Origin of the sequence: Streptomyces sp. NPDC058985 (genome assembly GCF_042740985.1) — a bacterium.
In the GTDB taxonomy this organism is placed as follows: domain Bacteria; phylum Actinomycetota; class Actinomycetes; order Streptomycetales; family Streptomycetaceae; genus Streptomyces.
Window position 1 is genome coordinate 62,374 of the sequence record NZ_JBHYJX010000023.1, and the last position, 54,698, is coordinate 117,071.

Annotated in this window: 51 protein-coding genes and 1 pseudogene (1 of these 52 running past the window's edge); 29 read left to right on the forward strand and 23 right to left on the reverse strand. The window is 72.4% G+C overall.

From position 1 onward, the window contains the following. On the reverse strand, positions 1–602 hold the 5' portion of the coding sequence (gene npdG / locus ACFW01_RS21120; RefSeq protein ID WP_384505491.1) for an NADPH-dependent F420 reductase. The gene continues 106 nt to the left of window position 1, outside the view; only the first 602 of its 708 coding nucleotides appear in the window; it begins with the start codon at positions 600–602; its stop codon lies beyond the left edge, outside the window. Between the two features lie 141 nt (positions 603–743). Between npdG and ACFW01_RS21125 the strand changes: the two genes are divergently transcribed. Next, positions 744–1,358, forward strand: a complete 615-nt coding sequence (locus tag ACFW01_RS21125) for a hypothetical protein (protein ID WP_384505494.1) — start codon at positions 744–746, stop codon at positions 1,356–1,358. An 87-nt stretch (positions 1,359–1,445) separates the two neighbouring features. Here the strand turns inward: ACFW01_RS21125 and ACFW01_RS21130 are convergent, their stop codons facing one another. Then, positions 1,446–1,676, reverse strand: a complete 231-nt coding sequence (locus tag ACFW01_RS21130) for a hypothetical protein (protein WP_114532660.1) — start codon at positions 1,674–1,676, stop codon at positions 1,446–1,448. Between the two features lie 58 nt (positions 1,677–1,734). Here ACFW01_RS21130 and map point away from each other — a divergent pair, with 58 nt between their 5' ends. After that, positions 1,735–2,592, forward strand: a complete 858-nt coding sequence (gene map / locus ACFW01_RS21135) for a type I methionyl aminopeptidase (RefSeq protein ID WP_234954002.1) — start codon at positions 1,735–1,737, stop codon at positions 2,590–2,592. 130 nt (positions 2,593–2,722) lie between these two features. Next, on the forward strand, positions 2,723–3,370 hold the full coding sequence (locus ACFW01_RS21140) for a heme oxygenase (biliverdin-producing) (RefSeq protein ID WP_384505497.1): 648 nt from the start codon (positions 2,723–2,725) through the stop codon (positions 3,368–3,370). 36 nt (positions 3,371–3,406) lie between these two features. Here the strand turns inward: ACFW01_RS21140 and ACFW01_RS21145 are convergent, their stop codons facing one another. From ACFW01_RS21145 to ACFW01_RS21155, 3 genes are all read right to left on the reverse strand, one after another. Further along, positions 3,407–4,090 (reverse strand): PhzF family phenazine biosynthesis protein, encoded by a 684-nt coding sequence (locus ACFW01_RS21145; protein WP_384505500.1) that lies wholly within the window; start codon positions 4,088–4,090, stop codon positions 3,407–3,409. A gap of 68 nt (positions 4,091–4,158) precedes the next feature. Continuing rightward, positions 4,159–5,697, reverse strand: a complete 1,539-nt coding sequence (locus tag ACFW01_RS21150) for an HtaA domain-containing protein (RefSeq protein ID WP_384505503.1) — start codon at positions 5,695–5,697, stop codon at positions 4,159–4,161. 65 nt (positions 5,698–5,762) lie between these two features. Next, positions 5,763–7,187, reverse strand: coding sequence for an HtaA domain-containing protein (locus ACFW01_RS21155; RefSeq protein ID WP_384505506.1), 1,425 nt, complete (start codon positions 7,185–7,187; stop codon positions 5,763–5,765). A gap of 102 nt (positions 7,188–7,289) precedes the next feature. On the opposite strand from ACFW01_RS21155, the gene ACFW01_RS21160 reads away from it, so the two are divergent. From ACFW01_RS21160 to ACFW01_RS21180, 5 genes and pseudogenes are all read left to right on the forward strand, one after another. Next, a complete protein-coding gene (locus ACFW01_RS21160; RefSeq protein ID WP_384505509.1) occupies positions 7,290–8,318 on the forward strand; it encodes a hemin ABC transporter substrate-binding protein in 1,029 nt (342 codons plus the stop codon). Then, positions 8,315–9,406 (forward strand): FecCD family ABC transporter permease, encoded by a 1,092-nt coding sequence (locus tag ACFW01_RS21165; RefSeq protein ID WP_384505512.1) that lies wholly within the window; start codon positions 8,315–8,317, stop codon positions 9,404–9,406. Before ACFW01_RS21160 ends, ACFW01_RS21165 begins: the two co-directional genes overlap by 4 nt. Further along, positions 9,403–10,263: a heme ABC transporter ATP-binding protein gene (locus tag ACFW01_RS21170; protein WP_384505516.1), complete on the forward strand. Its 861-nt coding sequence runs from the start codon at positions 9,403–9,405 to the stop codon at positions 10,261–10,263. The genes ACFW01_RS21165 and ACFW01_RS21170 overlap by 4 nt, the downstream gene beginning before the upstream one ends. A 3-nt stretch (positions 10,264–10,266) precedes the next feature. Beyond that, positions 10,267–10,404 (forward strand): annotated as a pseudogene (locus ACFW01_RS21175) (iron transporter); the annotation flags it as partial. Further along, positions 10,364–11,353, forward strand: a complete 990-nt coding sequence (locus ACFW01_RS21180; RefSeq protein WP_384505519.1) for a hypothetical protein — start codon at positions 10,364–10,366, stop codon at positions 11,351–11,353. The pseudogene ACFW01_RS21175 and the gene ACFW01_RS21180, both read left to right, overlap by 41 nt. A gap of 16 nt (positions 11,354–11,369) precedes the next feature. On the opposite strand, the gene ACFW01_RS21185 is transcribed toward ACFW01_RS21180, so the two are convergent. The 5 genes from ACFW01_RS21185 to ACFW01_RS21205 all read right to left on the reverse strand — a co-directional run bounded on the left by ACFW01_RS21185 (position 11,370) and on the right by ACFW01_RS21205 (position 16,617). Further along, positions 11,370–12,101 carry a bifunctional DNA primase/polymerase gene (locus ACFW01_RS21185; protein WP_384505522.1) on the reverse strand — a complete coding sequence of 244 codons (732 nt, stop codon included), beginning with the start codon at positions 12,099–12,101 and terminating at the stop codon, positions 11,370–11,372. A 91-nt stretch (positions 12,102–12,192) separates the two neighbouring features. Continuing rightward, on the reverse strand, positions 12,193–12,840 hold the full coding sequence (locus tag ACFW01_RS21190; protein WP_384505525.1) for a TetR/AcrR family transcriptional regulator: 648 nt from the start codon (positions 12,838–12,840) through the stop codon (positions 12,193–12,195). A gap of 101 nt (positions 12,841–12,941) precedes the next feature. Then, positions 12,942–13,940, reverse strand: coding sequence for a small ribosomal subunit Rsm22 family protein (locus ACFW01_RS21195; RefSeq protein ID WP_384505527.1), 999 nt, complete (start codon positions 13,938–13,940; stop codon positions 12,942–12,944). 215 nt (positions 13,941–14,155) lie between these two features. Next, entirely contained in the window at positions 14,156–15,205 is a 1,050-nt protein-coding gene (locus tag ACFW01_RS21200; protein WP_234954026.1) for a serine hydrolase domain-containing protein, read from the reverse strand. A gap of 77 nt (positions 15,206–15,282) precedes the next feature. Then, the gene (locus ACFW01_RS21205; protein ID WP_384505530.1) at positions 15,283–16,617 is read right to left on the reverse strand and encodes a multidrug effflux MFS transporter; all 1,335 of its coding nucleotides are present in this window, start codon (positions 16,615–16,617) and stop codon (positions 15,283–15,285) included. A 106-nt stretch (positions 16,618–16,723) separates the two neighbouring features. On the opposite strand from ACFW01_RS21205, the gene ACFW01_RS21210 reads away from it, so the two are divergent. Next, the gene (locus tag ACFW01_RS21210) at positions 16,724–17,740 is read left to right on the forward strand and encodes a Gfo/Idh/MocA family protein (protein WP_234954663.1); all 1,017 of its coding nucleotides are present in this window, start codon (positions 16,724–16,726) and stop codon (positions 17,738–17,740) included. On the opposite strand, the gene ACFW01_RS21215 is transcribed toward ACFW01_RS21210, so the two are convergent. Further along, a complete protein-coding gene (locus ACFW01_RS21215) occupies positions 17,727–19,379 on the reverse strand; it encodes an alkaline phosphatase D family protein (RefSeq protein ID WP_384505533.1) in 1,653 nt (550 codons plus the stop codon). The two genes, ACFW01_RS21210 and ACFW01_RS21215, sit on opposite strands and share 14 nt — an antisense overlap. A gap of 132 nt (positions 19,380–19,511) precedes the next feature. Here ACFW01_RS21215 and ACFW01_RS21220 point away from each other — a divergent pair, with 132 nt between their 5' ends. Then, complete coding sequence (locus tag ACFW01_RS21220; protein WP_234954032.1) at positions 19,512–20,300, forward strand: SDR family oxidoreductase; 789 nt, start codon at positions 19,512–19,514, stop codon at positions 20,298–20,300. Positions 20,301–20,526: 226 nt separating this feature from the next. Here the strand turns inward: ACFW01_RS21220 and ACFW01_RS21225 are convergent, their stop codons facing one another. Further along, positions 20,527–20,853, reverse strand: coding sequence for a nuclear transport factor 2 family protein (locus ACFW01_RS21225; protein ID WP_122620575.1), 327 nt, complete (start codon positions 20,851–20,853; stop codon positions 20,527–20,529). A 141-nt stretch (positions 20,854–20,994) separates the two neighbouring features. Between ACFW01_RS21225 and ACFW01_RS21230 the strand changes: the two genes are divergently transcribed. Together ACFW01_RS21230 and ACFW01_RS21235 are read left to right on the forward strand one after the other, a co-directional pair. Then, a complete protein-coding gene (locus ACFW01_RS21230) occupies positions 20,995–21,537 on the forward strand; it encodes a DoxX family membrane protein (RefSeq protein WP_234954034.1) in 543 nt (180 codons plus the stop codon). Positions 21,538–21,582: 45 nt separating this feature from the next. Beyond that, positions 21,583–21,930, forward strand: coding sequence for a MazG-like family protein (locus tag ACFW01_RS21235; protein WP_234954035.1), 348 nt, complete (start codon positions 21,583–21,585; stop codon positions 21,928–21,930). A gap of 86 nt (positions 21,931–22,016) precedes the next feature. Here ACFW01_RS21235 and ACFW01_RS21240 read toward each other — a convergent pair whose 3' ends face one another. The 3 genes from ACFW01_RS21240 to ACFW01_RS21250 form a co-directional block, all read right to left on the reverse strand. Next, the gene (locus tag ACFW01_RS21240; protein ID WP_384505538.1) at positions 22,017–23,006 is read right to left on the reverse strand and encodes a polysaccharide deacetylase family protein; all 990 of its coding nucleotides are present in this window, start codon (positions 23,004–23,006) and stop codon (positions 22,017–22,019) included. A 36-nt stretch (positions 23,007–23,042) separates the two neighbouring features. Then, positions 23,043–23,990 carry a glycoside hydrolase family 11 protein gene (locus ACFW01_RS21245; protein WP_384505541.1) on the reverse strand — a complete coding sequence of 316 codons (948 nt, stop codon included), beginning with the start codon at positions 23,988–23,990 and terminating at the stop codon, positions 23,043–23,045. Between the two features lie 274 nt (positions 23,991–24,264). Beyond that, on the reverse strand, positions 24,265–24,600 hold the full coding sequence (locus ACFW01_RS21250; protein ID WP_384505544.1) for a hypothetical protein: 336 nt from the start codon (positions 24,598–24,600) through the stop codon (positions 24,265–24,267). 299 nt (positions 24,601–24,899) lie between these two features. Here ACFW01_RS21250 and ACFW01_RS21255 point away from each other — a divergent pair, with 299 nt between their 5' ends. Next, a complete protein-coding gene (locus ACFW01_RS21255; RefSeq protein ID WP_384505547.1) occupies positions 24,900–25,766 on the forward strand; it encodes a helix-turn-helix domain-containing protein in 867 nt (288 codons plus the stop codon). Then, on the forward strand, positions 25,763–25,978 hold the full coding sequence (locus ACFW01_RS21260) for a DUF397 domain-containing protein (protein WP_234954042.1): 216 nt from the start codon (positions 25,763–25,765) through the stop codon (positions 25,976–25,978). The genes ACFW01_RS21255 and ACFW01_RS21260 overlap by 4 nt, the downstream gene beginning before the upstream one ends. Before the next feature lie 87 nt (positions 25,979–26,065). Here the strand turns inward: ACFW01_RS21260 and ACFW01_RS21265 are convergent, their stop codons facing one another. The 5 genes from ACFW01_RS21265 to ACFW01_RS21285 all read right to left on the reverse strand — a co-directional run bounded on the left by ACFW01_RS21265 (position 26,066) and on the right by ACFW01_RS21285 (position 33,840). Beyond that, positions 26,066–27,673 carry a serine/threonine-protein kinase gene (locus tag ACFW01_RS21265; RefSeq protein WP_384505551.1) on the reverse strand — a complete coding sequence of 536 codons (1,608 nt, stop codon included), beginning with the start codon at positions 27,671–27,673 and terminating at the stop codon, positions 26,066–26,068. A 115-nt stretch (positions 27,674–27,788) separates the two neighbouring features. Beyond that, complete coding sequence (cydC, locus tag ACFW01_RS21270) at positions 27,789–29,483, reverse strand: thiol reductant ABC exporter subunit CydC (protein ID WP_384505554.1); 1,695 nt, start codon at positions 29,481–29,483, stop codon at positions 27,789–27,791. A gap of 146 nt (positions 29,484–29,629) precedes the next feature. Further along, on the reverse strand, positions 29,630–31,312 hold the full coding sequence (cydD, locus tag ACFW01_RS21275) for a thiol reductant ABC exporter subunit CydD (RefSeq protein WP_384505559.1): 1,683 nt from the start codon (positions 31,310–31,312) through the stop codon (positions 29,630–29,632). A 92-nt stretch (positions 31,313–31,404) separates the two neighbouring features. Continuing rightward, positions 31,405–32,424, reverse strand: a complete 1,020-nt coding sequence (gene cydB, locus ACFW01_RS21280; protein ID WP_234954050.1) for a cytochrome d ubiquinol oxidase subunit II — start codon at positions 32,422–32,424, stop codon at positions 31,405–31,407. Positions 32,425–32,478: 54 nt separating this feature from the next. Continuing rightward, positions 32,479–33,840, reverse strand: coding sequence for a cytochrome ubiquinol oxidase subunit I (locus tag ACFW01_RS21285; protein ID WP_234954052.1), 1,362 nt, complete (start codon positions 33,838–33,840; stop codon positions 32,479–32,481). A gap of 323 nt (positions 33,841–34,163) precedes the next feature. Here ACFW01_RS21285 and ACFW01_RS21290 point away from each other — a divergent pair, with 323 nt between their 5' ends. From ACFW01_RS21290 to ACFW01_RS21355, 14 genes are all read left to right on the forward strand, one after another. Beyond that, a complete protein-coding gene (locus tag ACFW01_RS21290; RefSeq protein WP_234954054.1) occupies positions 34,164–34,697 on the forward strand; it encodes a DUF6879 family protein in 534 nt (177 codons plus the stop codon). Between the two features lie 189 nt (positions 34,698–34,886). Further along, positions 34,887–36,755, forward strand: a complete 1,869-nt coding sequence (locus ACFW01_RS21295) for a BTAD domain-containing putative transcriptional regulator (RefSeq protein WP_384505564.1) — start codon at positions 34,887–34,889, stop codon at positions 36,753–36,755. Between the two features lie 119 nt (positions 36,756–36,874). Beyond that, complete coding sequence (locus tag ACFW01_RS21300; protein ID WP_384505567.1) at positions 36,875–38,512, forward strand: acyl-CoA carboxylase subunit beta; 1,638 nt, start codon at positions 36,875–36,877, stop codon at positions 38,510–38,512. Beyond that, on the forward strand, positions 38,509–38,733 hold the full coding sequence (locus ACFW01_RS21305) for an acyl-CoA carboxylase epsilon subunit (protein ID WP_384505570.1): 225 nt from the start codon (positions 38,509–38,511) through the stop codon (positions 38,731–38,733). Before ACFW01_RS21300 ends, ACFW01_RS21305 begins: the two co-directional genes overlap by 4 nt. Beyond that, positions 38,730–39,728: an ACP S-malonyltransferase gene (gene fabD, locus ACFW01_RS21310; RefSeq protein ID WP_384505573.1), complete on the forward strand. Its 999-nt coding sequence runs from the start codon at positions 38,730–38,732 to the stop codon at positions 39,726–39,728. Before ACFW01_RS21305 ends, fabD begins: the two co-directional genes overlap by 4 nt. Positions 39,729–39,812: 84 nt before the next feature. After that, positions 39,813–40,226, forward strand: coding sequence for a phosphopantetheine-binding protein (locus ACFW01_RS21315; protein ID WP_234954063.1), 414 nt, complete (start codon positions 39,813–39,815; stop codon positions 40,224–40,226). Beyond that, the gene (gene acpS, locus ACFW01_RS21320; protein WP_234954065.1) at positions 40,198–40,749 is read left to right on the forward strand and encodes a holo-ACP synthase; all 552 of its coding nucleotides are present in this window, start codon (positions 40,198–40,200) and stop codon (positions 40,747–40,749) included. Before ACFW01_RS21315 ends, acpS begins: the two co-directional genes overlap by 29 nt. 40 nt (positions 40,750–40,789) lie before the next feature. Continuing rightward, positions 40,790–42,070, forward strand: a complete 1,281-nt coding sequence (locus tag ACFW01_RS21325; protein ID WP_384505577.1) for a beta-ketoacyl-[acyl-carrier-protein] synthase family protein — start codon at positions 40,790–40,792, stop codon at positions 42,068–42,070. After that, entirely contained in the window at positions 42,067–43,401 is a 1,335-nt protein-coding gene (locus tag ACFW01_RS21330) for a beta-ketoacyl-[acyl-carrier-protein] synthase family protein (RefSeq protein WP_234954069.1), read from the forward strand. The genes ACFW01_RS21325 and ACFW01_RS21330 overlap by 4 nt, the downstream gene beginning before the upstream one ends. A 38-nt stretch (positions 43,402–43,439) precedes the next feature. Next, positions 43,440–45,806 carry a beta-ketoacyl-[acyl-carrier-protein] synthase family protein gene (locus tag ACFW01_RS21335; RefSeq protein ID WP_234954071.1) on the forward strand — a complete coding sequence of 789 codons (2,367 nt, stop codon included), beginning with the start codon at positions 43,440–43,442 and terminating at the stop codon, positions 45,804–45,806. Next, entirely contained in the window at positions 45,803–46,897 is a 1,095-nt protein-coding gene (locus ACFW01_RS21340; RefSeq protein WP_234954073.1) for a 3-oxoacyl-[acyl-carrier-protein] synthase III C-terminal domain-containing protein, read from the forward strand. Before ACFW01_RS21335 ends, ACFW01_RS21340 begins: the two co-directional genes overlap by 4 nt. 108 nt (positions 46,898–47,005) lie before the next feature. Next, positions 47,006–48,010, forward strand: a complete 1,005-nt coding sequence (locus ACFW01_RS21345) for an aldo/keto reductase (protein ID WP_234954075.1) — start codon at positions 47,006–47,008, stop codon at positions 48,008–48,010. A gap of 45 nt (positions 48,011–48,055) precedes the next feature. Further along, positions 48,056–49,261: an FAD-dependent oxidoreductase gene (locus ACFW01_RS21350; RefSeq protein ID WP_384505582.1), complete on the forward strand. Its 1,206-nt coding sequence runs from the start codon at positions 48,056–48,058 to the stop codon at positions 49,259–49,261. Between the two features lie 43 nt (positions 49,262–49,304). Then, on the forward strand, positions 49,305–50,186 hold the full coding sequence (locus ACFW01_RS21355) for an ester cyclase (protein WP_234954079.1): 882 nt from the start codon (positions 49,305–49,307) through the stop codon (positions 50,184–50,186). Between the two features lie 112 nt (positions 50,187–50,298). Here ACFW01_RS21355 and ACFW01_RS21360 read toward each other — a convergent pair whose 3' ends face one another. The 3 genes from ACFW01_RS21360 to ACFW01_RS21370 form a co-directional block, all read right to left on the reverse strand. Continuing rightward, positions 50,299–51,309: a glycosyltransferase gene (locus tag ACFW01_RS21360; RefSeq protein ID WP_384505585.1), complete on the reverse strand. Its 1,011-nt coding sequence runs from the start codon at positions 51,307–51,309 to the stop codon at positions 50,299–50,301. A gap of 23 nt (positions 51,310–51,332) precedes the next feature. Further along, positions 51,333–52,145: an AfsR/SARP family transcriptional regulator gene (locus ACFW01_RS21365; protein ID WP_234954084.1), complete on the reverse strand. Its 813-nt coding sequence runs from the start codon at positions 52,143–52,145 to the stop codon at positions 51,333–51,335. Between the two features lie 246 nt (positions 52,146–52,391). Beyond that, complete coding sequence (locus tag ACFW01_RS21370) at positions 52,392–53,015, reverse strand: dTDP-4-dehydrorhamnose 3,5-epimerase family protein (RefSeq protein ID WP_384505590.1); 624 nt, start codon at positions 53,013–53,015, stop codon at positions 52,392–52,394. A gap of 155 nt (positions 53,016–53,170) precedes the next feature. On the opposite strand from ACFW01_RS21370, the gene ACFW01_RS21375 reads away from it, so the two are divergent. Then, positions 53,171–54,577: an NDP-hexose 2,3-dehydratase family protein gene (locus ACFW01_RS21375; protein WP_384505593.1), complete on the forward strand. Its 1,407-nt coding sequence runs from the start codon at positions 53,171–53,173 to the stop codon at positions 54,575–54,577. Positions 54,578–54,698: the final 121 nt, after the last annotated feature.

Genomic DNA, 54,698 nt, shown 5'->3' on the forward strand with positions numbered 1-54,698 from the left:
GCGAAGATGCCGCGCATGCCGGGGATGCGTCCGGCGAGGGCCTGCACCTGCTCCACGTCGGCGCGCTCCTCGCCGAGCACCATCACGTCGGTGTCGATCTCGTCGATCTCCGGGTCCTGGAGGAGGACCGCCGAGAGGTGGTGGAAGGCGGCGGTGACCCTGCTGTCCGGCAGCAGGGCGGCGGCCTGCTCGGCGGCGCTGCCCTCCTCGGGCTTGAGCGCGTAGGCGCCCTTCTTGTCGAAGCCGAGCGGGTTGACGCAGTCGACGACGAGCTTGCCGGCCAGTTCCGCGCGCAGGGATTCGAGGGTCTTGCCGTGGCCCCCCCAGGGCACGGCGACGATCACGACGTCGCTGCGGCGGGCTGTCTCGGCGTTGTCGGCGCCCTCGACGCCGTGCCCGAGTTCCGCGGCGGCGGCCTCGGCGCGTTCGGCGGCGCGCGAGCCGATGATCACCTTCTGGCCGGCCCTGGCGAGGCGGTACGCGAGGCCCTTGCCCTGCGGGCCGGTGCCGCCGAGCACGCCCACGACCAGCCCGGAGACGTCGGGCAGGTCCCAGGGGTCCTTGGCGGGGGCCTTCTGTGCGGCACTGTCGGTAGAGGTCATGGGCCGACCCTACGTCCGCCCCGGTCACGACGGCCGTACGGGTCTCGGTGCCGGGGGCGGGCCTCCCGCGTATCCCCGGGTCGGGCGAATCCGGGGCGAACGCCGGACCGGGCGGGCGGGGTTGCGGCAGGATGCGGCCGCATGGACGCCGTACGGGTCGCGCTGCTGCGGGAAGTGCTCGCCGGGACCGAGTGGCTGGGGGCCACCCGGAGATTCGCGGGGGCGCTGCGGGGGTCGGTGGTCCCGCACGGGGGCGGGCTGCTCCTCGTGGGCACCGCCGAGCACGAGCCGTGGCATCTCGCGGCGCACCTGGTGGACGAGGCCGCGTGGTCGGGGACGCCGGAGCTGGCGCCCACGCTGGTGCGGCACGACGCGCGTCCGGCGGATCCGGCGCATCTGGCGGTGGGCCTCGGGCGGCTGGCGGCGGCCCGGCGCGGGGAGACGCTGCTCGTGGTGACGCCCGCCGATCCGGGTACCCCGCTCCTTGAACGGGTGCACGACGCCCGCCGGGCGGGTGCGACGGTGCTGTCGCTGGGCACCGACCGCGGTCCGGGCGAGCGGGAGCTGACGGCGATGGCGCACGAGGCGCTGACCGTGCCGGACGGCGCCGAGCTGGACCTGGACACGGTGCAGCACCTGGTCAGCGCGGCGGCCGGGGAGAACGCGGTGCCGCCGCCCCGGGGCCGCCGCCGCTTCCGCGACCGCTTGTCCCGCCTGGCCGACCACCTGACGGCGCCGCCTCCGTCCGGCTGGTGACGCCCACCGGGCCCTGCGCCGCCCCCGCGCGCACACGCCCCGGCCGGGCCGGCACCAGACCTGGTGCGGGCCCGGTCAGGCGTGCGGTCACTCGTCGTCGGGACGGCCCGCGGGGGCGTCGTGCCACTTGGGGTCGTTCTCCCATTCGAGGTTGCGCTCGCGGGCGGTCTGCATCGCGTGCTCGGCCTCGGCGCGGGAGGCGTAGGGTCCGAAGCGGTTCTTCGCCGGGCACTCCGGGCCCTCCTCGACCTTCTTGTGCTCCAGGCAGTAGTACCACTCGCCCGGCTTGCCGACCGTGCGCTTCTTGAACAGGGCCATGACCAGCTCCTCTCGCCACCGACATGTTCCCCCATGCCCGCTGGTTAGACTCCTTGGCATGTCTGGCCAGTCGCTGCTCGTACCAGGGGAGCTGTCTCCCACCCGTTCCGTGCCCGGAAACATCCGGCGGCCCGAGTACGTCGGGAAGCCCGCACCCACGCCGTACACCGGTCCGGAGGTGCAGACGCCCGAGACGATCGAGGCGATGCGCGTGGCCGGGCGGATCGCGGCGCGGGCGATGGAGGAGGCCGCGAAGCTCATCGCGCCCGGTGTGACGACGGACGAACTGGACCGGGTGGCGCACGCGTACATGTGCGACCACGGGGCCTACCCGTCGACGCTCGGTTACCGGGGTTTCCCCAAGTCGCTGTGCAGCTCGGTCAACGAGGTCATCTGCCACGGCATCCCGGACTCCACGGTGCTGCGCGACGGCGACATCGTGAACCTCGACGTGACGGCGTACATCGGCGGCGTGCACGGCGACAACAACGCGACGTACCTGGTCGGCGAGGTGGACGAGGAGAGCCGGCTGCTGGTCGAGCGGACCCGGGAGGCGCTGGCCCGCGCGATCAAGGCGGTCCGGCCGGGACGGCAGATCAACATCATCGGCCGGGTCATCGAGTCGTACGCGAAGCGGTTCGGGTACGGGGTGGTGCGGGACTTCACCGGGCACGGCATCAACACGTCGTTCCACTCGGGGCTCATCGTCCCGCACTACGACAGCCCGCACGCGACGACGGTCATCCAGCCCGGGATGACCTTCACCATCGAGCCGATGCTGACGCTCGGGACGCACGAGTACGACATGTGGGACGACGGCTGGACGGTCGTGACGAAGGACCGCCGGCGGACGGCCCAGTTCGAGCACACGCTGGTGGTGACCGACTCGGGGGCGGAGATCCTGACCCTCCCGTAACCCCCGACCGCGCCCGGTGAAGGCCCGCCCTCTTGGAGGTGCGGGCCTTCGCCCGTCTGGGTAGGCTCTTGCCGACAGACCGTCGGAAAGACTCTTGACTTAGGTAAGCCTAACCACAGAAAATCAGCCCATGGACTCCTTCTCGACCCTCATCCGCACGGCGTCGCACGAGCAGCACGTGGAGGCCGAGACCTCCACGTTCATGAGCGACCTGCTCGGCGGCCGGCTCGGCGTCGACGCGTACGCGCGCTACACCGAGCAGCTGTGGTTCGTCTACGAAGCCCTGGAGAGCGCCGCCGACCGCCTCGCGGCGGACCCGGTGGCGGGTCCGTTCATCCGTCCGCAGCTGCTGCGGCTGGCCTCGCTGGAGCGGGACCTGGCCCATCTGCGCGGCCCCGGCTGGCGTGCGGGGCTGACCGCCCTGCCCGCGACGGGGGAGTACGCCGCACGGGTGCGCGAGTGCGCCGATCGGTGGCCCGCGGGGTACGTCGCCCACCACTACACGCGCTACCTCGGCGACCTGTCCGGCGGCCAGATCATCCGCGACAAGGCGGAGCGGACGTGGGGCTTCGCTCGCAAGGGCGACGGAGTCCGGTTTTACGTCTTCGAGGAGATCGGCAACCCGGCCGCCTTCAAGCGGGAGTACCGCGAACTGCTCGACGGCATCCGCGCGGACGATCTGGAGAAGCAGCGGGTGGTGGCCGAGTGCAAGCGTGCCTTCGCCCTGAACACGGGGGTCTTCCGGGCGCTGGGCGAGGAGTTCCCGCTGTCCGCCTGATCCGGCCCAGGAACCGGGTGCGGTGCCGGATCGTCTTCACCGCTCCAGACGCACGCGCCCGCCGATCTCGACCCAGCCCTCCGGCTGCGGGGCGGTGAGGATCTGCGAGCCGGCGCCCTGCGTGATGTTGAGCGCGCGGCCCAGCCGCGCGGTCAGCAGCAGCGCCGCCGCGCCGGTCGCCTCGTCCTCGTCGATGCCGTCGTCCCGGCCCGGGAAGGCACGGGCCCGCACGCGCCCCGCCGCCTCGTCCTCCCACGCCCAGGCGTACAGCCTCCCCCAGACTTCGTCCGGGGGGACCCCCATCTCGCTTCGCTCGCCCGGCGGCGGCACCGGCAGCTCGTCCACCTCGGCGGCGGTGGCGTACTGGCGCAGGGTGCGCGGCGGAGCCCACTCGGGGCGGGCCTCGATCCAGCTGAACTCCCCGTCCAGCCGGGCGCCCACCACCCCGGCCGGGGTGACGAGTTCGGGCACGTCGAGCAGCCAGGCCGTGCCGACACAGGGGTGCCCGGCGAAGGGCAGGCGCAGGGTGGGCGTCCAGATGTCGACGACGCCCCGCTCCGGGTCGTCGACGAACACCGTCTCGCTGAAGCCGAGTTTCGCGGCCAGCTCCTGCCGCCGCCCCGGCTCGGGCACCACGGAGCCCTCCCGGACGACGCCCAGCTCGTTGCCGTATCCGCCGTTCGGCGCGCAGAAGACGCGCAGTACGTCGTAGTCAGTCACCGAAACATTCAAGCATCGTCCGGAGGGCGGCCGGGGCGGCACGGGAGTCCGCCCCGGCCCGCGCCGGTCTACTGCTGGGTCCGGCGCCTGCGGGTCGCGTAGACCGCGCCCGCGCCGATCGCGACCGCGACGCCCGCCGCCCCGGCCAGGGCCGGACCCGGGATGTCGGAGCCGGTGGTGGCGAGGCTGCCGCCGCCGGTCGAGCCGCCCGTGGTCGTGCCGGTGCCGCCGATGGTCGAGGCGGTGCCTCCGGTGCCTCCCGTGCTCCCGCCTGCCGAGCCGCCGGTGCCGCCCGTGCCGCCGGTCGTGCCCGACGAGCCGCCGTCCGGGAGCTGGGCGTCGCTGCTCAGCGCCACCGACAGGTCGACGGTGTCCAGGGCCGTGCCGGCCGGGTAGAAGTCGCCGAAGGCCTTCGCGCCGGCCGCGGTGAGTGTGGCGGCGACGTCGTCGGCCGTGATGACGTCCTTCTCGGCGGTGAGGTCGGCGGACCTGGCCTTGAGGTCGGCCAGCACCACGCCCTGGGTGAGCGTGCCGAGGCTGTTCACGTCGGCGCTCAGCTTGCCGCTGCCGCCGTCGAGGGTGGCCTTGAGGTTGCTCAGGGTCAGGTCGAGGCCGTAGGTGCCGCCCGACTCGTGGCCCTTGAAGTTGACGGCGCCCTGGAAGGCGGCGGTGAGCTTGTCGGCGTCGGTGTCGTAGGTGCCGGTGGCGTCCTTGAAGGTGAAGGCGCCGTTGCCGGCCGCCTGGGTGGCGCCGCCGGAGACGGTGACCCTGCCCTTGGCTATGGGGCCGACGACGTAGGCGCGGAAGGACTGCTTCACGCCCCAGCCGAGGGTGCCGTCGGCGACCTCGCCCTTGGTGGCGGAGGCGGACGGGCTCGCCTCCGTGGTCTTCGTCGGCGTCGGGGCGGGTGACTCGGTCTCGGGCTGCTCGGTGGGGGCGGTCTGCGAGGCGGACGGGGACGGTTCCTGCGTCTGCGTCTGGGACGGGGAGGACGACGGCGAGGCGGGCGGCGTGCTCGGCGACGTCTTCTGGACGACCGTCAGCGGGTCGCCGGCCGCGCCCGCGTAGCTCGCGCTGCCGAGGTACTCCCCCGCCTCGGCGGTGAGCGTGGTGGCCATGTCCTTCATCTCACGGGTCACGGCGACCGTGGCGAGCGGGACATCGTCGCCCTCGGTGGTCTCGGGGGCGCCCGCGGAGGTGTCGACCTTCTTGATGTCGGCCGTGATCTCACCGGCCTTGCTGTCGAAGCGCACGTCGGTGAGCGTGATCTCGAAGCCGTGCGCCGTGGACTTGCTCACCAGCCCGCCCTTGAAGGCCAGGTCGACGGTGTGTCCCGTGGTGTCGTAGGCGCCGGTGCCGTCGACGAAGGTGAAGGCGCCGTTGCCGGCGGCCTGGGTGGCGCCGCCCGAGGTGGTGAAGGTGCCGAACATGCCGACGTAGTTGCGGTACGTCTGCTTGATGCCCCAGGTCAGCTCGTAGTCCTTGAGCGGGACCTCGGCCGCCGTGGCGGTGGTGGCGCCGGCCGTGACGAGGACGGTGGCACCGAGCGCGGCGGCGGTGGCCACGGCGGCGGCGAGGGCGGTGGAGCGGCGTCGTCTGACGGGCATGGCTCGGTTCTCCTTGGATGAGGGGTCGCCGGTGGGGCGGTCCGGTGTCGTGTGTCTCCGGGGGGTCAGCCCTCGTCCGCGGGGGACGCTGCGGGCCGGGTCCGGCGTCTGCGCAGGGCGACGGCCACGAGGGCCGCGGCCACCAGCAGCAGGGCGCCGGCCGTGAGGGAGACGGGCAGGGCGGGGAAGTCGCCGTCGTCCGTGGCGCTCGCGACGGGGGCGGCGGAGGCGCCGGCCCCGGTCTTCGCGGGCCGCGGACTCGGGCTGGTCGTGGGCTCGCTGCCGAGGTCGGGCAGGGCGGGCAGTTCGGCGTCGGCGGTGAGGGCGACGGCCAGGGACAGCGGGTCCATGGCGGTGCCCGCCTGGTACATGCCGCCGAACGCCTCGGCGCCGCGCGCGGTGAGTTTCGCGGGGGCCTCGGTCACCTTCACCAGTCCGCCGGTGGCCTTGAGGTCCTTCGCGGTGAAGGTGACCAGGGGCACCTCGCGGTCCTTGACGTCGGGGCCGGTCACGTCGGCGTACAGGGTGCCCCTGCCGTCCTCGACGGTGGTCCGTACGGCGCTCAGCCGCAGGTCCAGGCCGTGGGCGCCGGTGAAGCGCACGGCGCCCTCGAAGGCGGCGGTGAGGTCGCCGTCCTCGAACGTGCCCTCGCCGCCGGGGAAGCGGAAGAGCGCGCCGCCGTCCTGGGCGCCCGCGGAGAGCGTCCACCGGCCGTCGGCGATGTCGCCGGTGACGTACTCGCGGAAGGTGCGGCGCACGCCCCAGTCGACGGCCCCGTCCTTGATCGCGCCGCCCGGAGCCGCCTTGGGCTTCGGGGACTTGTCGGCCGGGGTGGGGGTGCCGCCCGGCTTCTTCTCCGGCTGCCGCGCCGCCGCCGCGACGTCGGCGGACAGGCTCACCGGGTCGAGGGCGGTGCCGGCGGTGTAGTACCCGGCGAAGGAGCGGGCGCCCTGGGCGGTGAGGGTGGCGGGCACGTTGGTCAGGGCCACGGTGTCGCCGCCGCCCCGCATGTCGATCGAGCCGAGGGAGAGGGTGGCGAAGGGCACCTGACGGGACGTCGTGACCGCCCCGGTGCCCTTCGCCTTGCTGGTGACGTCCACGAGGAGCGTGCCGGTGGCGCCGGAGATGCTCACGGTGGGGCGGCTGACGGTGAGGTCGAGCTGGTGGTCGCCGCCGCTCGTGCGGTGGCCGAGGAAGCGCACACCGCCGGAGAAGCCGGCCCGGAAGGTGCCCCGGTCGCCGTCGTAGGCGCCGGTCGCGGAGTGGAAGCGGAAGGCGCTGCCGCCGACGGTGGCCGCTCCCCCGGTCAGCGAGTAACTCCCCTTGGCGATGGGCCCGGTGACGTAGCTCTGGAACGACGACTTGATGCCCCAGTCGAGCCGTCCGCCCTGCACGGTCCGGCTCTCGGCGTGGGCGGCGGTCGTGGGGAGCAGGGCTCCGAGGACGACCGCGCACACCACGGTGACCAGGGCGCGAAGGCGGGCGGGCATGGCGAAGTCCTCCGGATCGGGGGGCCGGTAGCGAACGAAGGTAAGGCTAACCTAAGCTCTAGCGGACTGATACCGGCAGTCGACGGAAGGACGGGACGGATCGTGCGACGCTTGCGGAACCGACTGGCGGGAGCAGCAGTGTCCGTGCTCGCCCTCACCCTGACGGCGACCGGATGCTCAGGCTCCTCGGAGGCTTCGCCCGGCACCCCGGCCGGCTCGGGAACCCCGGCCGCCGGGCAGTCTGTGGCCAACCAGGTCGAGCCCTTGGCCGCCAGACCCACGCCCCGGCTCCCGGCGACCGTCCGCTCCGCGGGCGGCGAGAAGGTCACGGTGGAGGAGGCCGAGCGCGTCGTCCCCCTGTCCGGCAGCCTCAGCGAGATCGTGTTCACCCTCGGACTCGGCGACCGTGTCGTCGCCCGCGACGTCACCGCCACCTTCGAGCAGGCGTCGAAGCTGCCGGTGGTCACCCGGGGCCACGACGTCTCCGCGGAGAGCGTGCTGTCGCTCAGGCCGGACCTGGTGATCGCCGAGACCACCACGGGACCGGCGGAGGCGGTGGACCAGATCCGCGCCGCCGGGGTCCCGGTGCTGTTCGTCGAGGCGGCGGGGGGCCTGGACGACGTGGGTCCGCGCATCCGGACGGTCGCCGACGCCCTCGGCGTACCGGCGGCCGGGAAGGAGCTGACGCGCCGCTCTCAGGAGCGGATCGAGGCCGCCCGCAAGGACGTTCCGCACGGGGAGAAGCCGCGGGTCGCCTTCCTGTACCTGCGCGGCTCGGCCTCCGTCTACCTCATCGGCGGCGCGGACTCGGGTGCCGGTTCGCTGATCGAGGCGGCCGGGGCGGTGGACGCGGGAGCCGCCTCGGGCCTGGACAAGGACTTCACCCCGATCACCAGCGAGGCCCTGGTGAAGGCCGCGCCGGACGCGATCCTCGTGATGAGCAAGGGCCTGGAGTCCGTCGGCGGCGTCGACGGCCTGGTGAAGATCCCCGGCGTCGCCCAGACCCCGGCCGGGATGGACCGCAGGATCGTCTCCGTCGAGGACGGCGTCCTCCTCAACTACGGTCCGCGCACCGACCAGGTGCTCGAGTCGGTCGTGGCGCAGCTGTACGGCGAGGACGGCGCGCGGTGACCGTACTGGACAAGCCGGTCCGCCCCCAGGCACCCGCCGACCCGGCGCCGCCCCGCACCCGGCGCACCACCGCCTGGCTGCTGACCGTCGCCCTCACCGCCGGCCTGCTGGTCCTGGTGCCGGTCGCGGCCGGCACCGGCGCCTACCCGGTCCCCCTCGGCGACGTGCTCGGCTCCCTGCTGCACCGCACCGGGCTCGGCTCCACCGAACTGGACCGGGTGGCCGAGTCGGTGCTGTGGAACGTGCGGTTCCCGAGGATCGTCCTCGCCCTGCTCGTCGGCGCCTCGCTGGGCTGCGCGGGCGCGCTGATGCAGGGTGTGTTCGGCAACCCGCTGGCCGAACCGGGCGTCATCGGCGTCTCCTCGGGCGCGGCGGTCGGCGCGGTCGGCGCCATCGCGTTCGGGCTGGACTTCCTCGGCAACTGGACGGTGTCCGTCTTCGCGTTCGTCTCCGGCCTGGTCACGGTCCTCGTCGTGTACGCCATGTCCCGCGCGGGCGGCCGCACGGAGGTGGTCACGCTGATCCTCACCGGTATCGCCGTGAACGCCTTCGCGGGCGCGCTGATCGGCCTGTTCCTGTTCTTCGCGGACACGGCGGCGGTCAACCAGATCACCTTCTGGCAGCTGGGCTCGCTCGCCCAGGCGACCTGGCCGAAGGTGCTGGCGGTACTGCCGTGCGCGGCCCTCGGACTCGGGCTCGCCCCGCTGTACGCCCGCCGCCTCGACCTCCTGGCGCTGGGCGAACGCCCGGCCCGGCACCTGGGCGTGGAGGTGGAGCGCCTGCGGATCGTGCTGGTGCTGGTCATCGCGCTGCTGACGGCGGCGGCCGTGAGCGTCGCCGGGGTGATCGGGTTCGTCGGCCTCGTCGTGCCGCACCTGCTGCGGATGGCCGCCGGTCCGGGCCACCGTTTCCTGATCCCGGGCAGCGCGCTGCTCGGCGCGCTCGTGCTGCTCGCCGCCGACCTGGCCGCGCGCACGGTGGCGGAGCCCGCGGAGCTGCCGCTCGGAGTGCTGACGGCGCTGCTGGGCAGCCCGTTCTTCTTCTGGCTGCTGCGCCGCACCCGGCGCAGGCAAGGGGGTTGGGCATGAGAGCCACGAAGGAGTCGAGGACGCGGGCCCTGCTGCGGCTCGTGCCGTCCCGCCCGCTGCCGCCGCCCCCGGCCGCGCCCGGCGACGTGCTCGCCGAGGCCGAGGGTCTGCGCGTGCGCCTCGGCGGGCGGCCGGTCCTTGACGGGGTCGGCGTCACCGTCCGGGCGGGCGAGGTGCTGGCCCTGGTCGGTCCCAACGGAGCGGGGAAGTCGACCCTGTTGGGTGCCCTCGCCGCCGATGTCCCGGCCGCCGAGGGGCTGGTACGCGTGCACGGCCGTGCGGTGGACCGGTGGTCGGCGTCCGAACTGGCGCTGCGCCGGGCGGTACTGCCCCAGTCGGCGTCGCTGTCCTTCCCGTTCCCGGTGGCGGAGGTGGTCCGGATGGGCCGGGCGCCCTGGGCGGGGAGCGACCGGGAGGAAGAGGACGACGCGGCGGTGGCCGAGGCGATGGCGCGTACGGAGGTGACCGGCTTCGCCGGGCGCCCCTTCTCCGCGCTGAGCGGCGGCGAGCGGGCCCGGGTGGCGCTCGCCCGGGTCCTCGCGCAGCGCGCCCCCCTGCTCCTGCTCGACGAACCGACCGCGGCCCTGGACCTGCGGCACCAGGAACTCGTCCTGTGTCTGTGCCGGGAGCGGGCGCGGGCCGGGGACGCGGTGGTCGTCGTCCTGCACGACCTCGCGCTGGCGGCGGCGTACGCGGACCGGGTGGCGATCCTGCGGGCGGGCCGGATCGCGGCCGAGGGCCCTCCGGCGGAGGTGTTCGCCGAGCGCCTTCTCTCCGAGGTCTACGACCAGCCGGTGGAGGTGCTGCCGCACCCGCGCACGGGCGCGCTGCTGGTCGTCCCGCGCCGCGAGATGTGAGCGGAGGTCACGGTGTGGCCGCTGTCCCCGGTCCCGGCGTCCGGACGCCACCTGGCCCCGGTAGGGTTCGCCTCCGGGAAGGGGAAGGTGAAGGAACCTGATGAGCAGGGATCGCGGCCCTCGAAGGCCCCACCGGCTTGACCGGAAGATACTCACGGCGGCCTCGGTGACCGCTTTGTCGGTGACGGCGAGCGGATGCGTGGTGGTGCACGGGGAGCGCGAGGTGCTCCCCTCGGCCACCCGGGCCGAAGCCGCCGAGGCGCTCGAACAGTTCACCTCCGCGTACAACGCCGCCGACAAGGCGTACGACGTGTCCCTGGACGCCGACCACACCGCCGGCGCCCTGGCCGCCATCGACTCGGCGCGGCTGAAGGCGGGCCGGACCAACCACCCGGACGGCAACCCGGCGCACGCTCCGCTGGAGCTGACCGACGCGAAGTACACGATCCCGAAGAAGGCGGGCTGGCCCCGCTGGTTCGTCGCGGACACCAAGGCCAACAAGGGCGGAACGTCGCGCTGGCTGGTGGTGTTCACCCGCGACGGCCTGGACGAGACCTGGCAGGCGACGTACCTGACGCTGGTCGCCCCGGACCGGATGCCCGAGTTCAAGACCGACGCGGACGGCTGGGCCGAGGCGGTCCCCGCCAACTCGGCGGATCTGGCCGCCCCGCCGGGCGAGCTGAGCAAGGACTACACGACGTATCTGCGGGACGGCGGCGCGTCCTTCGCGGACGGCGTGCACACCAGTTCCTGGCGGAAGGTGCGGGAGAAGCGGTCGAGCCGGCCCGGACTGGTCACCCAGTTCATCGACGAGCCGCTGACGAACGGCGACTACGCGCCGCTGGCGCTGCGTACGAAGGACGGCGGTGCGCTGGTGTTCTTCACCACGCGGCACTACGAGAAGCAGACCTCGGCGCGGGGCGCGGCGGTGCCGACGCCGAACAAGGACGTGCTGGCGCTGACGGACGGCGAGATCAAGCAGTCGCTGACGATGGAGTTCGTGTCCAACGAGGTGGCGCTGGACCCGGCGGACGGGAAGGTGTCGATCCTGGGCCGGGTGCAGGGTCTGACGTCGGCGAAGGGCGAGTAGCCCCCGCCGCCGGGGCTCAGCGGCGCAGCGGCCAGGCCGTGCCCGCGTGGTCGTTCTCCTCGCCGGCGTGCCGGGCACAGGCGTCGGTGAGGGTCTCCAGCAGGGTCAGCGGGTCCGGCAGCGGGTGCTCGGGGCCGCGCACCCAGTGCACCGTGCGGTCCTCGCCGGGCAGCCGGGCGGGCGGTACGAGTACGTAGGACCCGCGGCAGTGCCAGCGCAGCCCGGGGTGCTCGTCCATGGTCTCGGGGTGGCAGTCCAGCTCGCAGGGCCACCACTCGTCCTCGTCCTCGGGGGTGCCGCGGGTGAGGGTGAACAGCAGCATGCGGCCGTCGTCGCTCTCGGCGACCGGGCCGACGTCGATGCCGGCGTCCAGCAGCCGCCGGACCGCCTCGCGACCGGCCTCCAGGGGCACGTCGAGGACGTCGTGGACCATGCCGGTCGCGGTGATGAAGTTGGCCTCGGGCTGATGCCGGGCCCAGCGCTCGATCTGCGACCGGTCGGTGGTGGACTGGGTCTGCCAGGCGAAGGAGACCGGGTGCCGCGCCGGGGTGGGACAGCCCACGCGGTCGCAGGAGCAACGGTATCCGGCGGGGTGCGCGGCCGGCGCCAGCGGCAGTCCCGCACCGGCGGCGGCGAGCAGCAGGTCCTCCCGGCCACCGTCACCGGCGGCCTCCTTGGGGCGGCGTCCGCGCAGCCACGAGGAGAGTTTGCCCTGCAGACCGCTCCGACCGCCGAACTCCGCGCTCATCAAACCCCTTGCCTCGCCGTCGTGCGCACCAGCATGCCCTATGGTCGCACCATTCCGCGCTTCGGGGTCGTGAAGGGACAAACTTCCCTGGTCACCGAGGGGCGAGCCCGTGGAGCGCGTAGTCGACGAGGGTGTCGGTGTACTCGTAGGAGATCGGCGCGGTGTGCTGGAGCCAGCGCTGGGCGAGCGGGGAGACGAAGAGTTCCAGTCCGATGCGCGGGTCGATGTCCGTCCGCACCTGGCCGGCGGCCTGGGCGGACCGCAGCCGGTCGACGTAGAGCTGGAGCGAGGGCTCCAGGAGCTTGGCGACGAACCGCCGGCCGAGCTGCTCGTCGACGAGGCCCTCGGCCGCCAGGGCACGGGAGGGGACCTCGAACGCCGGGTCCCGCAGTTCGTCGACGGTGGCGCGCAGTACGGCCTTGAGGTCGGCGGCGAGGTCGCCGGTGTCCGGGATGGCGTACGTCGCCTGCCCCTCGGCACCCGCGGCCCGCGCGGCGCGGTCGCCCAGGTCGAGGAAGGCCTCCAGCAGGACGTCCGCCTTGGAGGACCACCAGCGGTAGATCGTCTGCTTGCCGACGCCGGCGCGGGCGGCGATGCCCTCGATGGTGGTCTTGGGGTAGCCGGCCTCCCCCACGAGGGCGAGGGCGGCGTCGTAGATGGCCTGGCGGGAGCGCTGACTGCGCCGGGTGGCGTCGGGGGTCGGCTTGTCGGGGGCGTGGGCGGGTTTCTGAGCGGCCATGTCCCGAATCTATCAGGTTGACAAGACGCCCCGTCTCGCCGGACAAGGCGTCGTGAGACCGGGCCCGGTCGGTGTGGCGGCGGGGTCTGCGCCCAACGGCCCTACTGGTTCGCGGGGTTGCCGTCCGCCGCCCCCGGCCAGGCATCCCCCCAGGCCGCGTCCCGCGCCGCCTTGTACAGGTCGCCGTGCCGTTTGGTGACCGTCCGCCGCTCCAGCCGCTCGTCCGGCTCGCAGAGGTCGAGCAGCACCTGCCCCTTGCGGATCTGCGGCCGCCGGACCACACGGGAGGGGGCCGGTGAGACCGGGAGGCGGGTGGCGGCGACGTAGCTGAACTTCTCGTCCTCGTAGGCGAGGGACCCGCTCTTGACCTGCCGGTGCAGGGAGGAACGGCTGACCCGCGCCGCGAAGTGGCACCAGTCCGTGCCGGGCACGATGGGGCAGGCGGCGCTGTGCGGGCAGGGCGCGGCGACGTGGAATCCGGCGGCGACGAGCCGGTCGCGGGCCTCGATGACGCGGGCGTACCCGGCGGGGGTGCCGGCCTCCACGATCACGACGGCCCGGGCGGCGCCGGCGGCGGCGTCGACGAGAGCGGCCCGGTCCGCGGGGGTCAGCTCGTTGAGCACGTAGGAGACGGTGACGAGGTCGGCGTTCTCGACGGTGAGGGCCGCTCCGATCCGGGAGCGCTGCCAGCGGACGTCGCGCAGGGCGGGGTGGGAGGCGGCGATCTCCCGGCCGAGGGCGAGGGCGGGCTCCGCCCAGTCCAGCACGGTCACCGGGCGGCGGCCCCCCCAGACGTCGCTGACGGCCCAGGTCGCGGCACCGGTCCCGCCGCCCACGTCCACGTGGCTGCCCGGCACCCACCCCGGCACGGCGTCCGCGAACGCGGCCAGCGCGGAGCGTACGGCGGCGAAGGTGGCGGGCATGCGGTAGGCGGCGTAGGCGACGACGTCGGCGCGGTCGCGGAGGATGGGGGCGTCGGTCGGGGTGTCGCCCCGGTACTTCCCGATCAGCCGCTCCACGGCCTGTGCGGCCTGCCGCGGCGGCAGCCCGTCGACGAGGTCGGCGAGGGCGGCGCGCAGGATGTCGGCGGGGTCGTTCACGCGACGATTCTACGAGGGGCTGCGCGGGGCGGGTGCGGGGCGGGCGCGGACCGGGGTCGGGGGTCATCTGGCACCCGGCGTGGGTGCGGGCCGGGGGGTGGGTGACGCGGACCGGCGCTTACCGGGTGCCGCCGCGCCCACCCGTGCCGCCCCAGGCGGCACATCTGCCCGCGGCTACGGAGGTCCCGCAGGCCCACCGCCCCCCTACACCGCCGTCAGGCGTCCCGTACCGCGCGGGCCACCCGCGTGCACACCCCCGCCCTGGGCCCGTTGGCAGCGGCCCTCCGGCGTGGGTGGACCGTGTTCGCGAGGAGGATCGCGAAGGTGTCCGTCACGCGGTCGAGGACCAGCATCGTGCCGGTGAACCCGGTGTGTCCCGCCGCCCCGCGTCCCGCCAGTTCCCCCATGAACCACGCCTGGTCGAGGGCGAACCCCAGCCCCGGCTCGGCGAGCAGCAGCTCCACGAAGTCGGGACCGAGGATGCGGGCCGGCCCGTACGCCCCGCCCCCGAGCAGCGCCCGGCAGAAGACCGCGAGGTCACGCCCGGTCGAGAACAGCCCCGCGTGCCCGGCCACCCCGCCCAGCGCCCACGCGTTCTCGTCGTGGACGACCCCTCGCAGCATCCCCCGGTCGGCCTTCGCCCACGGCCGCCGCTGGTCCTCCGTCGCCGCCGCCCCCGGGCACGGCCCGAAGCCCGTCGCCGTCATGCCCAGCGGCCGGGTGATCCCGTCCCGGACGAGGACGTCGAGGCCGCGCCCGGTGATGTGCTCCAGCACCTGCTGGAGGAGCAGCATGTTCAGGTCCGAGTAGCAGTACGTACCCGGCACCCCCACCGGCCGCTCCGCCCGCAGCAGCGCCAGCCGCTCCGCGTCGTCCGCGCAGTCGTACAGCGGGAGTTCGGGCCGCAGCCCGGAGGTGTGGGTGAGCAGCTGCCGCACGGTGACCCGGTGCTCGGCGGCGCCCCGGAAGTCCGGCAGGTACGCGCCCACCTCCGCGTCGATGCCGAGCGTGCCCCGTTCGATCTGCTGCACCGCGGCGACCGAGGTGAACAGCTTCGTGAGGGACGCCAGGTCGAACGGTGTCGCCACGCTCATCGGCACCCGTTCCCCCTCCGGCAGCTCCACCCCGCGGTCGGTGCGCGGGTCGTGGGCGGCGTACCGCACGGCCCACCCCGCCGCCTCCTCGACGGCGAGCACGGGCCCGCGCCCGACGGCCACGACGGCCCCCGCCGCCCAGGGCCGCCGGCCGGCGGTGAGGGCGTGCACGTCGGCGACGGCACGGCGGAGCTGCCCGGGATCGAGCCCGGCCCGCTCGGGGCTGCCACTGCGCAGTCTCGGAGCGCTCAGTTCTCCGCTCCCTGCCCGCTCGCGGCTCCCCGCACGCTCGCCCGCCCCGCCGGGGGACGCCCCATGCCCACGAGGAACACGAGGAAGCCGAGCGCCGCCACCGCCGCCGTCAGCTGGACGACGGCCATCGGCAGGGCGGTGTCCTCGCCGCCGATCCCCACCAGCGGGGAGGCGACCGCGCCGACGAGGAAGGAGGACGTGCCGAGCAGCGCGGACGCGGAGCCGGCCGACTTCTTCACCCGCATCAGGGCCAGCGCCTGGGTGTTCGGCAGGCTGATCCCCATCGCGGACATCAGCACGAACAGCGCGGCGGCCACCGGTACGAGCCCGACCTCGCCGAAGACGCCCAGGGACATCAGCAGCAGCGCGGTCGCGGCGGCGATGACGATCACGAGGCCGACGCAGAGCACCCGGTCCAGCCGGACCCGCCCGACGAGGATCTTGCCGTTGATCTGGCCGACGACGACCAGGCCGATCGAGTTGAGCCCGAACAGCAGGCTGAAGGTCTGCGCGGAGGCGCCGTAGATCTCCTGGATGACGAACGGGGAGGCGGCGACGTAGGCGAACAGGGACGCGAAGGCGAAGCTGCCCGCGAGCATGTAGCCGGTGAAGGCGCGGTCGGCGAGCAGCCCGCGCATCGCGCGGAGGGTGTCCCGGGCCCCGCCCGCGTGCCGTTCGGCCTCGGGCAGCGTTTCGGGCAGCTTGGCCCAGACCACGACGCCGAGCACCACCCCGACCACGACGAGGACGACGAACACACCCCGCCAGTCCGTCACCCGCAGGATCTGCCCGCCGATGAGCGGTGCCACGATCGGCGCGACGCCGGAGATCAGCATGAGGGTGGAGAAGAAGCGGGCCATGGCCACACCGTCGTAGAGGTCGCGGACCACGGCCCGGGCGATGACGATCCCGGCGGCGCCCGCGAGCCCCTGGATCAGCCGGAAGGCGACGAGGAGTTCGACGGTGGGCGCGATGGCGCACAGGGCGGTGGCGACGACGTAGACCGCGAGCCCGGCGAGGAGCGGACGCCGGCGTCCCCACTTGTCGCTCATCGGCCCGACGAGGAGCTGGCCGAGGGCCATGCCGGCCAGGCAGGCGGTGAGCGTGAGCTGGACGGTCGCGGCGGGCGCGTTCAGGGACCGGGTGACCTCCGGGAGCGAGGGGAGGTACATGTCCATCGCCAGCGGTGGCGTCGCGGTGAGGCTGCCGAGGATGAGTGTGACGAGCAGCCCGGTGCGGCGGGCGGCGCGCAGCGAGTGGACGGCCGGCCCCGTTCCGGGGCTCGTGATGTCGGTCGATTCGTACGATGTGGACGGCCCGCGCTCGGGCATGTGCCCCTCCCTCTTCTACAGATCCGCCACCTATGCTCTCAGCTCGTACGCAGTTGAACGAACAGACTCGAACAAACCTGAGCGAGGGTGGGGCAGCGTGTCAGCGGTGACCGGGCAGAAGGTGCGCTGGGGGATTCTGGCGACCGGCGGGATGGCGGCGACGTTCACGGCGGATCTGGTCGATCTGCCGGACGCGGAGGTCGTGGCGGTGGCCTCGCGGACCGAGGAGTCGGCGCGGGCGTTCGCGGAGCGCTTCGGGATACCGCGGGCGTACGGCGGCTGGGAGACGCTGGCGCGCGACGAGGACGTCGACGTGGTGTACGTCGCCACGCCGCACTCCGCGCACCGCAGGGCCGCCGGCCTGTGCCTGGAGGCGGGCCGGAACGTGCTCTGCGAGAAGCCCTTCACGCTGAACGCGCGCGAGGCGGAGGAGCTGGTCGCGCTCGCCCGGCGGCGCGGCGTCTTCCTCATGGAAGCGATGTGGATGTACTGCAACCCGCTGGTACGCCGCCTGAAGGCACTCGTCGCCGACGGCGCGATCGGCGAGATCCGCAGCGTCCACGCGGACTTCGGGCTGGCGGGCCCCTTCCCTCCCACCCACCGTCTGCGCGACCCCGCGCAGGGCGGCGGCGCGCTGCTGGACCTGGGCGTGTACCCGGTGTCGTTCGCGCAGCTGCTGCTCGGTGAGCCGTCGGACGTCGTCGCGCGGTCGGTCCTCTCGGACGAGGGCGTCGACCTCCAGACGGGCGCCCTGCTCTCCTACGGGAGCGGCGCGCTGGCGTCGGTGCACTGCTCCATCGTCGGCGGCACCCCCAACTCCGCCACGGTCACCGGCTCCGAGGGCCGCGTGGACGTCCCGCACGGCTTCTTCTTCCCGGACCGCTTCGTCCTGCACCGGGACGGCAGGGACCCGGAGGAGTTCCGGGCCGACCCGGCCGACGGCCCCCGGGCCAGCCTCCAGCACGAGGCGCGCGAGGTGATGCGGGCGCTGCGGGCCGGGGAGACGGAGTCGCCGCTGGTGCCGCTCGACGGCACGCTGGCGGTGATGCGGACGCTCGACGCGATCCGTGAGCGCGTCGGCGTCCGCTATCCCGGCGAGGAGCGTGCGGTCACGCCGGCTTGAGGCCCTGCTCCCCCACTTCCGTCACGAAGGACCCGGCGGTGGTGACGGGCGCGCCCTGCGTGGTCACGTGGGACACCGTCCTGAAGTCGGCGCGCGCCAGTTCCCGGCCGAGCGACACCTTCGCGTAGCCGCGCCGCCCGTTGAAGAACTTCAGGTGCGGGTTGGCGGCCATGAGGGTGTCCCAGTTGGACGGCTTCTCGGAGCCGTCGCGGCCGCTGGTGACGGAGGTGGTGACGATCTCGGTGCCCAGGGTGCGGGAGCCGGGGTCGTCGAAGTCGCGCTTGATGTCGAAGCCGTAGGAGACGTGCACGTCGCCGGTGAGCACCATCAGGTTCTCGATCCCGGCGGCCTGCGCGCCGGCCAGCACTCGGTCGCGGGAGGCCGGGTAGCCGTCCCAGGAGTCCATGGAGACCTTGGACGGCAGGGTGGCGGAGTTGTACCGGCGGGCGAAGGTGACCTGCTGGGGCACCACGTTCCACAGGGCGTTAGACCGGTGCCAGCCGTTGATCAGCCAGCGCTCCTGGGTGGAGCCGGTCAGGGTGCGCGAGGGGTCCTCGGACTCCGGTCCGGAGAACTGCCAGCCGTCGCCGTACGCCTGGTTGGAGCGGTACTGGCGGGTGTCGAGCACGTCGAACTGGGCCAGCCGGCCCCAGTGCAGGCGGCGGTACAGCTGCAGGTCCGCGCCGTCGGGGAGCTGGGGACGGCGCAGCGGCATGTTCTCCCAGTACGCCCGGTAGGCGGCGGCGCGGCGGATGAGGAACTCCTCCGGCGGGACGCTGTTCTCCGGGGTTTCGTCCGCGTAGTTGTTCTCGGTCTCGTGGTCGTCCCAGGTGACGACGAAGGGGTGGGCGGCGTGCGCGGCCCGCAGGTCGGGGTCCGACTTGTAGAGGGCGTACCGCAGCCGGTAGTCCTCCAGGGTCACGGTCTCGTGGTTGAAGAGGCCGGGCAGGGTGCCCGCGGGGTAGGCGCGTTGGCCGCCGACGTCGTTGACGGCGTACTCGTACAGGTAGTCGCCGAGGTGGAAGACGACGTCCACGTCCTCCTGGGCCAGGTGCCGGTACGCGGTGTAGTACCCCTCGTCGTACTTCTGGCAGGAGACGACGCCGAAGGTGAGGTCGGAGACCCGGCTGTAGGAGGAGGGCGCGGTGCGGGTGCGGCCCACGGGGCTGATCCAGCGGCCGGCGCGGAAGCGGTAGAAGTGGACGTGGCCGGGTGCGAGGTGGTCCACCTCGACGTGCAGGGTGTGGTGGAACTCGGGGTGGGCGGTGGCCGTGCCCCTTCTGACGACGCGGCGGAACCGTTCGTCCAGGGCCACCTCCCAGCCCACCTCGACGCGTTGCGCGGGCAGTCCGCTGTCCGCCTGGTACGGGACGGGGGCCAGGCGGGTCCACAGCAGGACGGAGCCGGACTGCGGGTCGCCCGAGGCGACGCCGAGCGTGAAGGGGTCGTCGGTGAGCCGCGCGGCGTCCAGTTCGGCGGCGCTCGCGGTGCCGGCGGCCGGCAGGTTCACGGAGAAGGCGAGCGCGGCGGCGGCTCCGGTGACGGTCAGGAAGCGGCGACGGCCCAGGTGGCGGGCGGCGGCGCGGAGTTCGGGCGCGTGCGAGGGCTGGGGCTGGGCGGGCTGGTTCGCGGGTGACATCCGTTTCTCCCCTTACGGTGGCTGCAAGGGGCATTCGACGGTCCGGGAACGACACTCGCTTGGCGCGGACATGGCGATCCCATGTCGGGAGGGTGAGTTCGGCACGATCCGCGACCCGTACGCTGCCGACTCATGAACTCCGTGAAAACCACCGACGAGGAAACCGTCGGCGCGCAGCAGATCGCCGTCGTGACGGGCGCCGGCTCCGGCATCGGCCGGGCGGTCGCCGTGGAACTGCTCACCGCGGGCTGGGCGGTGGCGCTGGCCGGCCGGCGCCCCGAGACCCTGGAGGAGACGGCCGCTCTGGCCCCGGCGGGCGCCGCGGCGCTGCCCGTGCGCGCCGACGTGTCACGCCCGGACGACGTGGCGGCCCTGTTCGCCGCCGTACGCGACCGCTTCGGACGCCTGGACCTGCTGTTCAACAACGCCGGGACGTTCGGCCCGGGCGGCGTGCCGGTCGAGGAACTGCCCTACGAGGCGTGGCGGCACGTGGTGGACACCAACCTGAACGGCGCGTTCCTGTGCGCGCAGGCGGCGTACCGACAGATGAAGGAGCAGGACCCGCGAGGCGGCCGGATCATCAACAACGGCTCGATCTCGGCGCACACGCCGCGCCCGCGTTCGGTGGCGTACACCGCGACCAAGCACGCGCTGACGGGCCTGACCAAGTCGCTGTCGCTGGACGGCCGTCCCTACGGCATCGCGGTCGGCCAGATCGACATCGGGAACGCGGCGACCGACATGACGGCGGGGATGCAGACCGGCGCGCTCCAGGCCAACGGGGAGACGGCACCCGAGCCGGTGATGGACGTGGCCGACGTGGCGCGCACGGTGCGGCACATGGCGCAGCTGCCGCTGGAGGCGAACGTGCAGTTCGCGACGGTCATGGCGACGGCGATGCCGTACGTGGGGCGCGGCTGAGCCGATTCACACAATCGGAATATCAAGGTCCGCAGTATTGCGGCCGGTGGAGGGCTTATGCTCAAATCCCCTTCACCAGAACTCCACACTTGAAGCGTCGGCCTTCCACAAGGCCCTTCCACCACGCTCCATGAACCATTCCGAGGGGGGAGGCGGCAGCCGTTCCGTCCACCGGCGCTCCGGTGGACGGAACGGCTGCCGCGCCGTTTCCCCCGCCGGACAGGCCCTACGCCTGACCGGTCTCGAACCGCGCGATCCGGCCGTCGTCGTTCACGGTGAAGTCCCACCGGGTACGCATCTCGCCCCAGGTGTCGTTGCGGTAGCGGGCGATGAGGGCGCGACCGCCGTTCGACTCGTTGTCGACCTCCATGTGGCCGTTGGAGGAGAAGATCTCCTGGTCGATCCACTCGGCGAGGTCCCGGTCGGCTCCGTCGTCGGCCATGGTGGCGTCCGGCGCGAGCAGCGCGAGGAAGGCGTCGCGGTCGTGGGCGTTGACGGCGGTGACGAAGCCGCGGACGGCCGGGTCGCTGAGTCGCGTGGTCTGAATGGTCATGCCGGCCAGCGTCACACCGGCCCGGCACCCCCGCCACCGGTCCGCCACCCGAACGGCGCCCGCGACGGGCCCGCGCGAGACACCCGGGAGACGGTGAGGGGGTGAGCCGCCGCCGTCCGCGAGGGATGTGAGGGAGTCGACGTGAACTGTTACGACCGGCGTGATCTGGGCCTGCTGCTGCTCCGACTGGGTACCGGCGGCGTACTGGCCGCACACGGGGCGCAGAAGCTGCTCGGCTGGTTCGGCGGTGGCGGCATCGAGGGCACCGGCCGGGCCATGGAGGCCATGGGCTACGAGCCCGGCCGGACCAGCGCGGTCATGGCCGGCCTGGCGGAGGCGGGCGGCGGGACGCTGCTGGCGCTGGGCCTGGCCACCCCGGCCGCGGGTGCTGCGGCGGCCGGCGCGATGGCGGGCGCGGCGGCGGTACACGCCCCGAACGGCTTCTTCGCCCAGGCCGGCGGCTACGAGTACGCCGCGTCCCTCGCCCTGACCGCCACCGGCCTCGCGGTCACCGGCCCCGGCCGCCTCTCCCTCGACCACGCGCTCGGCCACGCGGTCAACCGCAACTGGATGGTCCCGGCCGCCTTCGCGGCGACGGCGGCCGCCACGGCGGTGGTCGTCGGCGCCCGCAACAAGCGGGTACGGAAGGCGGCCGAGGGCGAGCAGGAACCGCTGTTCGACTGACGTCTCGTTGCGGGAGGCAGCGGAGTACGTGGCAGGCTGCCCCGCATGAGTGACGACCGCGGCGGCATCCCCGCCGACCTCTGGGACACCGTCGACGCCCTGTGGCAGTGGCTGGAGGCGGACCAGCCCGTCGGCGGCCGGGAGGGCCTGCTGCTGCGCATGCTGAAGCTGTCGGAGGAGGTCGGGGAGGTCGCCGAGGCGGTGATCGGCGCCACCGGCCAGAACCCGCGCAAGGGCACCACCCACACCTGGGAGGACGTGGAGGCGGAGCTGTGCGACGTGGTGATCACGGCGATGGTGGCGCTGCGGACGCTGACTCCCGAGGCGCGGGAGGTGTTCGGCCGCCATCTGGCGCGGGTGGCGGGGCGGTCGCTGGGGACACGCGGCGCCTGAGCGCGGGACGCCTCCTGCGCCACCGATGCGCGCGAGGGCCCCGCGGCACGAGGCGGAGCGGTTCCGTGCCGCAGGGCCGTGCCGGGTCAGCCCGCGGCGCAGGAGACCGACGGCCAGGTCCAGTTGCCGTTGGCCTGGATGGTGGCACCCCAGTTGTTGCCGCCGCCGTTGGACTTTGCGGTCAGCACCTGGGCGTTCGGGTAACTGGCGTTCACGTTCCAGGTGGTCAGGACCTTGGCCGGGGACGGCACGTTCATCGTCACCGTCCAGGCACTGCTCCCGCTGACGGACACGTTGAGGTTGTACCGGTCCCCCCACCGCTGCCCGGCGGACAGGGTGGCGGTGCACGTACCGCCGCCGTCACCCCCGCCACCACCACCGCCACTGCCGTCGGGGGCGACCGCCCGTCCGGTCTGCGGTGAGATCATGCCGGCACACAGGCCCTTGGTGGCCAGGGTCTGCGCGATGCGCGGGATCGCCGCGAGCGTGTTGGCGGGCCAGTCGTGCATGAGGACGACCTGGCCGTCGCCCAGCCGTGAGACGGCCTGCACGATCGCGTCGGTGCTCGCGTTGTTCCAGTCCTGGGTGTCGACGTCCCAGATCACCTCCGTCAGTCCGTACCTGGCCTCGACCGCCCGCAGCGTGGCGTTGGTCTCGCCGTACGGCGGGCGGAACAGCTTCGGCGTGCCGCCGCCCGCGTTGGCGATGGCCTGCTGGGTCCGGGAGATCTCGGAGTCCATCTGGGCCTGACTCAGCTGGGTCATGTGCGGGTGGGTGTAGCTGTGGTTGGCGACCCACATGCCGGCGTCGACCTGAGCGCGGACCAGGGACGGGTTCTGGGCCGCGTACTGGCCCTGGTTGAACATGGTGGCCCGCAGGCCGTTCTGCCTGAGCGCGTCGAGCAGGGCCCGGGTGGTGCCGGAGGGGCCGTCGTCGAAGGTGAGACCGACGTAGCCGTTGCAGGCCGCGGCCCGCGTCGGGGCCGCGTCGGCGGCGGCGGTGCCCGCGACGGCCAGGGCGGTGACGGACACCGCGGTGACCAGGGAACGCCATGAGAAGCGAGGTCTGCTGCGCATGGGAAGGGGTCCTCCTCTCTCTCCTCGTCCCCGGGGTCAGCCCGCGGCGCAGGAGACGGACGGCCAGGTCCAGTTGCCGTTGGCCTGGATGGTGGCGCCCCAGTTGCTGCCGCTGCCGTTGGACTTCGCGGTCAGGGTCTGCGCGCTCGGGTAGCTGGCGCTGGTGTTCCAGGTGGACAGAACCTTCGCCGGCGAGGGCACGTTCATCGTCACGGTCCAGTTGCTGGCCCCGCTGACCGACACGTTGAGGTTGTACCGGTCGTCCCACTTCTGCCCGGCCGACACCGTCGCGGTGCAGCCACCGCCACCGCCGCCACCACCGCCACCGCCCGAACCGGTGCCGCCGACCGTGATGTTGGAGCTGCCGCTGCTCTGGTAGCCCTCGGTGGCCATGATCATGTAGTAGCTGAAGCTGCCGAGCGGCATTCCGGCCCGGGACCACGCGTCGAAGTGGTTGCCGGTGGTGATGGTGCCGCCGGTCCGCTTGGCCTGCCGCACGCTCCAGTACTGGTCGAAGGTGCGGGTGCCCTCGACGGAGGGGGCGTTGTAGCGGGTGGTCTTGTAGATGTCGTAGGTGCCGCCGTCAGTGGTGACGGTGCCCTTGAACTCGCCGGTGGGCCGGTAGGTGCCCCAGTTGTCGACGATGTAGTACTCGACGAGCGGATTCGCCGTCCACCCGTAGAGGGTCAGGTAGGCGTTGCCGGACGGGTTGAAGGTGCCCGAGTACTGCACGGTCCGGCGCCCGCCGTTGCTCCACCCCTTGCCCGCGACGAAGTTACCGGTGTTGCGCCACGAGGTGCTGTACTGACCGCCCGACCCCATGTTCATGGAGACGGTGCCCTGGCTGTCGGTCCAGAACGAGTAGTAGTAACCGTTGTTGGTGCCCTCCTGGTTGGTGGTCACGACGGTGTCGGCCCGGGCGGTACCCGGCAGCAGGACCGCGACCAGCGCGGCCAGCGCGACGACCCACGCTCTTCTCTGCATGACGGTGCTTCCTCTCCTGGAGGTCCTGGAGTTCCTGGGGATTCCTGGGGGTTCCTGGGGTTCCACGACGGCGCCAGTGTTGGCCTGCACGCGTCAAGCGTCAATAGTTTCGGTAATTATTTCGAAAGCTTCGGCCGTCCGATGGCCTCGAATTCAAGGACATATGAGCAGCTCATCCATGACCAGACCCTCACATTGGGCAGCGACCGATCACTCCAGGACCGCCTGCGTCAGCAGCCGTATCGAAACTTTCGAACCGCCACGCCCGAAGTGTCTACGGCTCAGAGAGGATCGGATCGGTGAACGAGACCGGCTTGCCGGCGGCGCGAGCGTAAGCGATCTCCCGGCTCGTGGACTCGCCGACATACCCGCCCGGGTTGACGACCAGAACCCGGTCGGCCAGGTCGATCTTGCGCAGATGGAGGGCGCCCAGCGCGGTCTTCCGATCCTCGGTGAGCAACTCGTCCGCTTCGTGATCCCCGGCGCCCGGGAAGACGCCTGGCGCGACGACGATGACACCTGCGAAGGTCAGCTCCCGGTTCGCCGCGCTCATCTCGTCGACGAACCGGGTGGAACCGCAGATGCAGACGATCTCGGGCCGGTCGGGCACGGCTCACTTCCTTCGAGTCGGACGGGAACCGTCAGTGTGCCAAATCATCTGTACGGGCCAGGTGTTGGGCGGGGCTGGGGACGCCGGCGGGCTTGCTCGGCATACCGGCCAAGAGTCCCCTTCAGTCGCGTAGCGTGATCCATGGTGACGCACCGACGCGGGTCCTCTGTACGCGCGGTGCCTCCCCGAGTACGAGGCGCGGGGCGTGACGGCGTCCCAGGCCGGGCGTTGCGTCAGGGAGGCGGTGTTCGATGACGGAGTGTGCGGGTCCGGACGGCGGGGACGGTGGAACGGCGGTCATGAGTGCCGGGGACGACTGGGAGAGCGGCGAGGACGGTGGCGGTGACGGGCGTCGCCCTGAGGACGGCGCCGCGAAGGGCGTCGTCGCCGCGTTCGGGCAGACCATGAAGACGCTGCGCCTGCGGGAAGGGCTGGACCGGGGAGAGTTCGGCAGCCGGATCGGGTACTCCGCGTCGACGGTCGCGTCGTTCGAGCAGGGGCGGCGGATTCCCTCGCCGAGGACGATCGAGCGGGCGGACGAGGTGCTGGGGGCGGGTGGGCTGCTGTGCCTGTGGAAGGAGGAGGTGGAGCGGGCTCAGTATCCGGTGTTCTTTCAGGGGATGGCCACGCTGGAGAAGGAGGCGGTCGAGCTACTCGCGTACGACACCCACGTGATCAACGGCCTGCTCCAGACCGAGGAGTACATGAGGGCTGTACTCGCCATGCGGTGCCCACCTCTGGACGAGGAAACGATCGAACAGCGCGTGGCGGCCCGTCTGGCGAGGCAGGACATCTTCAGCCGCCAGCCACTGCCGCTACTGAACTTCGTCCTCGAAGAAGCAACGCTGCGGCACCCGTGGGGCGGCAGAGCGGTCCATCGGGGACAGTTGGAACATCTGATGCTGACCGGGGAGCGGCGAAACGTCGGCATTCAGGTCATGCCACTCGCCCACGAGGAGAACGCGGGCGTGGACGGCGCCTTCACAGTGATCACTCGCAAGGACGCGAAGAAGTTCGTGTACACCGAAGCACAGGGAGCCAGCGCTCTGCAGACCGAGCCCGAAGAGACGGTTCTCGCTGCCGCACGCTATGGGATCATCCGATCACAGGCTCTCAGTCCGCGAGAGTCGTTGGAGTTCATCGAAGGGTTGCTGGGATCGCCATGAACAATGCTGAGTCCTCGGCCGTCGCCTCCGGCCTCGCCTGGTTCAAGAGCAGCTACAGCGGAGCCGAGGGCGGTCAGTGCCTGGAGGTCGCCACGGATACGGCGACCGTGCGCGTCCGCGACTCCAAGGCCACCGCCGGCCCCGTGGTCACCGTCTCCCCCGAGGCGTGGGCAGGTTTCGTCGGGGCGGTCTCCTCGAAGCGGCGCGTCTGAGACTCGTACGGTGGTGAGTGCCCTGCCGACTCCCCCCGGACGGGAGGGCGCTCGCCCGTACGGACACCGGATCGCGGACCGCCCCGGTCAAGGCTCGTGGCTCACCTCCACGACCACACCGACCTCCCCCGCGTTGTCGTCCACGCACCCCTCGCCGTCGTTGATCCGGAGCTGGACCACGCCGCCACCGCCCGCCCGGAAGGTCTTCGTCTCGCCGATGGCGAGGACCGGCGCGTCGTCGGCGTCCGAGAGGCGGGTCACCAGCGTGCCGAAGGCGGCGTCGGGTACGACCTTGCAGTCGACGGCGAAGTCCAGGTCCCGGTCGCTGTCCGGGGCGTATCCGGCCGGTCCGGTCATCGGCATGCGCTCGCGGTCGACCGTCCACTCACCCCGCCCGGACCTGACCGTGACGGTGTCGCCCGCGCGGACCACCGCGTCGACGACCGGCTGCCAGCCTCCGTCGGCGCTCACGACCACTTCGTACGAGGTCACCTGGGGTGCCCCGACCGGCGAGGCCCGGGAGGTCGGCGCCGGAGCGGGCGCTGCGGCCGCGCTCCGGTCCGCCCGCTGCCCGTCGTCCTGGAAGGGGGCCACGCCCGCGAGGAGCAGCCCGCCGCTCACGACCGCGACGAGCGCGGCAGCTCCGGCGAGTGTCCCCGCCAGCCAGCGGCCGGCGCCGCCCTTGCGTGCCGGGAGCGGTGCGGAGGTGGTCTCGGCGGTGTGTGCCGCCGTACTGGCGAGAGGGAACGGGGGCGCCGTCAGGGTGTCCCCCGCCCGTGCCGGCAAGGCGGGGACGGGGCTGACGGTCACGGTGACGGCCTCGGACGCGACAGGGCCGTCCGTCGCCTCCCCCGCCGCGATGCTCCGCAGCGCCACCGCCAGTTCGTCGGCGGTGGGGCGCTCGCGCGGGTCCCTGTGCAGCAGGGCCTCCGCGACCGGACGGAGCGGGCCGAGCCGGTCCGGCAGCCGCGGCTTCCCGTACACGACGGCGTGCAGGGTCGCGGCGTGCGCGGCTCTGCGGAACGGTGACTCCCCGCCGCAGACGGTGACCAGCGTCGCCCCGAGCGACCACAGGTCGGACGCGGGGCCCGCCTGCTGCGCCGTGGCCCGTTCCGGCGCCATGTACTCGACGGAGCCCATGAGTTGACCGGCCGACGTGACCGGTTCGCCGTCCTCGTCGAGCGCGGCGATGCCGAAGTCGGTCAGCACCGCGCTGCCGTCCGGGCGCAGCAGCACGTTGGCCGGCTTCACGTCGCGGTGCAGGGCGCCCGCCAGATGGACCGCCCGGAGGGCTTCGAGCAGTTGGAGCCCGAGGCGGGCGGTGTGCTCCGGAGTGAGCGGCCCGGAGCGGCTCAGGTGGGCCGCGAGCGACGGACCGCGCACCAGCTCCATCACGATCCAGAGCCGGTCCTCGAATTCGACCAGGTCGTGCACCCCGACCACGTGGGGATGGGGTACCCGCGCGACGGCCCGCGCCTCACGGACGGCACGGCGCATCCGGGTCCGGCGGTCCTCGTCGCCGCCGGCGGCGATGTGCAGTTCCTTCGCGGCGACCGGCCGGTCGAGCAGCTGGTCGTGAGCGCGCCAGACGACGCCCATGCCGCCCCTGCCCAGGACTTCGTGCAGCAGATAGCGGCCTGCGATCAGCCGCCCGGGCCCCCCGCCCACCTGCTGATCAGGAACGCCGGTCGACACCGGTCCTCACATCCCTCTCGCTGAAGAACGGGGGCAACAATACCGACAGCGGGAGGCGTCCTCTCCCCAACCACCCCTGTTTGATGTGCCGTTGACCGCCGACTCGACCGCGTCCCTACCTCGATGCCACCCGTCGCAGCGGTACGAGAGGCTCGGGGCGCGTGCCGAGGATCTCGCCGGGGGTGCCGCGCCGTACGATGCGGCCGTCGGACATGACGAGGATTTCGTCCATGGCTTCGAGGTCTTCGTGCCGGTGGGTGACGAGGATCAGGCTGCGGCCTTCGGTGGCGCGCAGTACGGCGGCGAGCACCGCGCCGGCCGTGCCGGCGTCCAGGTTCTCGGTGGGTTCGTCGAGCAGGAGGACCGGCGGGGCGGCGAGCAGCGCCCTGGTGAGCAGGAGGCGGCGGCGCTGGCCGCCGGAGAGTGTGTCGCCGTCGGGCCCGATCAGGGTGTCGAGGCCGGCGGGCAGGGCGCGCGCCCAGTCGGTGAGCCCCGCCGTGTGCAGCGCGGTCCACAACGCCGCGTCCTCGCTGCCGGGGCGGGCGATCAGCAGGTTGTTGCGGAGACTCGTGGCGAAGACGTGGGCGTCCTGGAACACACCGCTGACGGTGCGCCGCAGTTCGGGCTCGGCGAGGGTCGCCAGGTCCCGTCCGTTGATGAGGAGCCGCCCTTCACCGGCGTGGACGAGGCGGGCGATGCCGGACAGCAGGGTGGACTTGCCCGAGCCGCTCGCGCCGATGACGGCGATCCGCTTGCCCGCCGGCACGTCCAGGTCGATGCCGCGTACGGCGTAGGGGGCGTCCGGACGGTACCGGATACCCACGCCGCGCAGGGAGAGATGGGCGGAGTCCGGCGGTGTACGGGCCTCGTCCGGCGCGGCGGCCAGGCTTGTCGCCGGGTCGGCGGGGGTGGTCAGGAGGTCGTGGAGGCGGCGGGCGCGGTGGGTCAGACCGGGCAGATGCGCGGCGGCCGCGGGCAGCGGGGTGAGCGCCTCGTGGGCGGCGAGTGCGAGCAGCGGCAGAGTCACGGCCCACACCGGTCCCGCCGGGGCCGCCACGAAGGCCACGGCCAGCGCGGTGGCGCCCTGTACCGCCGTAAGGGCAGTGGCAGCCGTGGCCGTACGGGCGGCGGCGCCACGGGACGTGTCGCTCACGCGGCGGGCCGTCGCCGCGGCTGCCGCCACCTCGCGTCCGGCGGCCCCGTACACCTGAAGGTCTTCGGCGCCTTCCACCAAGTCCACGGTCCGAGCCGCCAGTTCGGCATGGACACCGGCGATCCTGCTCTCCGCGCGGGCGGCGGCCACGGCGGTGACCGCCGGAACGAGGAGGCCGCCGACGGCCAGGCCCGCGGCGAGGACGAGCGCCCCCGCCGGGGTGAGGGCCGCCGTGACGCCCACGGCGCAGCAGGCCACGATCACGGCGCTCGCCGCGGGCAGCACAACCCGCAGCAGGGCGTCCTGTACGACGTCCACGTCGGAGACGGCGCGGGACACCGCGTCGGCGCCGGCCGGACCGTCGTGCAGGGGGCCGCGGGCCAGGGCGCCGAACACAGCGCACCGCAGCCGGGCCACGGCCCGCAGCGCGGCGTCGTGGCCGGCCAGGCGCTCCCCGTACCGGAAGACGCCCTTGGTCACGGCCAGGGCCCGGACGGCGACGATGGCGACGGCGAGTGCGCCCATGGGCGGCTGCTGTGCGGCGCGCGCGATCAGCCAGCCCGCGAGCGCCGTGAGGCCACTGCCGGCGAGGTCGGCGGCGGCGGCGAGAGCGACGGCGGCCGTCAGACGTCTCGCTCCCCCGCCGGACCGCAGCACTGACCAGAGGGTACGGAAGGGCCGGTCCCCCGAAGGGGTACGTGCGGCAGGGGTGCGTGCGGAAGTCATGGATGCCCCCGGCTCCTGGACGACACGGGACGGTTCGCTCGACGTCATCCGGCCGGGCGCCACCGGCTCAGTGACGCTCATCGCAGGGTCAGCTCCCGTACCGTGCCCGCGTCGACCTCCAGGTGCCGGTCGGCGCCGTGCAGGAGGGCGGGGCGGTGGGCGACCAGGAGGACCGTGCGGCCGTGCATCAGGCGGGCGCTCGCCGTCAGCAGGGTCTGCTCGCTGTCGGCGTCGAGGCCGGCCGTCGGTTCGTCGAGCAGGAGCAGGGGGGCGTCGCGCAGGAACGCCCGGGCCACCGCAACGCGTTGGCGTTGTCCCGCGGAGAGTCCCGCGCCTCTGGCTCCCAGACGGGTCTCGTATCCGTACGGCAGGGCGCTGATGAATTCATGCGCGACCGCGGCCCGCGCCGCCTGCTCGACGGCCTCGTCGGGGGCGTCCGGGCGGCCGAGCCGAATGTTCTCGGCGACGGTGCGGTCGAGCAGGTGGGGGCGCTGCGGAACCCAGGCGAGTTGTCGGCGCCAGGCGTCGAGGTCCAGTGCGGCGAGGTCGCGGCCGTCGACGAGGACGCGGCCCTCGGTGGGCAGGAGCAGCCCGAGCAGCAGGGCGAGGAGGGTCGACTTGCCGCCGCCGCTCGGCCCGGTGAGCGCCACCCGCTCACCGGCGCGGACCGTGAACGACACGTCGTGCAGGACGGGTTCGGACCGCCCTGGCAGGACCACGGTGACGTGTTCGAAGTCGATACGGGCCGGGGCGGGTACGTCCGTGACGGCCCCGCCGTGCTCCTCGGCCGCGTCCAGGACGGCAAAGGCGACGCGCGCCGCCGCGAGGCCCTCCGCCCCCGCGTGGAAACGGCTGCCCAGGGCGCGCAGCGGCCCGAACGCCTCCGGCACGAGGAGCAGCACCACAAGCGCCGTGTGGAGATCGAGGGAGCCGCCGAGCAGGCGCAGCCCGACCGGCACGGCGATCAGCGCGACCGACAAGGTGGCCGCCGTCTCCAGGACGAGCGTGGAGAGGAAGGTGATACGGAGCGTGCGCTGCGTGGCCCTGCGGTGTCTGCCCGCCATGTCCGCGACGATCTCCTCCTGGGCAGTGGTGCGCCCGAACACCCGGAGCGTGCCGAGGCCGCGCAGAGCGTCGAGGAAGTGCCCGCCGAGCCGGGCGAGGGCGGACCACTGCCGTGCGGTGGCGTCCCGGGTGTGCAGCCCGACGAGCGCCCCGAAGACGAGTATCAGCGGCAGGGTCACCAGGAGCACGATGCCGCTCAGCGGGTCGTGGAGGAGTACGGCCACGGCGACGGCGGGTGGTACGAGCGCGGCGACCGCGGTCTGCGGGAGATAGCCGGCGAGGTAGGGGTCGAGTGCGTCGACACCGCGCGTGAGGAGCGTGGCCGTCTCGCCGGCCGGGCGGCGCGGTGCGTACCGTCCGGTGCGGGCGGTGGCGTTCAGCAGATCGGCGCGCAGGCGCAGTTGTGTCGCCGCGGCGGCGCGTTCGGCGACGCGGCTGCACAGCAGGGAGGCCGCGGCGCGCACGGCCACGGCGGCCAGGCAGCACAGTGCCGCCGTGGTGACCGGCCGCCCCTGGAAGGCACGGGTCAGGGTGGCGGCGAGGGCGAGGCCCTGTCCGACCACGGCCGCGGCGCCCAGAGCGGTCGCGGCGGTGGTCAGCAGGACTGCCCGCCGGCTTTCGGGGTTCACGGCGAGCAGCCGGCGCCGCAGGGCACGGTCGCTCATGGCGTCCGCGCCGGGCGTCGTGGTCCGCATGTCCCGCTCTCCGTCCGTGTGCAGGGGCTCTCCCGAGGGTTCGGGGGATGTTGGCCCCCGGGAGAGCCCGGTCCTTGCACCGGGAGCACCGTTCACAGGTACACCGGTGTCCGGTCGTCGGCGGCGCCCCGGTGCGCCCACCACTGCATGGCCTGGAAGGCGAGCAGCACGGGGAGCACCAGGAGCACCACGGGACCGACCGCGCCGAGGGTGGTCGGGTCGGCGGCCGCTTCCTCGATGGACAGGTTCTGCCCGGCCACGGTGCTGACCACGGCCTCGGGCCAGTGCGCGGCGGCGATCGCGGCCACCGGCAGCAGGGCGGCAAGGGCGCTGATGGCCGGGGCCCGCAGTCCGCCTCTTCCCTGTCCGACCACGGCATACCGGGGGGCGAGCAGCGCGGCGCCGATGGCGGCGAGGCCGATGACGGCGGCGGGCAGCGCGTTGAGTAGGCCGTCGCGCGCCCGGCCGTCGAGCGCGACGGCGGCGATCGTGAGCGCGCCGAGTCCGGCGGCGGTCAGGGCGAGGCGACGGGCGAGCCCGGTGGCGCGCTCCGCGACCACGCCGGTGGTGCGCACCGCGAGGAAGACGGCACCGTGCAGCGCGAACACGGCGACGGCGGTGAGCGCGGAGAGGACGGGCACCGGGCGCAGCAACACCCCTGCGTCGACGGGGAGCCGGCCGTCTTGTACGGGCAGCGCACCGAGCACGGCCCCGGCCAGGGTGCCCCACATCACGGCGAGCAGCAGGCAGGTGGCCTGTACCACGACGTCCCAGCCGCGCAGCCAGCCCGGCGTGGTGACGCGGCGCCGGAACTGCACGGCCGCCCCGCGTACGAGGAGGGCCGCGACGGCCAGGACGATCACCGGGTAGAAACCGCTGATCACCGTCGACTCCAGGCCGGGAAATCCGCCGAGTGTGATGCCCGCGGCGGCGACCAGCCAGACCTCGTTGCCCAGGAAGAAGGGACCCGTTGCCGCGGCGACGATGCGCCGCTCGGCGTCGCCCGGCGCCACGAGCCGGCCGATGATGCCCGTGCCGATGGTGATGCCGTCGAGCGCCAGATAGCCGGCGAGGAGGACGCCGAGCAGGGCGTACCAGATGATGTCCCACACGATGGGCTTCTCCTGCTTCCTTGGATCGTCTGCTGCTGGGGGGTCGGGCGGATGTCAGAAGACCGGAGCGGTCTCCCGGTCCTCCGCTTCCGTACCGCCCTCCGCTTCCGTACCGCCCTTCGCGTCCGCAGCGCGCTGGTCGCCCTGCGGCTGCCGCCCGCGGCCCGCGGTACCGGGCTTGGCGGGCTCCGACTCGCCGGGGAGGCGTCCGAGTTGGGCGCCGTCGGGGCCGCGCCGCGCGAAGCGGACGAGCAGCGCCCAGTCGACCAGCGTCAGGGCGGTCACCAGGACGCCGAAGAGGATCAGCGAGAACAGGACGCTGCCCGCGGTGAGGCCGGGGGTGATGGCGTCCTCGGTCTTCAGCAGGCCGTAGACGGCCCAGGGCTGCCTGCCGACCTCGCGGAAGATCCAGCCCGAGATGTTCGAGACGTACGGCAGCACGAGCGCCGCGGTCAGCAGCCAGAGCGTGATCCGCCCGCGCATCAGCCGGCGTCTGATCATCATGAGGGCACCGGCCAGGGTGACGAGGATCATGAATGCCGCCGGGATGACCATCGTGTACTCGAAGATGCCGGTGAAGGAGGGCGGGTAGTACACACCGGGCCCGAACTGCTCGGTGAACTCCCGGGCCTGGTCGGCGCCCTGGTCGAGCCCGGGGCCGTACTTCGTCGGAGTCTGGTCCGTGGAGTAGCCGAGCTGCAGAGCGCCGAGCCCTGCCGTCGCAAGGACGAGGAGCGGGGCGGCCGGGAGGGTCAGCTTCAGCGAGGACCAGTAGAACGCGCTGTGCCCGGTGCCACGGCGCAGATGCCAGGCGCTGACGGCGATGATGAAGAACGCACCGGTGACGAGCGAGGCGCTCAGCACATGTACCCCGGCCGCGAGGGCGTTGGAGTTGGTGAGGAGTGCGGTGAAGCTCTCCAGGTAGATCTCGCCGTCCTCGGTGCGCTCTCCCACCGGGTGCTGGAGGAAGCCGTTGGCGGAGAGCACGAAGAACACCGAGGCGTACGCGGTCAGGGCGACCAGCCAGATCATCAGGGTGTGCAGCCGCCGGCCGAGACGGTTCCAGCCGAAGATCCACAGTCCGAGGAAGGTGGACTCGGCGAAGAACGCCACCAGCGTCTCGACCGCGAGCGGTGCGCCGAAGACATTGCCCACGAAGTGGGTGAGTCCGCTCCAGGTGAGTCCGAACTGGAACTCCATCACCAGACCTGTGCCGATGCCGAGGACGTAGTTGATGACATAGAGCTGCCCCCAGAACCGGGTCTGCCTCCGGTGCTCGTCCTTGCCGGTGAGCGCCCATCTGGTCTGCATCACGACGACGAAGGTGACGAGGCCGAGGGTGAGGGAGACGAACAGGTAGTGCGCAATCGCGGTGATGCCGAATTGGAGCCGGGCGAGCGTGATCACGTCGTCCACGGTGAGGTTTCCCCTTGGGTCTGAGCCTTGGTCGATGCCCTGGTCGATGGCTTGGTCGATGCCGGACCGATGACCGCACTTCAGTGCAGAGCGATCGTGGCGCGCTCGACCCGCGCTTGAGTCCGCCGCGGCGCGGAGGACCGGGCCGGGCTAGCCGCGCCCCCTGACCCGCGCTCAAGGCCGGTTCTAGGCCATGTCGCTCCACTGTGACGACGGGACCCAGGCACGGAGGCCGGCTCCGCGCGCACGACGCACCCATCAGGGCCTGTCCGGCGGATCAGGCCTGTGCCTCGGCCTGATCCGCGACCACATGGGAGATCCGTATGTCGAGCAACTTCCCGGCCTTCGCAGAACTGATCGCGCAGACCGAGCACTCCGCCGTCCACCTGGAGACGCGGGACGTCTACACCCCTCAGGGTCCGGTCTTCGTCGACTGGCAGAAGGGCATCCCGATCGAGTTCGACCGGCACAGCGACTGGCTCGACCTCGTGCAGGACGCGATCAAGCGCGGAATCGACTGGCGGCGCGCACGCATCGTGTCCGAGCCGGTGACCGACTTCATCCAGTACGAGTGGGAGACCACCACCATCGTCAACGTACCCGCCGGTGAGAAGGTCCGCTGGCTTCCGCGGCAGCATGCCTCGGACCTGATGCTTCCGGGCAACGACTTCTGGGTCTTCGACGACAGTCTGGTGCGCTTCACGACCTTCCACGGCGACGGCTCCTGGGGCCCGCACGAGTTCTCCGAGGACCCCAAGCTGATCCGCCAGTGCAAGGAGGCGTTCGAGGCGGTGTGGGAGCGGGCCGTCGACCACGCCGACTACACGCCGCAGCGCAAGGAGCCGGCGGCGTCCTGAGCCGATCGCACCCCGCAGCCGGAACGCGTCATCCGTCACCCGTCCCCGTGGAGTCGTCCGCGCGGACGGGTGCCGTCATGCGGAGCGCAGGAACGCAGGTCCCCCAGGACCTGCCAGAGCAGGAATCAAGGAGCGCTGCACCGGCCGGAGTTAGCGTCCCTTGCACGGAAGGGATACGGGTGATCTTCGATGGAGCTCCGGATACTGGGATCGATAGAACTCTGGACGGGCAGTGCCCTGGCCGATCTCGGCCCCGCACGGCAACGCAGCATCCTCGGTGCCCTGCTGGTCGATCCCGAACGACCGGTGCCGCTCGAGTCCCTCGTGGACCGGGTGTGGGGGGACCGGCCGCCCGCGGGCGTCCGCAACGTCGTGCACACGTACGTCACCCGGCTGCGCCGTGCGCTGGCCCGCGCCTCGACGGACCTTCCGGAGCCCATCGGTCTCGTGCGGTCCTCGGCCGGATACTCGGTCTCGGCGGATCTCGGCGCGGTGGACCTGGTGCGGTTCCGCCGGCTGCTCAAGAGCGCGCAGCAGGACTCGTTGCGGGACCAGGAGCGCAGCAGGCTGCTCCAGCAGGCGCTGACCATGTGGCGGGGCGACGCCCTTGCCGGTATGCACAGCGACTGGGCGGGCCGGGTCCGCGAGACCTTGCGTCAGCTGCACCACGAGGCGCTCAGCCAGTGGGCGGACACCGAGATGCGGCTCGACCGGCCGGGCGCCGTCCTCCCGGACCTGCGGGCCGCGCTCCTGGCGGATCCGCTCTCCGAGCAGCTCTGCGAACGCCTCATGCTCGCGCTCTACATGGAGGGGCGCAGCGTCGACGCCCTCGAGCACTACCACTCGATACGCCAGCTGATCGCCAGGGAGCTGGGCACCGAGCCGTCGCCGCGGATCCAGCAGCTCTACGAGACGATCCTGCGCGGCGAGGCCACGGCGCCCGCACCCGAGCGCGGCGGTGATCCGCAGGAGGCCGCGGCGCCCCAGCTCATCACCGCCGCACGGCCGTCGCTCGCCATCCCGCACATGCTGCCGCTCGCGCCGCCCGACTTCACCGGGCGGGAACGCGAACTCGACATGGTCCGCCAGACCCTGACCCGGCCCTCCGCGGCACATCCGCCCGCCGTCCTGCTCGTCGGCGGCGGCGGAGTGGGCAAGACGGCGCTCGCCGTACACCTGGGGCACCGGCTGCATTCCGCCTATCCGGACGGCCAGTTGTACGCGTCGCTGCGCGGCAGCGGTCCACGCCCGGCGGACCCCCACGCGGTACTCGGACGACTGCTGCGCGCGCTGGGTACGGAACCCGGCGACATCCCCGCCGATCCCGACGAGCGGGCCGAGGTCTACCAGCTGGCTCTCTCCGGGCAGCAGTTGCTGATCACCCTCGACGACGCGAGCGACGACGAGCAGGTGCGGCCACTGCTTCCGGGCAGCGGGGACACCGCGGTACTGCTCACCAGCCGGGGCCGGCTCAGTATTCCGCTGGGCGCCCGCGTCGTGCCGGTCACCGAGCTGTCGCACGGGCACAGCATGCGGCTCCTTGCCCGGATGCTGGGCAAGGAGCGCGTCTACCGGGAGTCGGCCGCGGCTGCCGCGATCGCCCGGTACTGCGGCGGGCTGCCGCTCGCCCTGCGCGCCGCGGCCCAGCGGCTCAGCTCCCGTCCGCACTGGACGCTGCACCGCTACGCGGAACGCCTCAGCGACGAGGACCGGCGCCTGGACGAGCTGGCGCACAGCTCGCTGAGCGTGCGCGCCAGCTTCACGGCCTCGTACAAGGCGCTGCCCGAGGACGCCCGCGAGGCGCTCCGCTGTCTGGCCCATCTGCCGGTCGCCGAATTCGACGCGCATCTGGCCTGCCCGGTGCTCGGCAAGGACTTCGCCACGGTCGAGGACGCCTGCGAGCAGCTGGTGGAGTCCCATTTCCTCACCGTGGCCGAGGCCGCCGTGGGCGACCAGCCCACCCGCTACCTGCTCGACGGACTGCAGCGCAGCTTCGCGCAGGAGCTCGACAAGGGCCGCATCGAGGAGCCGACCGAGGCTGCCGCGGTCCCCGTCTAGCGGCATTGACCTGCTGGTTAACCCCCGCTCAAGGGCCGCTCCAGTCCCGCGCCCACCTCGGTGCCGGAGAGTCGTAACCCGAAGGCACCCACGCGACAGGGCAGGAAGGAGAGAGCTCCATGGCTCTTCCGGACACTTCCCAGGCCGTGCTGCCGGACCTCGACGAGACCGCGTCGGGAAACCGGCCGCCGGCACCGGCGCACGTACGCACGATGGCCGATCTGACCGACGAGCTGGCCACACGCCGGGCCGAGGCCCACTTCGGGCACGACCCGGAGGCCGAGGCCCGCCACCTCTCCAAGGGCAAGCTGCTCGCCCGCCAGCGCATCGACGCACTGCTCGACCCCGGCACGTTCACGGAGCTGGGGGTGTTCGCCGAGCACCGGGCGGTGGGATTCGGCATGGAGGACTCGCACCCGGAGGGCGACGGCGTGATCACGGGCTGGGGGGAGATCGACGGCCGCACCGTCTTCGTCTTCGCCCATGACGCCCGGGTTCGCGGCGGGGCGCTCGGCGCGACGTTCGCGTCGAAGATCCACCAGCTCCTCGACTTCGCCGACTCCGTCGGCGCCCCGGTCATCGGTCTCAACGACGGCGGCGGCGCCCGTATCCAGGAGGGCATCGACGCACTGGCCGGCTTCGGCCAGCTCTTCGCCCGCAATGTCCGCGCCTCGGGCGTGGTGCCGCAGATCAGTGTGGTCCTCGGTTCCTGCGCGGGCGGCGCCGTCTACTCGCCGGCTCTCACCGACTTCACGTTCATGGTCGAGGGCATGGCCAACATGTTCATCACCGGACCCGACGTGGTGCGGGCGGTGACGGGAGAGGAGATCACACAGGAGCAGCTCGGCGGCTCCGCCGCCCACGGCACCCGCACCGGCGTGGCGAGCTTCGTCTCCGCCGACGAGGAATCCTGCTTCGACGACGTGAGGGAGCTCCTGTCGTATCTGCCGTCGAACAACGCCGAGGCACCGCCCCGTGTGCGGCCCGCGGACGATCCGGACCGACGGTGCGAGGACCTGCTGCGGCTGGTGCCGGCCGATGAGCGCACGCCGTACGACATCAGGACGGTCATCGGTCATGTCGTCGATGACGGCGCCTACCTGGAGGTGCAGGAGAGCTGGGCGTCGAACATCGTGTGCGCGCTCGCCCGGCTCGACGGCCACGCGGTGGGCATCGTGGGCAACCAGCCCGCCGTCATGGCGGGGGTGCTCGACATCGACTCGTCCGAGAAGGCCGCACGGTTCGTGCGCACCTGCGACGCGTTCAACATCCCGCTCGTGACGCTGGTCGACGTGCCCGGGTTCATGCCGGGAACCGACCAGGAGCACAACGGGATCATCCGGCGCGGCGCGAAGCTCCTCTACGCGTACTGCGAGGCGACGGTGCCGCGGGTGCAGGTCATTCTGCGCAAGGCGTTCGGCGGCGCGTACATCGTCATGGACTCCAAGTCGATCGGCTCCGACCTGTCGTTCGCGTGGCCCTCCAACCAGACGGCCGTGATGGGCGCCGACGGTGCGGCCAACATCATCTTCCGTCGGCAGCTGCGTACGGCCGCGGAGCCGGAGAAGCTGCGCAAGGAGCTTGTCGCCGAGTACACCGAGCAGCTGATGAACCCGTTCGTCGCCGCCCGGCGCGGACATGTCGACGACGTCATCGACCCGGCGGACACCCGGCGGGTGCTCATCAAGTCCCTGGACATGCTGCGCACCAAGCGAGCCCGGCAGCCGCAGCGCAAGCACGGCAACGAGCCGCTGTGAGCACGCCGCTGACGGTGGTGCGGGGCAACCCCACCCCGGAGGAGCTGGCCGCCGTGCTCGTCGTGCTCGCCGCGGTACGGCCCGAAGCCGAACGGCCCGACCGGGCGACGACCGCGCGCCGCTGGGGCAGGCCGGCCTGCTGGCGCAGCCCGCAAGCCGCCTACGTGCCGGACATGGACGGCTGGCAGCGCACCCCCACCCACGAGAGGAGTACCCGATGACCGCCTTGACCGGGCCCGGCGACGACAGCGCCGTGGGCTACTGCCTCGCCATGTTTCCAGGACAGGGTTCACAACGGCCCGGCATGGCACGGCACCTGCTCGACACCTACCCCTCGGCCAAGCGCCTGTTCGCCCAGGCCGACGAGATCGTGGGCCGTCCTCTGTCGCGGATCTGCGTGAGCGGAACCGCCGAGGAGCTCGCCCACACGGAGATCACGCAGCCCGCGATCGCCACCACGAGCCTCGCCGTATGGGAGATCCTGCGGGAGGCCGGCTACCGGCCCGCGGCGGCCGCGGGTCACAGCCTGGGCGAGTATCCGGCCCTGGTGGCCGCCGGGGTGCTTTCCCTCGAGTCCGCTCTGCGGCTGGTACGGCTGCGCGGTGTGCTGATGGGCGAGGTGGCCCGTGAGGTGCCCGGTGCGATGGCGGCCGTCCTCGGCCTGCCCGCGGACCGGGTGCGCACGGCCTGCGAGGGAGCCGAGTCCGCCGGCCTGGTCCAGGTCGCCAACTACAACGAACCGCTGCAGACGGTGATCTCGGGCCATGCCCACGCCGTCGCGCTGGCCGCCGAGATCGCGGTGAAGGCCGGCGCCGAGCGGGCCGTGCCGCTGGACGTGAGCGCCCCCTTCCACTGCTCCCTGATGAGCGCGGTGGAGGAGGAGTTCGCGGAGGCGCTCGCCGCCGAACCGTTCGCCGATCCCGTACTCCCCGTGATCAGTTCGGTCACCGGCAGCCATGTCCGCTCGGGCGAGGAGGCACGGGAACTGCTGCGGCGTCAGCTCACCGGACCCGTCCGCTGGGTCGACGTACTGCACACCGCCGAACAGAGCCTCGTGAGCGCCTATACGGAGATCGGTCCCGGCCGGGTGCTCGGCGGACTCGCCCGCCGCACGCTCGGTGAAGTCCTCACCCGCTCCACCGGGGACCCGCGCCGCCTGACGGCGTTCCTCCGCTCGCTGGCACCACTCGACTGGCGGGCACCGATCGCGTCCTGACTTTTCACGTCCTTCGGACCACCGACGGCCGCAACACCGCGGCCCTTACCGCACCGGCACCTTCCACGAAAGGGAAACACGCATATGTCGTACGAGGAGAAGGACTTCGGCGCGATCGTCCAGAACGCGGTCGCCGACGCTCTGGGCGTCGACATCGAGGAGGCCGTGCCCGAGGCCACGCTGCTGGGCGACCTGGACGCCGAGTCCATCGACCTGCTGGACATCCTGTTCCGCGTCGAGAAGGCCTCGGGCGTGAAGATCAAGGTCTCGGACATCGCCGAACTGCTCCAGGGCGGTATACCCGACGAGGAGTTCGCCGACGAGGACGACATCATCAACGAGGTCGGCCTCGCCCAGCTCAAGAAGTGCCTGCCGCAGATCGATGTGCAGGAACTCGCCGGCAAGCTCACGGCCGACGAAGTCCTGACGCTGTTCACCGTGCGGAACCTCACGGATCTGGTGACCGAGCGTGCTGCGCTCGCGCCCGCCGCTGCGTGAGCCGGAGGCGGGACGGTCGTCCGAGGGCCCCGCGCCGCCGCCGCTGCAGGTCCGGACCGGCATGGACCTGGCCGAAGTGGCCCGGGTCGAGGATCTGATGTCCTCACAGCCCGAGCTGAGGGAACGGGTCTTCACCGCTCGCGAACTCTCCTACTGCTACCGGCGCAGACGGGCCGGCGAGCACCTGGCTGCCCGGTGGGCCGCCAAGGAGGCCGTGCTCAAGAGCCTCGGGACCGGGATGGGCCGCGGCATGGAGTGGACGGACATCGAGGTCGTCAACGACCGCGCGGGACGGCCGCGGGTGCATTTGTACGGAGAGGTCGAAGCCGTCGCCGCATCCCTCGGAATGCACCACATCGACCTCTCCCTGAGCCACAGCGGAGGGCTCGCCGTGGCACACGCCGTCATGGTGTGCCTGCCCGCGGCTCCCGGCCCGGCCTTCGAACGGGAGCCGTCCGACCGACCCGGCGGCGGACCCGGTACCAGCGCGCACACATACGGCAGAAGGAGACGATCACTATGAGGCTCGACGGCCGGAGGACACCGCGGGCGGAGGCACGGCGATGAACCGCAGGGTGGTCGTCACCGGCGTGGGCGCCGTCACGCCGCTGGGCAACGACGCACCGAGCACATGGCAGGGACTGGCCGAAGGGCGCAGCGGGGTCGGAGAGCTGACCACCATCGACACCACCGGCTTCGACGTCACCATCGCCGGCGAGGTCAAGGACTTCCACCTCGCGAAGGCGGTGCCGGACTCGGTCGGACTGCGGCATCTGCTGCGGCCCGGGACCTTCGGTGTGGGCGCGGCGTGGGAGGCGCTGCGCGACGCGGGGGTGGACAAGGAGACCTACGACGGTTCCGACATGGGCGTGGCGATGGGCGCCTGTGTCGACCGCCCCGATCTGCAGTGGCTCGTGGACGTAGGGGCGCTGCGCGACAAGACCGGCAGGGACGACGCGTTCACCACGTACGCGCCCTCGGACTCCCTGGCCTACAGCCAGAACATCGCCGCGGCGGCCGTGGCCCGGATGCTGGACGCGACCGGCCCGATGATGGGCGTGTCCACCGCCTGTTCGGCCTCCGGGCACGCCATCGGTGAGGCCTTCCGCTCCCTCCAGGAGGGCGACGCGACACTGATGCTCGCGGGCGGCTACGACTCCCTGACGACCTGGCTCGACGTGCTGTGCTTCGGGCTGCTCGGGGCGCTCACCAAGGAGTACAACGACGATCCGGAGCGGGCCAGCCGCCCCTTCGACGACAACCGGTCCGGGTTCGTCCTCGGGGAGGGTGCCGTCGTCCTCGTACTGGAGGAGCTGGAGGCTGCCAAGGCCCGCGGGGCGCACATCCTCGCCGAGATCCTCGGTTACGGCACCAGCCTGAACGCCTGGCGGATGACCGACTCGCCGCCCGACGGTACCGGGGCCATCGAGTCCGTCCAGTCGGCGATCGCGGACGCCGGTCTCGAACCGTCGGACATCGACTACGTCGTGGCGCACGGCACGAGCACCCCGGGCAACGACCTGTCGGAGACCACAGCGATCAAGAAGGTGTTCGGCGAGGACGCCGAGCGGCTTCTCATCAGCTCGCCGAAGTCGATGGCCGGCCATCTCACCGCGGCATCGGCCGCGCTGAGCGTGTTCACGGCGATCGGCGCGATCAACAACGGCCTCGTGCCGCCGACCATCAACCAGGAGACGCCCGACCGCAGGCTCGGCCTCGACTTCGTCCCGAACACGGCGCGCAAGCAGGAGGTGCGGCACGCCCTCATCAACGCGTTCGCCTTCGGCGGCACCAACATCGGGCTGGTCGTGGGGCGCTACGAGGAGGAGGGAGCAACGCGATGACGACCTCACAGCGAAACGGACAGGCCCCGCAGAGCGACAGCGGGCGCCAGGTCGTCGTCAGCGGCATCGGCCTGCTGACCGCCCTGGGCGAAGGGCCCGATGCCAACTGGAAGGCGCTGGTGGCCGGCGAGTGCGGCATCGGTCCGATCACGGCGTACGACCCCTCACCGCTGCAGACCCGGCTCGGCGGTGAGATGGCCGGCTTCGACGCGGCCCGGTTCGCCACCAAGCGCCAGCTGCGCACCATCAACCGCGGTGACCGGCTCGCGCTCGCGGCGGCGCGCCTCGCGCTCGACGATGCCGGCCTCGCGCACAAGCAGGCGGGCGGCGACGAACTCGGCCACCGCGCGGGCCTGTACCTCGGTGGCAACAAGTCGCTCGGCCGTATGGAGCAGCTGATCGACGAGCTGAAGGTCATCCGCCGTCCGGACGGCACGGCCGACCTCGCGCATCTCGCCCGGCACGGCGACGCCATCATGCCGCCGCTGTTCTTCGTCGAGGGGCTGCCGGCCGGGGCGGTGTTCAACATCTCGCAGACGTACGGGATCCGGGGTTCGAGCACCTTCTTCGCCGGCTATGCCGACGCGGGTGCGAACGCCGTCGGACGCGCGATGCGCGCGGTGCGCCGCGGGGACGCCGACGTGGTGATCGCCGGCGGCTACGACGACGCCACGAGCTGGTGGTCGATGACGCTGCTCGACCGGCTCGGCGTGCTGACCACCCGTAACGACCTGGGGCAGGCGGCCTACCGGCCTTTCGACCGGGACCGCAGCGGAGGAGTCCCCGGTGAGGGCGCGGCGCTGCTCGTCCTCGAGGAGAAGCAGTCGGCGCTCCGGCGCGGCGCCCGTATCTACGCGGAGCTGACCGGTTACGGCGCCGGGCACGACGCCCGTACGCCACCGGCGTCCGACCCCGAGGGCCGCGGTCTCGCCCGTGCGGTGCGGCGCTCCCTGGCGGACGCCCGGGTCGCCCCGGACGACCTCGGCTACATCGCCGCCGACGGTGCCGGAACCCGGCTCGGTGACCGTGGCGAGGCGGCGGCCCTGCGCACCGCCCTCGGTACGGCGGCTGGATCCGTGCCGGTCAGCGCGGTCAAGCCGCAGACCGGTCATCTCGTGGGGGGTGGCGGCGCGTTGAACGCGGCCGTGTCCGCGCTCGCCCTGCACCACGGGGTGGTGCCGGCGACGCTCAACCTCGACCGCACCGACCCGAAGTGCGCTCTGGACCACGTCCGGGGAAGCGCCCGGGAGTCACGGCCTCGGCATGCGCTGGCGCTGGCCCGTGGCATCGAGGGGCAGGCCGTGGCGCTGACGCTGTCGAGGCCCTCATGAGCAGCGGGGCGGCTCAGGCCGCGGAAGGAAGCAGACGGATGCCGGACGCCGCCGACGGGACCGTCGGGGTGGTGATCGCCTCGGTGGGCGCGATCACGCCGCACGGCGCTTCGGCCGAGGCGCTGTGGGAAGGAGTACGCGCCGGGCAGGTGGCGGTGGCGCCGGTGCGCCGCCTGCCCATGGACCAGTACCAGACGAGCGTCGGCGGCGAGGTCACCGAGGCGTGCAAGCCGGCCTACGACTACGCTCCGGGTCCCGACACCCGTGACCTCTCCCTCGACTACGCGCTGACCGCCGCCGAGGAGGCCATGGCCGCCTCACGGCTGCGGGCCGGCGTGGACATCCCGGCCGAGCGCTGGGGTGTCGCCTACGCCACCTGCCACGCCGGCTGGCGCAGCGCCGAACTCGCTCTGCGCGAGGTGCAGGAGGGCGGCGCGCCCGACTGGCGCCGCTACACCTACGTACCGCCGCAGGCCGGGGCGGAGGTGCTGTCCGCCGCGTTCGGGCTCAAGGGCCCGGTGCTCAGCGTCAACACGGCCTGCGCCGCCAGTGCGCATGCGCTGGCCCATGCCCTTGAGGTGATCCGCTCGGGCGCGGCCGACGCGATGCTCGTCGGCGGCAGCGATGCCTTCACCGAGTCGGCTTTCGCCGGGTTCAGCAGCCTGTGGTCGCTCTCCCCGCAGGCCGCGGCCCCTTACTCCAAGGACCGGTGCGGCCTGTCCCTCGGCGAGGGCAGCGGAATGCTCGTGCTGCTCTCGCGTGAGGCGGCCGCGCGCACCGGCGCCCCGGTCGTCGGTGAACTGCTCGGCTACGGTCTGTCCGCCGACGGCTACCACCCGACGGCACCGCTGCCCGGGGGCGAGGGCGCGGCCAAGGCGATCGGTGCGGCCTTGTCCTCCTCGGGCCTTGCTCCCGACGACATCCGGTACGTCAACGGGCACGGTACCGGCACTCCGAAGAACGATTCGGCGGAGAGCAACGCGGTACGTGCCGCGCTCGGTGCCGCAGCGGACAGGACGGCCTTGTCGAGCACCAAGTCGATGATCGGCCATCTGCTCGGCGCGGCCGGTGCGGTGGAGGGCATCGTCACGGTGCTCGCCCTGCGCGACCAGGTGGCGCCGCCCACCGCGACCTGTGTCGGTCTCGATCCGCAGTGCGGTCTCGACCCGGTGGCCGGCAAGGGCCGTCCGATGGTCTTCGACTCCGCGCTGTCCAACAACTTCGGGTTCGCCGGCGCCAACGCGACCCTCGCCTTCACCCGCCCCGGGGGCCGCGGCGCTCCGCCTCCGGCCGTCGGCCCGGACGACATCGTGCTCACCGGGTTCGGCGTGATCACCTCGGCCGGCGAGGGGGCCGAGGCGCTCTGGGAGGCCTACGCGGCAGGGCACCGGCAGGGGGTGGAAGAGGACCGACTGCGCCTGGCCCGTGCGGAGTTCGACCGCTCGGCGGCCGGCAGCGCCCGCGAGCGCCGCCGCATGGACAAGATCTCCCAGCTCGCCGTCGCCGCCTGCCGTGCCGCCCTCGGCGCCGCCGGTGCCGCCGGTGACGAACCGGCCCTGGCCACGACCGGCGTGGTGCTCGGTACCGGGGTCGGGCCCATGGAGAGCGCCGAACGCTTCACCGTCCCCGTGCTGACCGAGGGTGTGCAGGCCGCGAACCCAGCCGTGTTCCCGAACACCGTGTTCAACGGCGCGGCCGGCCATGTCGCCATGGCGCTGGGCACGAAGGGGCCCACCTCGACGCTGACGTCGGGGCACGCCGCGGGAGCCGCGGCCCTGGGTGTCGCGTACGACCTGCTGCGCGCCGGGCGCGCCGAGCGTCTGCTCGTGCCGGCGGTGGAGGCCTTCTCGCCGGCCACGCTCGACGCGTACCGCAGCATCCCGCTGTTCGGTTCGGCGGCCGGGCGCAGATACACGCTCGCCGAGGCCGGTATCGCGCTCGTCCTTGAGCGGCGGTCGAGTGCCGAGCGGCGCGGCGCACCGGTCCACGCCGTGGTCCTCGGCCACGCGACGGCGTCGGACGCCTGCGGCATCGGCCGCTGGGACCCGTCGGGCGACGGTGTGGAGCGGGCGATGCGCGAGGCACTGCGGGGCGCCGGACTCACACCGCACGACATCGGTGCCCTCTGGGCGAACGCGGCGGGTCTCGCGGCCGCGGACCGTGCCGAACTGGCCGCTGTGGAGCGGGTGTTCGACCTGGACCACGTGCGGTTCGAGGCTCCGAAGCGGCTGCTGGGCGAGCCGATCGGCGCCGGCGCCCACCTGTCGGCGGTCCTTGCGGTCGGCGCGTGGCGCGACGGCGCCCCGGCCGGGCCCGTCCTGGTCAACAGCTCGTCGCTCGGCGGCACCCACACCTCGCTTGTCCTGTCCCCCGCCCCTCCCACCGGAACGGAGTCCGGCCGATGACCACCCGCCACGACGTGAAGATCCTCTCCACCGGCGGCTATGTGCCCGGCGATCCGATCGACAACGCCACGCTGGAGAAGTACGTCGGACCGCTCCCGGACGACGTACTCGAAGGCATCCAGGTCAAGACCCGGCACTGGATGATCGACCCGGCCACGGGTGAGCATCTGATCAACAACAGCCGGATGGCCGAGCGTGCCTCACGGCAGGCCCTGGAACGGGCCGGTGTGGAGCCCGACGAGCTCGACCTGATCGTGGTGTGCACGGCGACGCCGGAGTACACGCTGCCCAACGTCGCCACCACGCTGCAGCACTACCTGGGCCTGGAGAGCGTCGCCGCGATCGAGCTCCGCGGGGCCTGTGCGGGCTGGGTGCAGGCGCTCGACCTCGCCCGGCGGCAGCTGGCCGACGGCACGGTGCGCACCGCCCTCGTGGTGGGCAGCGAGGTCGGTTCGCCGATTCTGGCGCCGCTGTTCCTCGGCAAGGATCCGGAGCGCGTACGGATGCGGGACCGGCTGACGCTGTACACGTTCGGCGACGGTGCGGGGGCCGTGGTGCTGCGCGCCGAGCCGGCGGAGGAAGCAGCCGACTCCTTCGCCTTCGTCAACGCCTGTGTGGGCGGCCTGCGCAAGCCCGGTATGGAGATCATCGGCGGCGGTACGGATGTGCCGCAGGCGGAGCAGCTGAAGCGGCGCCAGCTGATCCAGATGAAGGTGGATGTGCCCGGCACCACCACGTTCGGGCCCCAGGTGTTCGTCCGCGCCATCCAGGAGATGGCCCGCAAGGACGGACGCACGCTCGACGAGTTCGACGCGATCGTGCTTCCTGAGGGCAACGCCGACTACTTCGCCGAGGAGTTCGCGTCCGCGGGAATGCCGGCCGCGGACGTCAAGGCGCTCGAAGGCCGGATCGTGGAGAACCTCGCCGATGTGGGGGCCACCGGTTCGGCCGCGGTGCCGCTGTCCCTCGACGCGGGCTGGACCTCGGGGCGCATCCGGCCCGGCGACCGGATCGTGGTGCTCGGCATCGAGGCCAGCCGGTACATCTACACCGGACTCTCGCTGACCTGGCAGGCGACGTTCCCGGGGTGAACGCGCCCGCCCTCTCCCCTCTCCCTCAGCTCACTCAGCACCAGCACCTCGGCCATCTCAGTCATCTCAGTCATCTCAGTCATCAGACGCAACTCCAGGAGGCACCACGTGGCACTCAAGACCCGCAGGTTGGGGACGTCGTCGGCGCTGGACGTCTCGGCCCAGGGCCTCGGCTGCATGGGTATGACGTTCGGGTACGGCGACGCGGACGCGAACGAGGCGCTCGCCACCATCGACCGGGCGCTCGAGCTCGGCGTCACCCTGCTCGACACCGCCGACATGTACGGTCCGCACACCAACGAGGAGCTGGTCGGCCGTGCCGTCGCCGGGCGCCGCGACAAGATCGTGATCGCCTCGAAGGTGGGCAACGAGATCGGTGACGACGGCCAGTTGACCTGGCGGGTCAACGGCCGCCCCGACTACATCCGCAAGTCGATCGAGGGAACCCTGCGCCGGCTCGGCACCGACCACCTCGACCTCTACTACCTGCACCGGGTCGACCCCGACGTCGCCATCGAGGAGAGCTTCGGCGCACTCCGCGAACTCGTCGAGGCAGGACTCGTACGGCACCTGGGCATCTCCGAGGCGGGGCCCGCGACGATCCGGCGGGCCCACGCGGTGCATCCGCTGACCGCCGTACAGACCGAGTACTCGCTGTTCACGCGCGATGTCGAGGTCAACGGCGTCCTCGACACCGTGCGCGAGCTCGGCATCGGCTTCGTCGCCTACAGCCCGCTCGGCCGCGGCTTCCTGACCGGCACGATCCGCGACACCTCCGACATCCCCGAGGGCCTCGACTTCCGCCGTATCGCTCCGCGTTTCAAGGACGAGAACATCCGGCAGAACCTGCCCGTCGTGGACCAGCTGAGCGATCTCGCCGCGGCGGCGGGCACGACCGTCAGCCGCCTCGCGCTGGCCTGGGTGCTCTCCCGCGGCGATGACGTCGTCGCGATCCCGGGGACCAAGCGGCGCAGGTATCTGGAGGAGAACGTCTCCGCGTCCGACGTCGAGCTCTCCGCCGACGTCCTGGCGGCGATCGACGGGATCGCCCCGTACGGCGTCACGGCCGGCAACCGCTACCCCGACGCGGAGATGGCCTCCCTGAGCCGCTGAACCATCGCCCGAGCGCCATCCGCCCCGACCTTGCTGGAGAAGAACATGTCTGCCCCGACACCTGGCCCGATACGCCGCGTTCTCATCGCCGGCGGCGGTATCGGCGGTATCGCCACCGCCCTCGCCCTGCAGCAACAGGGCATCGACTCCGTCGTCTTCGAACGCGCTCCCGCCCTGCGCGACGGCGGCGCCGGACTGCACATCTGGACCAATGGCATGCTCGCACTCGCGGAGCTGGGGGTCGCCGACCAGATCGCCGCGATCGCCCCCGCCCAGGAGGTGTGCCACTTCGCGACCTCGACCGGGCGGCCCATCGGGCAGTACCCGGTGGGCCAGTTCGTCGAACGCTACGGTCAGCCCACGGTCGCCATCGGCCGCTCCGAACTGCACGGCATCCTGCGGGACGCGGTGCGCGCGCCGATCATCACCGACGCCGAGGTCACCGGGTTCACCGAGCATGAGGACGGGGTGAGTCTGCACTTCGCGGACGGCACGTCCGAGGAGGGTGATCTGCTGGTCGGCGCGGACGGCATCCGGTCCGCCGTGCGCACCGGTCTCTTCGGCCCCCAAGCACCCGACTACACCGGGTACATCGCCTGGCGCGGTCACGCCGAGCTGTCACCCGAAGAGTTCCCGCCCGGCACCTTCCAGGCCCTGTTCGGCCCCGGAACCCGCTTCACCTACTACGACATCGCCCCGGGCGTCGTGCACTGGATGAGTGTCGCCAACGGCCCCGCGGGAGGCCGTGACGAGGGCACACCCGAGCAGACCCTCGACATGCTGCGCGCACGGCACGCCGGCTGGACCGACCCGGTGCGGCAGATCCTCGACGCCACGAGGCCGGAGAGCATCCTGCGCGGCGACGTCCTGGACCGCAAGCCCGACTCCGTGTGGGGACGCGGCCGGGTCACGCTGCTCGGCGACGCCGCGCACGCCATGAGCTTCAACATCGGGCAGGGCGCGTGCGTGGCCGTCGAGGACGCCCTCGTTCTGGCCGGCCGTCTCGCCGCACCCGGCGCCGACGTCAGCGCGGCGCTGCGTGCCTACGAGGCCGAACGGCAGGAGCGCACACGGCCGATGCAGCTGCTCGCCCACCGGATCGGTGCGATGGGAGCCATCGAGAACCGGGCCGCCATCTGGCTGCGCGACCGGATCCTGAGCCTCGTCTGGAACCGCACCTTCGAGTCCACCGAACGCGATCACGTCGCCTACGGCAAACGGTGGAAGTCCGCCGCGACCACCGCCGCGTGAGCACCTTCGTACCGCGCCGAACAGAACAGAGAGGACAGCTGTCATGAACACAGCGGCGATCGCCCACCCGGTACGGATGGTCTGGGAAAGCACCGAGGAACGGAACAAGGCGACCATCCGGCGCGTCTTCACCGAGTTCATCAACCAGGGCGACTTCTCGCTCGTGGACGAGCACTACCGGCCGGACATCGTCGACCACGCGGGACTGCCCGGCGCACCCGACGGCGCCGAGGGCGTGAAGTACACCATCGCGGGACTGCGTGAGGCCTTCCCCGACTTCAACGTCACCATCGAGGACATCAGCGCGCACGACAACATGGTCGTCATCCACAACACGTGGCGCGGCACCCACCTCGGCGAACTGCTCGGCATGGCGCCCACCGGACGCGCGTTCCTCTCCGTCGGCATCGTCATCTGGCGTTTCGACGAGGAGGGCAGGATCGCCGAGCGCTGGGAGCACGGTGTGTCATCCAACATGTTCGCCGCGCTCGGCATGCGGCTGATGGCGCCCCGCAAGGGCGGCCGGCGCAGCGTGCAGGGCGCACGTTCCGTGACCCGCACGGTGCCGCTGAGGACCGCCAAGTACGCGGCCTGGCACCGGCTCACGGCCGAGCTGCAGGGACCGCGCCGGCGTGAGTACGAGGCGTCACGGCGCAGGCTCAGCATCACCAACGAGGTGCTCCGTATCGACCCGCGGCCCCACGGGGACCATGTGATCGTGCACTTCGAGACCCCTGACCCGGAGCGGACGAGGAAGCGCTGGGCGGAGTCGACGCACCCCTTCGACCTCTGGCTGCGTGAGCAGATACACGACATCCACGGCGAGGACCCCTGGGCGGGACCTGCCACGTCCAGCGAGTCGGCCGGTCTCTCCTGGTCGCTGCCCGCACGGCTCGCCTCGGACCGACCCGAAGAATCCCGCTGAGGAGCCCGCGGTCTGCCGACCGGTGGTCGAGCCGTCCTCCAGAGCAGACCGGCAGACTGGGATTCCCCAAGCGACGGGCCCGCGCCGCACATCCCCCGACGGCGCGGGCCCGTCATCTCTCCTGGCGGGTCTGCCGCAGGGCGGCCCACGGAACCGCCGGTCCGGCTTCCGTTCGGCCGCCCTGCGGCACCTCCTGCCGACCGCCTTGCCTGCCGTCATGCCGGCCAAGAAGCGCCTCGATGCCCGGCACGAGGTCGGCGGGCATCGGCATACGGGCGATGCTCGTGCCCAGCTGGGCGGCTGCGGGCAGTACCCGGCCGCCGTTGACCAGCTCGGCGATGTGGAAACGCAGCCGCAGCATGCTGAGGCCGTCCGCCGGCTCGTCGCCCGTCAGACAACGGCCGACCCCGGCCTGTTCCACCAGCTGCCCGGCCCGCAGCTCCTCCTGACCGGTCGGCAGCACGAGCTGGGAGACCCCGAAGCGGGCAGCCGCGTACACGACCCCCTCATCCCCTCCGTGCACGACGAGGACGCTGCCCCGCAGCACCAGACTCCAGGGATGGTCGTCGCCGTTCAGGACGAGAAGCTGCATCCCGAGGCTCTCGACTCCCTCGGCGACCCGGCGGAACAGCCGTGCACGACGCCGGTCCTCGGGCCGGGTACCGGTCGGCATCCCGGTGATGCAGACGCGCGGAAGCAGCGGCAGCTCGGTGAGCCACGGTGTCGGCTGTCCGGGCAGTTCGTAGGCCTGACAGCTCACCGGCCAGGCATCGGGCTCAGGCCGTGCCCTGAGCAGCGCGGGACAGGGGTCGATCCAGACGGTCGGCTGTGGCGGCAACGGGTCGTGGGCATACGGAAGATAGGCGGCCGTGGGCACCCCTGCCCCGGCCGCCATCTCCGTCGAGTCGGGGCACAGCGGATCGTAGACCACCAGATCGGGCCGCCAGGCCCGGCTGAACCGCTGCGGAGCGGCGGGCACGGGGACGAGGCCGGCCTTGGCCACACGGTGCCGGGCCCGCACCGAACAGGTGAAGCGGACCTCGTGGCCGGCCGTCTGCATTTCCCTGGCGAGCAGCACCAGACGCAGCACGGCCGGCATACCGAGGCCCGCGGAGAAGAGCACGCGCACGAATCCTCCCGGGGCAGTCAGCGCGTGAAGCGGTCGAGCACCCGCCCGGTCCCCGCGTCCGCGTCCAGGGCCGGATCGCTGCCGAGCACGGCCCGCTGCAACTGCTGAAGCCGCTGTGAGGGCTCGATGCCCAGCTCCTCCACCAGATGCGTCCGCAGATTCTGGAAGACGTCGAGGGCAGCGGAGGGCCGCCCCGCACGGTAGAACGCCACCATGGACTGGGCGTGCAGCCCCTCGTGCAGCGGGTGCCTCGCGGTGAGCGCGGTGAGTTCGGTGAGCATCCCGGCGTGGCGGCCGAGCCGCAGCTCGACGTCGATACGCCGTTCGAGGACTCCGAGCCGGCTCTCCTCCAGGCGCATCGCCTCGATCTCGAGGAGCGGTCCCGTGCGCACGTCGACCAGGGCGGGGCCCCGCCACAGGGCGAGAGCCTCACGGAACAGGTCGGCGGCGCGCTGGTGGTCGCCCTGGTCGAAGGCGCGCTGGCCGAGCGAGGACAGACGGTCGTGCTCGTGCGCGTCGATGTTGCCCGGGTCGGTGTGCAGGAGATAACCACCGTGCCTGGTGAGGAGCAGCTCCTTGGAGCCGCCGGGCTCTCCGTCGAGCGCCTTCTCCATGCATCGCCTGAGCTGGAGGATGTAGGTCTGCAGCGTGGTGAGCGCGCTGCGGGGCGCGTTGTCGCCCCAGATCTCCTCCATCAGCGCGGAGACCGGCAGGACCTGGTTGGCATAGATGGCGAGCAACGACAGGATCTGCCGCGGCTTCGCCGCCGTCGGCAGGATCGGAACGCCCTTCAGCTCGGCGTCCAACGAACCCAGAACGGAGATTCGCATGCGGCCGGCCTCCTTGTCTGTGTCATGGGACCTTGAATTTCCCACGCGGCTCGCGGTGGTGACAGTGCGTCACTCCCCTGTGTCCCGGTGGACTCTTCCTGGCCGGGACATGAGCGATTCATGGTCGACAAAAAGGGCTTTCGAGCCAGGGGGAACGGGGCCGATGGCCGCCCGGACACGCCCAAGGCCCCGCGGGCACGCGGGGCCTTGGGTCCGGCGAGGGGAGGGCGCCGGAATTGTGGTGGTTCAGTCCGTGGTGGGCGGTGCCTGACCGTACCGCGCGAGGCATTCCTCGTAGGACGGCAGAAGACCCTTGGCCAGCGCCTCCGCCGCGGTGGGCGCGGCGAGGTCGTCGTCGGTCATCACCGGTGCCTCGGTGAGCCCCCAGGGCAGGTCGAGTTCGGGGTCGAGCGCGCTGACCGTGTAGCCCGCACCCGCCGTGTACGGCAACGAACTGTGGCAGACGACCAACGTGTCGTCCTCAAGGGCGAGCCAGGCATGACCGAGCCCTTCGGAGACGAACACCCCCGACTCGTTGCGGTGGTCGAGCCAGACCACCGCATGCCGTCCGTAGTCCGGTGACCCGACCCGCAGATCCACGACGACGTGGAGTGCGGCGCCGCGCACACAACCGAACAGCCTGGCCCGGCCGTTCTCACCGGCCGTGCCGTGAATGCCGCGCAGCACCAGACGGCGCGCGGCCGACATGCTGCTGTAGCCGATCGCGAAGGGACGGCCGATGGCCTCCTCCAGGTAGTCCTGGCGGAAGGCCTCGTAGCGGACCACGATCTCGTCCTCGACGGCCCGCGGCGTGAGCAGGAACGCGCCCGGCAGAGCGAGTTCGCATACTTCCAGACCACTGAGCTCCATGCCGACGACGGTAGCCCCTGGTACTCAAGACCTCCTTGAGCAGCACGGTCACGCGGCCCTGGAGGAGCCTCAAGGCCGTCTCCAGTTGGAGGCGATCGGGGTGCAGGAGGGTTCGGGGGCGCCATGTCCGCGTACGAGCCCGAAGGAGCAACTCCATGACGACGACCGCGAGTCCAGCGGTGCATTCCGAGGCGGCCGCCGACATCGGTACGTGTCTTGCCCGGTCCGCCCTGACCACCGACAGTACCGTCACGCCCACTGCGGAGTTCCACCGCTGGTTCGCCGCGCAGCGCCGCTCCAAGCGCTACGAGGTGCGGCGTGTCCCGTTCTCCGAGCTGGCCGGCTGGCACTTCGAGGACGGCACGGGCAACCTCGTGCACGGGAGCGGACGGTTCTTCTCGATCGAGGGACTGCAGGTGCGTACGTCCTGGAACGGGCAGGAGCGCAGCTGGACGCAGCCGATCATCAATCAGCCCGAGATCGGCATCCTGGGCATCGTGGTCAAGGAGTTCGACGGGGTGCTGCACTGCCTGATGCAGGCCAAGATGGAGCCGGGCAATCTCGACACCGTGCAGCTCTCCCCGACCGTGCAGGCCACCCGGAGCAACTACACGGGGGTGCACAGGGGGTCGCGCGTGCGCTACGTGGAGCACTTCATCCCCCCGAACGAGGGCGGCCGTGTCCTGTTCGACTCCCTGCAGTCGGAGCAGGCGGCCTGGTTTCTTCGCAAACGCAACCGGAATGTGGTGGTGGAGGCGGTCGGTGACGTACCCGGGCACGAGGACTTCGTCTGGCTGACCCTCGGGCAGCTCTACGGTCTGCTGCACGAGGACAACGTGCTGAACATGGATGCCCGCACCGTCCTCGCGCAGATACCCCTGCCCGCCGGACACGGACGCCCGCTGCACTCGATGCGGGAAGTGCTCGGCCGTCTCACCGAAGTGCGGGCGCGACGCGAACTGGTGCAGCGCTCCATGCCGTTGGCCGACGTCGCCCAGTGGCGTCGCGGCGAGGACGAGATCACCCATGAGGACGGACACCACTTCGCTCTGCTCGCCGCGGACATACGTGCCACGAACCGTGAGGTCACCCACTGGTCCCAGCCCCTGCTCGCCCCCGCCGAGCAGGGGCTTTCCGCGTTCCTCGTACGTCACGTCCACGGTGTGCCGCACCTGTTGGCGCAGGCCGGCACGGAGGCCGGGGTCCTCAACGTGGCGGAGCTGGCGCCGACCGTGCAGTGCCAGCCCGGCCACGCGATGTCCCTGCCCGCCGAGGCCCGGCCGCGCTATCTGGACCTCGTGCTCGACGCGCCGCGCAGCCGGGTCCTCTTCGACTCGGTGCAGTCCGAGGAGGGCGGCCGTTTCCACCGTGCGACCAACCGGTATCTGCTGGTGGAGGCCGGCGAGGAGTTCCCGCTCGACGTGCCCGAGGAGTTCATCTGGGTGAGCGAGGCGCAGTTCGCCGAGCTCCTTCAGCACAGCAACTACGTGAACATCGAGGCACGCACGCTGGTGACGGCGCTGCGGGCGACGAGGGCGGTGCGGGGCGACGTCCCGCGCTGAGCACGTACACGGACGTCGGCGCGGTGACCGGGGGGGCCCCGCCCCCCCGCCCCGCCCGGGCGCGGCGGCGCGGCGGATCGGGCCCCCCCGGGCTCCCGCCCCGGCGCGCCGCGGCGCATCT

Excerpts from the sequence above, each read along its gene's own strand:
- ACFW01_RS21225 (WP_122620575.1), bottom strand. The coding sequence starts at position 20,853 with ATGACCATTCAGACCACGCGACTCAGCGACCCGGCCGTCCGCGGCTTC.
- ACFW01_RS21180 (WP_384505519.1), top strand. The coding sequence starts at position 10,364 with ATGAGCAGGGATCGCGGCCCTCGAAGGCCCCACCGGCTTGACCGGAAG.
- ACFW01_RS21350 (WP_384505582.1), top strand. The coding sequence starts at position 48,056 with ATGTCTGCCCCGACACCTGGCCCGATACGCCGCGTTCTCATCGCCGGC.
- ACFW01_RS21365 (WP_234954084.1), bottom strand. The coding sequence starts at position 52,145 with ATGCGAATCTCCGTTCTGGGTTCGTTGGACGCCGAGCTGAAGGGCGTT.
- ACFW01_RS21340 (WP_234954073.1), top strand. The coding sequence starts at position 45,803 with ATGACCACCCGCCACGACGTGAAGATCCTCTCCACCGGCGGCTATGTG.
- ACFW01_RS21130 (WP_114532660.1), bottom strand. The coding sequence starts at position 1,676 with ATGGCCCTGTTCAAGAAGCGCACGGTCGGCAAGCCGGGCGAGTGGTAC.
- ACFW01_RS21220 (WP_234954032.1), top strand. The coding sequence starts at position 19,512 with ATGAACTCCGTGAAAACCACCGACGAGGAAACCGTCGGCGCGCAGCAG.
- ACFW01_RS21125 (WP_384505494.1), top strand. The coding sequence starts at position 744 with ATGGACGCCGTACGGGTCGCGCTGCTGCGGGAAGTGCTCGCCGGGACC.
- ACFW01_RS21370 (WP_384505590.1), bottom strand. The coding sequence starts at position 53,015 with ATGGAGCTCAGTGGTCTGGAAGTATGCGAACTCGCTCTGCCGGGCGCG.
- ACFW01_RS21150 (WP_384505503.1), bottom strand. The coding sequence starts at position 5,697 with ATGCCCGTCAGACGACGCCGCTCCACCGCCCTCGCCGCCGCCGTGGCC.
- ACFW01_RS21355 (WP_234954079.1), top strand. The coding sequence starts at position 49,305 with ATGAACACAGCGGCGATCGCCCACCCGGTACGGATGGTCTGGGAAAGC.
- ACFW01_RS21240 (WP_384505538.1), bottom strand. The coding sequence starts at position 23,006 with ATGCGCAGCAGACCTCGCTTCTCATGGCGTTCCCTGGTCACCGCGGTG.
- ACFW01_RS21170 (WP_384505516.1), top strand. The coding sequence starts at position 9,403 with ATGAGAGCCACGAAGGAGTCGAGGACGCGGGCCCTGCTGCGGCTCGTG.
- ACFW01_RS21140 (WP_384505497.1), top strand. The coding sequence starts at position 2,723 with ATGGACTCCTTCTCGACCCTCATCCGCACGGCGTCGCACGAGCAGCAC.
- ACFW01_RS21315 (WP_234954063.1), top strand. The coding sequence starts at position 39,813 with ATGTCGTACGAGGAGAAGGACTTCGGCGCGATCGTCCAGAACGCGGTC.
- ACFW01_RS21245 (WP_384505541.1), bottom strand. The coding sequence starts at position 23,990 with ATGCAGAGAAGAGCGTGGGTCGTCGCGCTGGCCGCGCTGGTCGCGGTC.
- ACFW01_RS21335 (WP_234954071.1), top strand. The coding sequence starts at position 43,440 with ATGCCGGACGCCGCCGACGGGACCGTCGGGGTGGTGATCGCCTCGGTG.
- ACFW01_RS21185 (WP_384505522.1), bottom strand. The coding sequence starts at position 12,101 with ATGAGCGCGGAGTTCGGCGGTCGGAGCGGTCTGCAGGGCAAACTCTCC.
- ACFW01_RS21190 (WP_384505525.1), bottom strand. The coding sequence starts at position 12,840 with ATGGCCGCTCAGAAACCCGCCCACGCCCCCGACAAGCCGACCCCCGAC.
- ACFW01_RS21215 (WP_384505533.1), bottom strand. The coding sequence starts at position 19,379 with ATGTCACCCGCGAACCAGCCCGCCCAGCCCCAGCCCTCGCACGCGCCC.
- ACFW01_RS21330 (WP_234954069.1), top strand. The coding sequence starts at position 42,067 with ATGACGACCTCACAGCGAAACGGACAGGCCCCGCAGAGCGACAGCGGG.
- ACFW01_RS21235 (WP_234954035.1), top strand. The coding sequence starts at position 21,583 with ATGAGTGACGACCGCGGCGGCATCCCCGCCGACCTCTGGGACACCGTC.
- ACFW01_RS21375 (WP_384505593.1), top strand. The coding sequence starts at position 53,171 with ATGACGACGACCGCGAGTCCAGCGGTGCATTCCGAGGCGGCCGCCGAC.
- ACFW01_RS21255 (WP_384505547.1), top strand. The coding sequence starts at position 24,900 with ATGAGTGCCGGGGACGACTGGGAGAGCGGCGAGGACGGTGGCGGTGAC.
- map (WP_234954002.1), top strand. The coding sequence starts at position 1,735 with ATGTCTGGCCAGTCGCTGCTCGTACCAGGGGAGCTGTCTCCCACCCGT.
- ACFW01_RS21260 (WP_234954042.1), top strand. The coding sequence starts at position 25,763 with ATGAACAATGCTGAGTCCTCGGCCGTCGCCTCCGGCCTCGCCTGGTTC.
- ACFW01_RS21155 (WP_384505506.1), bottom strand. The coding sequence starts at position 7,187 with ATGCCCGCCCGCCTTCGCGCCCTGGTCACCGTGGTGTGCGCGGTCGTC.
- ACFW01_RS21325 (WP_384505577.1), top strand. The coding sequence starts at position 40,790 with ATGAACCGCAGGGTGGTCGTCACCGGCGTGGGCGCCGTCACGCCGCTG.
- ACFW01_RS21300 (WP_384505567.1), top strand. The coding sequence starts at position 36,875 with ATGGCTCTTCCGGACACTTCCCAGGCCGTGCTGCCGGACCTCGACGAG.
- cydD (WP_384505559.1), bottom strand. The coding sequence starts at position 31,312 with ATGCGGACCACGACGCCCGGCGCGGACGCCATGAGCGACCGTGCCCTG.
- ACFW01_RS21205 (WP_384505530.1), bottom strand. The coding sequence starts at position 16,617 with ATGCCCGAGCGCGGGCCGTCCACATCGTACGAATCGACCGACATCACG.
- ACFW01_RS21290 (WP_234954054.1), top strand. The coding sequence starts at position 34,164 with ATGTCGAGCAACTTCCCGGCCTTCGCAGAACTGATCGCGCAGACCGAG.
- ACFW01_RS21295 (WP_384505564.1), top strand. The coding sequence starts at position 34,887 with ATGGAGCTCCGGATACTGGGATCGATAGAACTCTGGACGGGCAGTGCC.
- fabD (WP_384505573.1), top strand. The coding sequence starts at position 38,730 with ATGACCGCCTTGACCGGGCCCGGCGACGACAGCGCCGTGGGCTACTGC.